This window comes from Pseudomonas sp. 2024-210 (assembly GCF_045062345.1).
Taxonomy (GTDB): domain Bacteria; phylum Pseudomonadota; class Gammaproteobacteria; order Pseudomonadales; family Pseudomonadaceae; genus Aquipseudomonas.
This window is the reverse complement of sequence record NZ_JBJGEJ010000020.1, coordinates 1-57,671: the sequence shown is the minus strand read 5'-3', so window position 1 is coordinate 57,671 and position 57,671 is coordinate 1. Positions and strand designations below refer to the sequence as shown.

Below are 57,671 nucleotides of genomic sequence, written 5' to 3'. Positions count from 1 at the left end.
TTATGAGTGCCGTAAGTATTAGCCGTAGTGGGCCTTTACTGAATCTTCATCGGTTGAATTCGCAGGACAAGGGTCAACGCACCATTACTGGCCAGCTTGTGAGTGCTACGAATAACAGTGGCTCATCACTGTCTGGTTTGACGGGCCCCTCTATGTCGACGAATCCGGCTGCTTCGGTAAATCAGCCTGTATTCGACAATCGGCGCGATGCGGTGAAGGATCTGGAAACCAAGGCGTTACTCGATACGGGGCTCGAGGCCAGTGCTGTTGATGGTTTGCTCGATAAAACAGACCGTAGCGCAATAAAATTGCGAGAGTATGCAGCCATTGTTTATACACTTAAAAACACCTCAAATAATACGCAGCATCCGTCACTCACTCAGGCCTCAAGCTATTTGAATAAGGCAGTGGCTGCCTATCAAAGTCAGGGTGAAAAAGGGTTCTCGATCGGGTTTGATGTTAAAAATAGTAAGCCGTATCAGCTAAATAAAGACTTAAGCTCAGCGATTGATACAGCCGTGAAGTCTCAGTCCGGAGCATTTGATAAGTGTGCAGGTTTTCTTCATGAAAATTATTTGAAAGAGGGTTTAGGTCGGGCGCTTGAGAAATCGCTCGGTATGGAACTGAAAGAGCCTGCGTTACAAGATTCAGCCAGGCAAGGGAATGCAGGTGCACTGGCGTCTAATATACTTGCCAATCAAATGGCAGGCAGTGTGCAAGATAACAGCTGCGCAAGTTATGGGCGCTTCATTAGCGATATGTTGGGTCAGTTGGGGCTGATTGCTGAGTCTAGAGCGCCTCATCAAGGGCGCGGGCAGGCAATGAATCGTAAAGAAAATGAGCGCTCAGAGACTGCCCAGGGTGTACCGCGGGCAGACATGTCCGCTACAAATACGTTGCCTGGCGGTGGAAACGTCAATGTGACCGTTAACGTTGATATGTCGAGCCTTTTCAGCTCGATGCAGCCTTTGTTTTCGGGTCTTGCAGAGCTCTTGATTGGAGTGGGTAATCAAAAACCCTTAGAGAGAGCGTCGGATCAATCGCCTACTTTGCCTGTGTCGCCAGGGTCACAAGGCCTCACATCGCGCGAACCAGCCCGCAACTACGCTAGCGAAAGCGCTCTGGGGGCTGCTGATCAGCCGAGTCATAGAGCTGCACGTGTCACAGATAGCATCTATGCTCGGCGCGATAATCTTCAAGATTCCGTGTCCCAAGGCAGCAGCGCCGCAGTCTTTGATTTCGCATCTTCAATGACTACCTCTGCAAATAATGGCAAGCCGAATCCGGCTTCGGGATTTACGGCTTCACCGTTCAAGCCAGTTGCCGAAGAACGTATACCTGAATTTAAGCTGTCTCCTGATTATGGAGTGGACGATGTCGACGCTCTGGCTGCCCAAGAATTCACGGCTGTTGATGTACCTATGGCGGCTCTTGAAGAAACAGCTGAGCGCTCGAAGATTGCTCAAGCGTTTATTGACGACATCTCTAAGCTCAACATTAGAAACTTTCCTAAGCATGCACCGATTTATAGGGATTTTATTGAACCTAACGCAACAGAGCGCCAGATGGGCAAAACTATTGCCTCGTTCATGCCTGGGAGTTCTGAAGGCATGAAGGCGTTGCGGATGTATTTGAAGGACGGAGGCAACCCTTCTCAGGCGCCAGAATCGAGCCCGGTTTCGGCAGCGTTTAAGGAACTGAGTGATAAGTCTCCGGATGTCGCTGAGCGGATAAAAATGTTGTTTAACAGCCTTAATGGCTTTAAGCAATCTTATACGGTACTGCCCATGATTTCTTCGCTGGGCGGTTCGACCAGTATCTCCGGCAACTCCAAACCTCAGTCTTTCACCGCAGCTCAGCGTGAACTTGAAGCCAAGCTCAGAGCTGAAATCTCTCATTCAAAAGAGTAGCGAATGCACGTTAATGAAGCCTATGCGCTGATCCGGTATGTCATCGCACAAAAACTGTTGATTGAAACTGAGTGCATTACGCCCCACGCCAGGTTCGTGGAGGATCTTGGGGCGGACTCATTGAATTTGGTGGAGATTGTTCTAGATATCAACGAAGCACTTGATATTGAGATTCCCGTGCAGGGGCTAGCGAAAATTCGTTCAGTCGAAGACTTAAGCATCTTGGTGGCTGAAGCCATTGAGCGGTAGGCGCAAGGGCCATCCTTGTTGCTAGGCACTGCGCCAAGCGCTTAGTGCACGGGAGGTGTGGGGGCGCTAATTTTGCGACCTCTGCATACTCTCCTCGCCAGATTTGTAGGAAAAATCCACATTCATTGCGGATTTGTCTCCTGTGGCTTCGGAATTGTTCTCTTTTTTGATGTCATGGCCCTCCATACAGTGAGGGCCTGTGCTTGGACTGTCGTTGCCAATCACTCAATTGGCAAGCATCCGGCATCTATCAAACTGTTGGGGGAATAGGATTGCGTTATGGAAGGTGTCATCAATCAATCATCGTCACGAGCGTTTGTGTTCGGTCAATGGGTATTGCAGAGTGACGGATTACTCTTGCATGACGGTAATGGATTACATCTACCTCCGAAAGAGCTGCATGTGCTACGGCTCTTATTAAACGCCGCGGGCACACTGGTCACGAAAGATAGGTTGCTGGATTGTGTATGGCCCAATTGTGATATTGCACAGGAGTCACTCACACGTTGTATTTACGCGCTGCGAAAAATGTTGGGGCCGCAGAATAACTACATTAAAACGGTGTATGGCAAAGGCTATCGATTTGTGGCAGCCGTGAAGGAACTTAAAACCGCTCGCCCTGCTTCACGCGTTCAAACACTCTTGTTATTGCCTTGGCTGACCCCACAGGGGAGTTGCGATCTTGATCTGCAAAGCCAATGTGCGCGTCAGTTAGTCACGACGTTCGGTGACGCGCTGCGTGTTATGTCTCCTGCTATGACTGTGCACGCCAGTAGTGGTGTTGAGCGCTTGGCGTTAATTGAACACATGGCGCCCGATTTTTACCTGACTTCGCGTTGGACGATGCATGAGCAGGGCGCCGGGTTGTGCGTTGAGCTCGTGCGGGGCAGCGACCATACCTTGATGCACAGTGAGGAATTGCGGGTAAGTCATGCACGCAGTGAAGTGCTGCTGCAAGTCGCGCAGCTGGTCGGGCAACGCTTGCCGGGATTACGTCATGTAACGACTGATAGCCATTCATTAGGGATCGCATTTTCGTGTTCGCCTGTTGTGTCCGGGATACAGCAATTCTGGAAAGACCCTGTGCTTCAGGGTCGACTCTGGAGTAATGAGCGGCTGCGCGACCCGCGCTCATCGTGGTCGGCGCAAATACTGTGTGAGCGCATCCGAGCATGAGTTGGCCACGGTATGCAGTCATTGCTTTGGCGCAAGTGTGTGCAGTGAAAGTATCAGCAAGCTGCTGGACAGAGGTCGCAGACCGTTATTCGATTGAGCCGCAATTATTATTTGCCATCGCGGATGTTGAATCAAAACTCGACCCGCGAGCCGTCAACTTAAATCGAAATGGTTCTCGGGACGTCGGTCTTATGCAAATTAACAGTTTGCATTTACCCAAGTTGAAAGCGCGAGGTATTACAGAGCAGCGTTTATTGAACGAACCGTGCTTAGCGATAGACGTAGGGGCTTCAATACTGTCTGAGTTTATTGCGCGACACGGTTATAACTGGACGGCTGTAGGTGCTTATAACGCTGGCAGCGCTGCGAATCGGGAGCCTTTGCGCAGGCGCTATGCGCTGAAAGTGTATAAGCGTTATAAAGAGGCCCTGGCCGAAGGCTCAGTGCCTTACCCATTCTGAATACAAAACTAACTGACCGCATAGTTTGATCAGGATTGAGCGCGTCGCCGCATTTACTATTGAAAACACACGAAAGCGTCATCCGCTTTCCCGAGGAATGGGGCACGATGGTGAGTAACACACAGGATCATCCCGGCGCACAGTTAGTATTAAGGGTATTCAACGGTCCTCTTCAAGGCTGCGAGTTTACCCTTGAGCGTCAACGCACTCTTTTTATAGTGGGATGCGAAACACAGTTTTGTTCGTCGACGCACCTGCCGACGATTCCAGACGATGCGATTTATATTCCGTTACCGTCGGGCGGTTGTAACTTCGAGATCGTACGCGAAGATAACCTTCGTTCGGGCTGCATGCTTTTCCCGTTAAGTGATGAGGCCGTAGAGCCGCGCGTGCTGGTTTTTCAAACACTTGAGCACGTAGGGGCATTACAAATCGCTGTGCGCCCGGACGATGAGCCTTGGCATCCCGAGTTATTGGTACCCGCCATTAAAGCGCCAGAGCCTGTGCCTGCGCGAATCCCTGGTTCGCGCGCGCAGCAACTATCGGCGGGTGTACTTATTACAGTGGCCATCGGCTTGGGGATATTTGGCTGGGGCTTCACGCGGCCAACACCGGTCTCCAACGTAGAAGCCTTGGTGGCAGGTGCCAGTAACGCCATGACCGTGTTGTACGGGCAAGATAAAGCGGTGTATGTGTTGGCCGATTCGGAGCGCGAGGCCAGTTGGGCGCGTCAAGTGATGGTTCGTAACGGGTATGCAGCCAATCAAGTGCTGACGCTGCAAGACGAGCAGACCCGGTTGAGCGGGGTATTAGCCGATACCTTTCCCACGCTGGCTTATCATCGTCTCGATTTAGGTAATCCAGGGCAGCCTCGTTTACTGATCAGTCGTCAGCGCAATGTGCTGAACCCGGGATTGCAGCAGCGCATCGAAACAGTGTTACGCAATGCAATGCCTTATGCACACGACGTACAGATTGTGAGCAGTGACGATGAGCACTACGTGCGCCGGGCACAGGAGGGTTTAAACCGTTTGGTGTTGCCCTATAGCCGTGAAAAGAATGCTGACAGCGTCACCTTTACGATCAAGGGCAGTTTAGAGGACGCCCAATTGCAAGCCTTGAGTAACTTTGTTAAAGCCTTTAATGCTCAAGGAGGAGGGCGGTACGTGAATTTTATTATTGAAATGCAAGATGACTGGCTTAAAGGCAAATCATTTCAATATGGAACCCAGGGGTTTGTAAAGATGACGCCCTCATCTTGGTATTTTCCACAACCATTGTAACGAAGAGGTAAACAATGAGTATCGACGCAACGGGTAAGTATACGCCAGGCGCACTAGCCGCCGCTGTCACATTCCATACTGACTTTATGGGAGCGCAAGCTAAAGGCTTTGAAACAGGGGCCGCAACGCTTAAAACAGCACTGGATGAAGCGTTGGATAAGCTTCACCTTGATGCTTCAGATCCAACTTTGCTAGCGTCGTATCAAGCCGCTTTCTCGTCTTATAATATCTTTCGTAATGCGGCGACCAACACCGTCAAGGGCTTTAAAGAAATCGACAGCGCTATTATTTCTGCGGCTCGCTAAAAGCGTGCTTCAAGGTGAGCGTGCCACGGCGGCAGGTAAGTTACACACCACTCTATATGAGCCATAAAGGATTTTTTCTAGCGGCTTAGGTGTGTGCAAACAATAGATAGGTCAATAGGTGCGTTATGGGTATTAATACAGCAGTAAGCTTTCACGCAGATTTCATGGGCAAGCAAGCAGCAGGTTTTGAAAAAGGTGCAACCGGTCTAAAAAAAGCGCTTGATGATGCGCTAACAGCCCTTCATGCAGATGCTTCCGACCCGACGTTGTTGGCGTCTTATCAGGCAGCCTTTTCGTCGTATAACATCTTTCGAAATGCCGCAACCAATACCATTAAAGGGTTCAAGGAAATTGACAGCGCGATTATTTCCGCTGCACGTTAAACACAATTCTTACCTTAAGCTGGGGGCGCTGAAGCGCCGCCAGCGTTTTATATCCAAGTGGTGGCCATGTCTATTTCCTCTGTCAGTGCATCGGGCAGCAGTTCAATTCAAATCGCTGAATTGTCGCGTCCCGCTTCAGCATCAATTGTTTCCCTCGAAGACCGTTTGATCGAAAGCTTCGCCAGTTCCGCTGTTAACAGTCAACAGAGTCAAGCCGATATCAATGGTATGTTGGCGCGTCCTGATCTTACCGATCCGGAAGTGTTAAGCGAGTTACAAGTGCTCTCTGCGCAATACAATATTGATGTCTCTTTACTCAATGCCCTGGTTCGCAAAACGGTGTCCACGGCTGAAACATTGCTGCGCTCTTCATGAGGTTATTTACCGGTGTTGCGTTGGTGTGTTTGACGCTGGTGGGGTGTCGCCAGCCCAGTTTACTGGAAGGTCTGGATCAGCATCAGGTGAACCAGGTGGTTTCTGTTTTACAGCGCAATAACATCATTGCGACCAAAGTCGATAACGGCAAGATGGGGCATTCGGTGCACATCAATCAGAATGACTTTGCCGCTGCAGTCGATGTGTTGAATCTGTATTCGTTACCCTCCAAGCCACGCGTCGAAATTGCGCAAATGTTCCCGGCGGATTCCTTAGTGGCCTCGCCGCGTGCCGAAAAAGCACGCCTCTACAGTGCACTTGAGCAACGCTTGGAACAGTCTGTTACGACGCTCAATGGTGTGGTTTCTGCTCGTGTTCATATCAGTTATGACCTTGAATCCGGGGAGAGTGGGCGCAAGGCTGCTCCGGTTCATGTGTCGGCGCTTGCCGTTCATGAGCGCGATATTGAACCGCAACTGTTAATTGGAGAAATCAAGCGGTTCTTGAAAAACAGCTTTTCGGCGATGGAATATGAAAATATTTCGGTGGTCGTCTCCAAGCGGGATCTGATTCAACATTCATCTCCCTCACTGGAGCCACGCTCACGTGATTACGTGTGGTTGTATGGTGTGGTGCTGATAGGTGTGGTGGGGGCCGGGATTGGAGGGGGCGTGTGGTATCGACAAGCTAAACGCAATGAGGATAACGATGCAGTTTAGAGCTGATGCATTGGATGTGATCTTGCATCAGCCGCTCGATTACCTGCACCCACATCGCGGTTGCATACCTCGCGTGCTGGATACGCCGGCGGTACGGCCCGTATTGAACCAGATTTTACTGCGCACCTTGGCGTTGAGTTGCCCCGCGCCAGTCCTTATCAAAAATAGCGGCTGGATTAATCTATGGATAAAGCATTGGTTCTTATTGCCGCAGGTCGCCAAGCTGATGGGCGCTCAGTTGATGTGGCCACACTTGGCGCGCGGGTCTCGTATGCGTCAACTCGATGCGTCAGTTCGAGCCTTTGCGCGTGTCGATCTTGGGCCTAGAGCAAACTGTGAACCGCTCAAAAATGATGGCCTTGATGAGTCGCTTTTAGCGTTAGGACTCGGCGCATTAATGGCGTGGGAGCCTGAGCTGCCACCCGCGTTAACCCAGCGTTTACAGCTTCAATTTACTGCTCAGGTTGTCGCGTTGCAGCAGTCTTTGAGGCCGCAAGCCCCAAATGCGTCACTTTTTCTTATGGCGGTACAACATGCCCGAATACATCAGAACCGTGGCTGATATTCCTTTAGACGCTGCACTCTGGGTGTCCCGTGACGAACGCCGTGCGTGTCGTGAACGTCGCGTGTTAATGCAGCAAGCACGGGAACGAGCCAAAGCGTGTGTTTCACAGGCTGAGCAAGAGGCGCAAGCTGTACACATTCATGCGTACAAGCAAGGTTATGCCCAGGGAATACTGCAAGTTGCCAGCGATTTGAGTGCACTGTTATTGCAAGCACACACAATCTCTCAAACATTGCAGCAGCAGTTAGAGCAATCAGCGCGTGAAGTCGTAGGCGAGTGGCTCATGGATGAGCAGTTATTGGAGGCGCTTATGCAGCGCTGGAGCGTGCGGCACCGCCATGAAGCGGATGCTGAGGTGCACGTGCTTTTGCCGCAGCGTTGTCGAGCCGAAGCGTTGCCGCTGAAAAAGGTGCTGATTGATGCGGGGTTCGAGCGTGTGACGATCAGCTTTCATGATCAGGAACGTTACGTATTTCGACATTCAGATCAGGTCATTGAACTCGATATCAACGCATCACAGGAGCGCCTGTCCCCACGGCTGATAGCCAAGCTTGAGCAGTTGCCCGAAAGCGTGCTTCAGCTTGAACAGGCTTCTGTGAAACTTTTTACAGACTGGGCTCGGCAGTTGGGGGAGACGGGTGTTGAGCGGGATTTTGAAGAGGAGGCACTGCCCACCGATGAACATTAATGAACGGATAAACATTGGCAGTACGCTGAATGTTGCGTCAGCAAGTGCAGCACCTGTAAGTCTTGAGCAACGCCTAAGTCCTCTGGCTTCGGAGTCGGTGACTGATCCCGAGTTTGAGCGATTTTATGAGGCCTTTTCAAAGTGGCTAAACAGCCAAGATGCATTGCCGAGAAACAGCATTCAGTCTTTCTTGAAGGGATACACCTCGCCAGCCGGTGAGCACACTTATGCCACCACTAAAGATCAATTGGCGTTACTGACTCAAGTGATGGTCAAAATGAAAGCGCAGGGGCTTGAGGAGCACAGTGATTATAAGGAGGTTAAAAAGGTGAGCGTCCAAATCACATCGGTACATGGGTTCATTCAAAATTTTATGATGGAAGCATTCCAGCCGTCAGACGATGATGACAGCCGAGAAAATGTAAGTTGGTAACAGTGAATCGTCTTCATTAACGTTATCTGTGCTATGGCACCGCCGTTGTTGCAATGACGACGGTCATTTAATTGGGCATCAATCATGCAGTGTCATCAACCATTGAATAAACAGCGTGCGCGATTTCATTCGAGCTGCATCTGTCTTGGGCTTTGCTTTTTGTTGCTGATTCTTATGCTTCCCTTGGGCATGGCGGTGTATACGAGTGAGCAGCTGAATACCACCGCAGAACAACTCAACCGGATGAGTCTGCTGATTCATCACCAGCATGAAGTCGATCGCTCAGTGCTTGATGAACTCGCAGTCAGGCTCAATGTCAGTCAAGGCGAAAGCATGAAAGAGGTCGTTAACCGGGGTGTCACCGGTGCGTGTCACAACGGTCTATGACTGACAGGAGGTTAAAGTGTTTGTGCAATTGAAATCAGCGTTTAATCGACGGCCAGTCCCTGAGCGCCGCGTACTGCTCAGCCTGGCGGTATACGGTTTACTGGGGATCGTCTACCTGAGCGTTATTGAGCCTATATCCGACCACCTCAAAGGCGCTCAATCCAATTTTGCGCGAGCGCTTGAACTCAATCGTCATGTCATGTTGATTACGACACCGTATGGGGGCGCATTAACCCTGAATCCAACACGTGAAGCATCGTGTCAAGAGCGCTAAGTCTGAGCGTTTTGTGAAAGCTATTCTGAGGGGTGGCGTCTAGGCTCTTGGCAGCACTTCGCCGCTAAGGACTCAATATGCCAATAATCCTGCCAGTTACGCTGCTGAATACTCAGGGGCAGAAGTCCGCACCGTGTGCAGCCAATAACGCGACGTTGCTGTCCATGAAAATTAAGCGGTGCTGTTCAATGAACAGTGTTTTTCACCATTTGATTCAATCCTCTCACCCGCTTTCCTGCAAGGAGCGTCACCGAATCCTGACTATGTGTACCTGCCAGACGTTTGAGGGTCGTGCCGCGTTGGCTAAATTTGTGGCACTGGCGCCCAAAGACACCGCCATTGAGGTGTATGCCGAAGTGCCTACTTATTGGATGCCTCGCTGGCGACTCGGTGACTCACAGGTTGCTCCGGTGGGGTGTGTATTGCTACGAGGATAGGCATGAACAGGCGCCAGCTCGCTAATTAAACCCCTTTGGTTGCGACCTCAGGGGTTTTTTAATAGGGGCGCTCCGTGTAAATTCAACGGTTTGGAAAGCACTGCAGGGCCATCTGCGCTGTGAGCCGCGCCATTCAATACTGATCTTGGACTTGAATCGGCAAACTCCAGGGGCTGCGAGGCTACACAAGGGTTAGTCAGTTTGACAGCATATGCGGCGGTAAGAGGGTGCGGGAAAAGGAGTGTTGGGCATGGATAACCGTCTGGAGGCACCTTTAAAAGAAGAAGAGATCGAGTGCATCTATGACTCAGAGAGAATGATGCTCACGAGAGGGGCGTTCAGCATTCAGCTGCCTAGCAATGAAGGGTTTATGCTGGCAGCGTTGATAGATGGGGTTACGGACAAAGAAGACATTATTGAGCGCGTCTGGGGGGCACGTGGGTTAGTGGTCACCGACAACAGCTATTACAAAGCGCTTCACGGGCTGCGCGCGTGCCTGGCTGAAGTAGGGCTCGATAGAAGTGCATTAAAAACATTGCCTCGGCGTGGGGTTTTACTGCTGTGTACGATCACTACGCTGCCTGTCAGAGAGCGTGTGGTTCAACCTGAGGCGCGAGCACTTGAAGTCGCTGAAGGCTTGAGCCAGCACTTGGCAGTGGCTGCCCCTGAAACTGCGACCACTCCTGCTGATCGCAATCCATTGCCCGATGCAGCCACCTCGGTCTCAATTGCACCTTCATCTGAAGTTAAAAAAAGATCTTTCAATCGTTTTTTAACACTGGCTATCGTGTATGGATTTTCAGCATTGTCAGTTGGCTATTATGCCTACTTACACATGACGGCCCCACCTGAGCTTGCAGAATGGCAGCGACTCGGCCATTTAAATGGTATTGAGATTTACAAAGAAACCGGCGAAAACGTCAACCTGGAAGAAATAAGCCGATTTACCGATTATTTCAACCCTGCTAGTCACTGGCAGGGCGTTGGTTATTATGTCCGAAAAACCATGTCAGAACTCTTGATCGTCTGCGACAAGCCTGAGTATGACAAGAGGTCTTTATGCAGCAATTTCTTAATCATAGAAAAAAATTAATACTTCATGCCGCCATTTTTATCATAGGTATTGTAGCGGTTGTATTGACAAGTTTTTTAAAGTACAGGTATTACATGGACACCCCCCATGCACCCTGTTATTCGGCGGTTGATTTTGTCTATGATAATGGCCCGGAAGGGCGCTGGTCCGGTCAAGGTGACCTGTCAATAAGCATGGAAGGGCATGCCATCTATTTGTATTTCAGGCTCACCAGCCCGGCGGGGGAACAATTAACCTATAACCGTCGACTGGAGGCAGAGTTTGATAAGTTGGACACGTCCAGATTTTTGTTTAACACAAAAGAAGTGGTTATTTTCGATAATGACACGGCACAGAAAAAAGCCACCTTTATGCGCCGCGGACTTGAAGGCGGAATGGTGACCTTTTCACGCTTTTCAGACATGAATTATTATTACAACATCAACAACATGTTGATCGGTGTGTGCAATGTTCCTACATAGTGAGAACCGCTTTTTCGAGGGCCCGTTGTTTAGAAAATATTCAGCCGGTAATGACATTCCAGCGATAAGCCTGTGTGCACCACTTCAGGACATATCCCTTACGAGGAAAGCCCTATGAAGCGCGCAATCCGTCACTCTTCACGGCACACGCTTTTAAAAGCGATTTTGATTGGTTTTATACCCGCCGTGTCAGGCATGTTATTAGCCTATTGTTTGGCAGATAAAAAGCTTGCCGAGGCCTCCGTCAGTGCTGCTCATGAGGCCGACAGGCAGATTTCTATTATGGTGGATGAGGCCGCGGCTGCATCAAAATCGCTTATGGCTCAAGCTGATCAGCCCTGTGAACTAGTAACGCAGCAACTCAGAGAACAGCTCACCCAGTACCGTTTTATACGGTCGGTTGATATGGCGCTGAATAACAGGATTTATTGCACGTCGCTCTATGGTTCCCGTCATTTGAGTGCGATTAACCCGGAAGATTTTTACCATGGAATGCTGCGTTTATTCTCGGATTCCAAGGATGCTTCTGAGGTTCCAGTACTGATGTATAAGCTGGACTCCGGCAACAAAAGCGTACTGGTCGGCATCGACGGCCGGCACATCCAGGACGCGCTGTATCTCATCGATAAAAACAGTCACTTGGTCATCAAGGTGGGCAATCAGTGGATGCGCTCGCGAGGAGAAGTGCAGAGCGCGCCGTTCGAAAACTATCCTTTACAGCCACAGGCTATTTTTTCCGAGAAGTATGGTTATGTTATTTATTCCGCGTACCCTGCAGGTGCAGTGCTTACCTACGCGATCAATAATTATCTCTACCTTATTGGTCTGTTAATCATTTTGGGCGGCGTGCTCGGCGCATTGGTGTATTGGAGGCTTGGCCGCGTATTAGCACCGAGTAAAGAGTTGCAGCGCGCCTTTAAAGCCAAAGAATTTTTACCCTATGTTCAACCGGTTATTTCCTCTACAACCAATGAGTGGGTGGGCATGGAGGTCTTGATAAGATGGCGCCACCCCCAAGAAGGGTTGATTCAGCCAGACAGTTTCGTGCCCCTTGCAGAAAGTACGGGTTTGATCGTTCCGATGACCCGTGAATTAATGCGAATGACGGCGGAGCAGTTTTCACCGTGTGTGTCGTCATTCAGTGCGCCATTCCATATCGGCTTCAATATCACCGCACGGCATTTTGAAACCCTTGATCTGATTGAAGATTGTAAAATCTTCTTGAACGCCTTTACGCCCGGCAGCATTATTCTTGTGCTCGAAATCACAGAGCGAGAATTGATTAAGCCGACCGAGACGGTGTTGGCGCTTATTGATCAACTCAAGGCCTTGGGAGTGTGCGTGGCAATTGATGACTTTGGTACGGGGCATTCAAGCTTGGCTTACCTCCACAGTTTTAAAGTGGACTACCTGAAAATTGATCAGAGCTTTGTATCAATGATTGGCGTTGAAGCGTTGTCTGTCCACGTGCTGGATTCTATTGTCGACTTGGCACTCAAACTTGATTTGCAGGTTATTGCTGAAGGCATCGAAACCGAAGAGCAACGCAACTATTTAGGTGCGTGTGGGGTTGACTTTATGCAAGGTTATCTTTTCGCAAAACCAATGCCAATTTCGAACTTCTGCAAACTCCTTAGTCAGCAGAAACCGTAAGGCCTAAACGAAATGCGCCCCAAGTGGGGCGCATTTTTTGAAGGCTATGGAGCAGTTTGGTGAGGGTAGGGTGATCTTAAGTCCTCGAGCTTATCCGTCTGATCGGCATCGGGCTAAGTTCGTTAAGGCGCTCAAGTTCCTTATCAACAATCTAACGGTAAGGATTAATGTCGATTTCTTTTAAATAGCAGCTGTTAATTTCTCTGACACTGAAGCACGGTGACGGGTGGCGTTATATAACTCAACTAAAGAACTATTTAGTAGAGTTATAACTAAACGGTATTAAAGAGGCTGCTAATAGCAGGATAGAGCCCTAATTCACCCAGTTTCGCTATGTGAGCCAGGGGCAGATCAAGCATGACGCTGAGCCGCCATCTTTGTCAGTGAGCGGTGATTGATGAGCTCGAGGTTGCTCATCGTTGGACGTTATTTATCAAATATGATTTCGAACGTTCAATTATGACGAGTTTTAATTTTGTGTTCTCTGAAGCGAAATACTCCATAAGTTCCAGGGCTAGCCCTTATGCGTAGAGGCCTAAACTTTAATGATGTAGAGCGGAACACCCGTGGCCAAACCTATTACGTCAGCAAATCTGCGGGTATCGATACGATCAGGTCCCCAGTTCCATCAGCGGACCTTGGCAAGAGACAGTCGATGGTTAGTTTTCAGATCCGGATGTTGGGTTCATATCTTTCTTCAGGTATTTAAATGACGAGCCGATTCATGATTATGGCCCAGCAGATGCGCTTGTGGATTCAGAGACCGTAGCTGCCTTTTTGGCTGATGCTTATGACACCGGTGACGCTGCCTATATTGCGAAAGCAATAGCCGTTGTTGCTCGCGCCAAAATACGCATTGAGGGGTTGGAGATTTTGCAGCGTGTCCGCCAAGGCCATGAAGCTGTGCCTATAGCGGCGGACGCAAAGAAGGATCTGGGCTTGGACGACTGAGGGCCTGTTGAAAAGCAGCCTCCACTGACCCTGACGTCCCAGTACTTAGGTTCGCATAATGTATATTATGTTAAATCATGTATTATGCTAGAACAGTTAATGAGGCTCGTATGACATTGATTCGACAAGCCCGCTTCTCGTGTTCACTCTCTCATCGGGCCATGTCATTTTTGTTCATGGCGAGTGTCTTGGTACGTCACCCGTTAAATTCAGCGTGCCCGTCAGAACTCAACCACGTTGGCTAACATCAAAATTGTATTTGCAGATGCCGCCGACGAACATTGAGCCGCGGTTTCAGAACCCTGTCATCAATGTTCGTCCCGACCGCACTCGTTACCGCAGCCTGACAGATTCGCAACTCCAGATCATTCGTCCGCTGATTCGCCCGGGTGCTGCGGAGGATCTGTTTCCGAAACGAATGCAATCGCCCAATTGGCTAATGATTGAATTGCTGCTGGAGACTGGTTTCCGACTCAGAGAGCTTCGTAAGCTCTACACCACCGATATCAATAAGGGTCTCAGCATCGATAACCCCCGTAGATGACACAGAAGATCCGCGCGCTGAAGAGCCTGCACTGAAAACACACACGGGCGGACCAGTCGTATGAGGTCTGCGAGCGCTATTATGCAAGTCGTTATCTAGCCGAGTCGGCCAACCTCCACATGCCCAGCGGACCTCGGAAGCCCGGAGCCGACTTGACCGTTAAGGAGGTTCGCTGTGACCCAATAAGCCAAGCAAGAACACGCGTCACCCTCCTCCTCTTTTTCCTCCTTAATCCCAATTTCCGCCTATGAGTGTTGGCGGCAAAAGCCCAAATGGCCTTGGCGCACAATCATTCGTGTTCGTGGGTGATATCCACTAACGGGATTGGTTCAATCGCCCAAGCGCGAACATGACGACGTTCGGGGCACGGTACCGCGCAAGCCTTACGTCCCGTGAACGTTCGCGCAAGACGTTCTTCGTCGATACGCCAGCCGCGTTGTTCAAGGACTTGTACATTTTTGCGAAAGGCAATCTGCAGTGCATCAGACTTTAGCGAAACCTCTTGCTGAAATGAGTCCGGTACACGCTCAGGACGTACTTTTTTAAGGACGGCATGATCTTGCTCAAAAATACGGAGGTTGCTGCCAATGAACTTGCGATCAAGCAGCCGCGAACGCAGAAACGTTCGGCCCATCATCCACCAGGTTCGAGTGCGGTTTGCGTCAATCGGGACATGCGCCGAGACGATGTAGATCCGCCAGCCGTTCGGTAAATGGAGTTCCAGCGTTGTACATGGGCCGGACAAATGAAAACCCGGAACAGTAACCACGCTGACAAACTCACTTGATGACTTGCGCCTCAGCAGACCTTTGCGTATCGGCCTGCGCATGAGCATTTGCGCACGGCCACTCCACCTATCGCTTTCGACATCGAATGAATCAATCTCGGGATGATCTGGATCACCGAAGGTTGAACCATGTACAAAAGATGCGTGCGCGAAGTCGAGGCCATTTTCGATAACTCGATCCCAACTGGCTTCCCAGTCAAAATGGCCGGTAACTGTGCGGATGGCAGGATCCTCGACCCAGTCGAGCGTGGGTAAAGGCGGACGTTGCGCTTCGGGGAGGTCACCCAAAAAAGCCCAGACCCAACCGTATCGTTCCAACGTTGGGTACGCATCGACCCGGGCTTTGGCCGGAATTCGAAGGTCTGGCTGCGCGGGAATGAGCGTACAGATGCCGTCAGGCCCAAACCGCCAGCCGTGATAGGGGCACTGCACGCTGTTGCCTACCTTAATGCCGGCCGATAACGATCCGCCCCGATGAACGCAAACATCTGATAGCAGGTGGGCAACGCCCTCGTCATCGCGGAACGCTACGAAAGGTTGTCCAAGTAATCGGACTGGCTTCAGTCCGTCAGTCAGCTGTGACGATGGGAGAACGACATACCAGAGGTTAGTAAGCATGGGGTGTGCGTCCTGTCAGGTTGTAGGCATGACTATAGTGACAGCTGAATGGTGGGCCAACCCCTGCTAAGGCTGAGAAAAACTTAAGATTGCCCCTTGCGCCCATTCAGAAACGCCATAGGACTTAACACCACCTACTGAAGATTTTATCGTGACGCCAACAAAAAAGACCCCAAAGTGGCCAGTTGTAGTTCACACAACTGGCCACTCAGAGGTCTCTAGTTTTTATCAGCAGTTGGGGCTACATCATTCCCCTTTAGAATCGGGCAACGCGTAAGCGATCAGAGAGTCACCCATCTTCGTACCGAACGAGCCATGGCCGCCGGCCATGATCACAACGTACTGTTTACCGTTTGACTCGTAGGTCATCGGTGTCGCCTGACCACCAGCGGGCAAACGGGCCTGCCAAAGCAGATCGCCGTTGGTGACGTCATAGGCGCGCAGGTAGTTGTCCTGAGTGCCCGCGATAAACATGAGGTTGCCAGCAGTCGAAATCGGGCCGCCCAACATTGGCACGCCAATCTTCATCGGCGGCAACTGGATACCCTTAAGGCTGTCCCGCGCCGTACCAATACGCTTACGCCACACGACCTCGTGGGTTTTCAGATCCACACCGGCAACGTAACCCCATGCCGGCGCTTTGCAGGGCAGACCCAGCGGCGAGAGAAATGCATTGATCTCAACGCCATACGGCACGCCATACTGAGGTTGAATGCCCATTTCAGTGCCAGAACCGGTCGCACCTTCTTCAGGCCACAGCGGGTTATTAGGCCCACGTGGAATCAGTTTGGATACGAAAGGCAGCGCCATCGGATTCATTAGCGCTATCTGGCGATCAGAGTTGACGGAAATACCGCCCCATTCAAATACACCCAGATTACCTGGGAAAACCAGCGTGCCATTTTCCGAAGGAGGCGTGTACTGGCCGTTATAGTTGAGCCGCTTGAAGATCACTCGACACATCAACTGGTCAAACATTGTGGCGCCCCACATGTTCTTGTCGGTCAATGTCTGGATCGGGGTCAAGTTCAGTGCGGAACGGGGCTGTGTCGGACTGACCCAGTCACCAGGAGCTGCTTCACCCTCAGGCACTGGCATTTCAGTGACATCTACGATCGGCTTGCCGTCACGACGATCGAAAACGAACATGTTGCCCGCTTTAGTAGGCACATACACCGCAGGAACGGTGTCACCCGCCGGCGTTTTCACATCCGCCAAGGTCGGTTGCGACGGTACGTCCATATCCCAAAGATCATGGTGGGTAGTCTGGAAGCTCCACGCCAACTTACCGGTTGAAGCATTCAACGCCACAATCGCACTGGCATAACGCTCCATCACAGGCGTACGGTTACCGCCCCAGATGTCCGGTGTAGGGTTGCCGGTCGGGATATAGACCATATCGATCTTGGCATCGTACGCCAGTGGAGGCCAAGCGTTAGGCGAGTTGTTGACCAGTGTCTGGCCAGGGCCAGGAATTGCGTTTGGATCCTCTGCGCCGGTATCGAACACCCATTTCAAAGCGCCGGTGTTGACGTCGTAACCGCGAATGGCGCCAGAAGGCTCATGAACGGAAAAGTTATCGGTGGTAGAGCCGGCGATCACAACCGTTGTGCCAGTCACCACGGGTGGAGAAGTCGGCATCAAAGCGCCCGGATAGGTATAGGGCTGCATTTTTTTGAGGTCCAGCTCGCCATTTTCCGCGAAGTCTGAACAGCGCTCGCCATTGTCGGCATTGATTGCGAACAGACGACCATCGTTGACCGGCAGCAGCACTTTACGAGGGCAACTGGTTTGGACCGGAGCGACGTCTTTCAAGCTGGTCGCAAATTCCTCCGTGTTGGCCTGGTCGTAATACGCAACACCACGGCAAGTCAGATGCTGAAACGAAGGGTCGGATACGAGTTGCGGATCGAATGTCCACTTTTCCTTGCCGGTCGCTGGATCAAGCGCCACCAGTTTTTGGTGGGTAGTGCAGATATACATGTTGTCGCCGATCTTGATCGGCGTCACTTCGTTAGTGGTTTCACCCGAGTCATTATCAGTTTTGAACTCACCGGTGTGGAAAGTCCACGCGACCTCCAGATCTTTCACATTGCTGTCGTTGATCTGGCTAAGTGGCGAATAACGGGTTCCTGCCTGGCTTCTGCCATAGGCAGGCCAGTCGCCGGGGGCAATGCCGTCAACCGGTTGGGCTTGCGCAGGTTGGGCCGAAGTCAGACTGCCGTTGATCTCCTGAGGGTCGTTGAAGATCGAGTAGACCAAAACAGCGATCGCGAAAGCCAGGGTGGCTGACAAAAACACTTTGCTGGCTTTCAAACGCGCATCAATGCCACGCGTCACTGCCGGAATCAGCAGCCAGATGCCTAGGACGCCGAGAATATCGAAGCGAGGCACTAATGCCCAGAAATCCGAGCCGGTCTCCCATAGCCCCCATAGAACAGTCGCCAGCATCAGCAATCCGTAAAGCCAGATCGCCGCTGCGGATCGTCGCCAAAGCAAGACCGCACACACGAGCAGCCCAATGCCGGCGACGATGTAATACAAAGAACCACCCAATGATGCCAGCCATATCCCGCCTATTAATAAAACAAGCGAAAAAATGGCCGTTATCACAGCGGTGAAAATTCTTAATCCTGAACCTTGCGCTTGCGCACTCACAAATTTTTCCTCTAAAACCAAATACAGTTAGCTCCCTCTCAATATTACCTAGATCAAAAAGTTGTGAATATTAGACCATTGGCGCCTGGTGCCGGGGACTCAGTGTTGTCGAGGTACCGCCCCATGAAAACGAGACAACCTATTTTTTCGTCTGCATACGGCGGCGCACTCCTCCGGCGTCCTGCCGACCGAGATCAACTCCCATTCCCTGCGGTTTCGCTGAATACTCTAAGGAGGGTTCGTGTTTTACGACTGCTACGCAGCCGGACGCAGCCTTGCTCTTCTCGTCATCTATTACAGTTTTGGTCGCCCACGCTGCGGCGTGATTACATCCCCAACCAGTTCGGCAACGCCAAGGAAACAAACGGCACGTAGGTCACCAGCACCAAGAAGGCCAGCATCACCAATAGCCAAGGCGAAACCGCGCGCACCACGCGGGTAAGCGGCATGCCCGTGACCGCCGAGGTGACAAACAGATTGAGCCCGGTTGGCGGCGTGATCAGCCCGATTTCCATATTCACCACCATGATGATGCCCAGGTGGATCGGGTCGATGCCCAGCTGCATTGCGATCGGGAACAGGATCGGTGCAAGGATCAGGATGATTGCGGACGGCTCCATAAAGGTGCCCGCAACCAGCAATACGATGTTGACCACCAGCAGGAATTCAATCGGCGTAAAGCCCTGCTCAACCACCCAGGCAGTGATCGACTGCGGGATCTGCTCGGTGGTCAGTACGTGGGCGAACAGCATGGCGTTGGCGATGATGAACATCAGGACCACGCTGAGCTTGCCCGCTTCGATTATGACCTTCGGGCATTCACGAACGGTCATGTCTTTGTAGATGAAAATGGCCACAAAAGCGGCATAGACTGCGGCCACGGCAGCGGCTTCGGTGGGTGTGAACATGCCCGAATAGATACCGCCCAGGATGATCACGATCAACATCAGGCCCCATCCGGCCCGGCGGTCTGCGGTCATGATTTCCTTGAACGAGGCCCGTGGCAGCGCAGGCATGTCTTTCACGCGAGCCATGATGTAGATGGTGACCATCAACACGAGGCCCAGCAGCAGGCCCGGAACGACGCCGGCCATGAACAGCTTGCCGACCGAGGTTTCAGTCGCAGTGGCGTAAACCACCATGACGATCGACGGTGGAATCAGAATGCCCAAGGTACCCGCGTTGCACACAATTCCGGCGGCAAAGTCTTGCTTGTAGCCGGAGCGCACCATACCGGCGATAACGATCGAGCCGACCGCAGCCACTGTGGCTGGCGACGAACCGCTCAGTGCCGCAAACAGCATGCAGGCAAGGATCGCAGCGATGGCCAACCCCCCCTTGATATGACCGACGCAGGCGTTGGCGAAGTCAATCAGACGACGGGCCACGCCACCGCTGGTCATGAACGCGCCGGACAACAAAAAGAAAGGGATGGCCAGCAGCGTGTAGTGCTCGCTGGTTTCGAACAGCTTGATCGCCAGGGAACGAACCGAGTCGTTACTGAAGAACAGGATAGTCATGGCCCCGGATAGCCCCAGGGAAATCGCCACCGGAATACCGATAAACATCAGCACGAACAGGGCGACAAAAAGGAAGGCAATGGTCATTTTTCGGTCCCCGACTGGTCGTTTTCCGCCAGTTTGACGGCGTCATCCACTTCACTGTGCAAACCCAGCCCCTGCTGTTTACCTTGCACAATACGGATGAAAATCTGCAGGAAACGCACGAACATCAGAGCAAACCCGATGGGCACGATCATTACGATCTGCCACTGGGCAATGCCGAAACGGTCCAGGTCTTCAGCACTGGTCCCGACCTCATACAAAGTAGCCACCCACTGCTCACTGGAGTACGCCATCAAGGCGCAATAGCCCAGGCAAATGAATACGGCCAGCATGGCCACACGTCTCTGGTTGGCTGGGTTGAACTGGCGCACCAGCAAGTCGACGCCAATGTGTGCGCCAATCCGCACGCCCCAGGCCAATCCCACAAAGATCAGCCAGCCAAACATGGCCTTGGTCAGCGCTACGCTCCAAGTCATCTCCTGGGCGATGTATAGGATTTTGTCGCCAATACCGAGCATGGCTTCGTTGGCGAAGGGCAACGAATCACCCAGAGAGTAGAAAACGCCATAAAGGTTGTTGAACACCACGTACGCGAAAGTGACCAGGGTCATGCCTGCAAGCAGGAACGCCACCAGCATTTCTTCCGCGTGATTCCAGACACGAACGACTGCGTGCATGGGTTTCTCCCTAAATAGAGCGGTCGCTAAGCGACGTGTGGGACCGATGAAGTCAGAGCCGCCGTAAACGTAGCCGTTGGCGACCCCGCACGGAGTCGCCAACAGAAATCGGGGCCTTAGCTACTTTTGTTGGCCAGCTCGGCGGCCTGGATCACATCAGGACCAATGGCGCTTTCGAACTTTTTCCACACCGGCCGCATGGCTTCACGCCACATCTCGCGCTGCTCAGGGGTAAGGGTGATGATTTCGCTGTTGCCGGAATCGGCAATTTTCTGACGGGAGTCCTGGTTCAACTTCTCGGCCTGTTTGTTGACCTCCACCGTGACCTCGGCCATGACATCGTTAAGCGTGGTGCGTATTTCCGGCGGCAGGCTGTTCCAGAACTTGGTGTTAGTGATCACCATGTAATCGATGGCGCCATGATTGGACTCGGTGAAGAACTTCTGCACTTCATGCACATTCTGGCTCTCGTAGTTAGACCAGGTGTTCTCGGTGCCATTGACCACACCGGTCTGCAAACCCTGATAGACCTCGGCAAAGCTCATCTTGCGCGGCGCGGCGCGCAAGGCCTTGAACTGCTCATCCAGCACGGCAGAAGCCTGTACCCGGAACTTCAGGCCGCGTGCATCCTTGGGTTCCTGCAGGGCCTTGTTGGCAGACAATTGCTTCATGCCGTTGTGCCAATAACCCAGGCCGGTAAGTCCCTTGCCTTCCATGGACTTGAGCAAGGCCTGACCTTGCGGACTCTGCTGGAAGCGGTCGACTGCATCGATGTCGTCGAACAGGAATGGCAGATCGAAGATCTGGATCGGTTTGGAGTAGTGCTCGAACTTGGCCAGCGACGGCGCCAGCAGCTGCACGTCTCCCAGTAACAACGCTTCCATTTCCTTGCCATCACCGAACAGCGAGGAGTTTGGATAAACCTCGACCTTGACCTGCCCTGGCAGGCGCTCCTCGGCCAGCTTTTTGAACATCAGCGCGCCCTGGCCCTTGGGGGTGTGTTCGGCGACAACGTGGGCGAACTTGATGCTGATGGGATCGGCCGCGTTCGCAAAACCTGCGAATAACGGAAGTGCGCAGACCAGCGCCTTGAGGGTGTGCTTGAACATGGGAACATACCTCTTGTTGTTATAAGTTTGGTAGTGCCGGGTAGTGCTTTAGTGCTGCTTGAATCAGGCTGAGGCAGAACCGGCCCGCCGCAATATTCGTCGTGCATGTTCGATCACCGGAGCGTCGACCATCTGCCCGTCAACCACGAATACCCCATCAGCAGACTCAACCGCAGACAGAATCCGTCGGGCCCGGTCCAGCTCTTCATGACCGGGCATGTAAGTGTCGTGTATCAGTGCAACCTGACTGGGGTGGATACAGAGCAGGCCGCCAAACCCCATATCCCTGGCATCGGCCGCCATTTGGGTCATTCCCCCACTGTTTTTGATATCTGCAAATACGCTGTCCAGCGGCGGCGCCAGCTCTACCAGCCGACTGTGTAGCAAAATGGCGTAGCGGGCCTGATCGAGAATTCGCTGCGCTGCGGCGCTGGTGCTGCTCAAGCCCATGTCAAGGCCAAGGTCCAGTGCACCGAACGTCAATCGCTCGATTCCGGCTGCCCGGGCAATGGCCGGTAACTCAAGCAAGCCCTTGGCACTTTCGATGATTGGCCAAACGGGTTTGGCGCACGCCGCAGCCAGCTCAACCTGCGCAGCACTTTCTGCCTTGGGCAGCACGACCGCTACGACACCGGGCTGGCGACGGCATAAGTCCAGATCGGCCGCCTGCTGCTCATGCTGCGGCGCATTGATACGCACCAAGATCCGAGCCTGTGGGTTGGCATCAAGAAAGGCGTCAAGATTGGCCCGTGCCTGGACCTTGAGATTTTCTGCGACAGCGTCCTCAAGGTCGACGATGACCGCATCGGCGCCGCTTTCCAGCGCCTTGGCAATCCGCTCGGGGCGGGTGGCCGGTACAAACAGCGCTGAACGAATAGTCGTTTTGTTCATGAAAATGCTCCGTGCCGAGGTGCGAGGCGCAAGCCTCACACCGCTCCTTGTTGATGCAGACGAAGGATGTCCGTTGCCCCGTAGCCCAGTTCATTGAGCAGGCTGTCGGTGTGCTCGCCCAAGTGCGGCACGGCATCCATTCGTGGTTCAAAAGCGACGTTGCGACCCGGTGGCAACAGTGCTGGCAGCCTGCCGGCCGGACTGTCCACCTCGCGCCAGCGGTCACGGGCCTGAAGTTGCGGATGAGCCCAAACCCCTGCCATGTCGTTGACATGGGCATTGGCAATCGACGCCGCATCAAGCCTTGCGATGACTTCATCGGCGCTCATGCGAGAAAATTCCTCAACGATGATGGCCCGCAGTTCAGCACGGTTTTGCGAACGCCGCGCATTTGCATTAAAGCGTAAATCGCCTGCCAATTCTGGCTGTAGCAACACCTTGTCGCAGAACTGCTGCCATTCACGTTCGTTCTGCAAGCCAAGCATCACCGTGCCACCATCCCCCGCAGGAAACGGCCCATAGGGGTAAATTGTGGCGTGGGCGGCACCGGCTCGCGGAGGTGGGGCGGCACCGTCATAGGCGTAATACATCGGGTAGTTCATCCACTCCACCAGGCTTTCCAGCATCGACACATCAATGCGGCTGCCCTCCCCGGTCTTGTCACGCAACAGCAGTGCCGAGAGCACACCGGTGTAGGCGTACATACCCGCCGCAATATCGGCAATTGAGCAGCCAGCTTTGGCCATGTCATTTTCGCCCGGTCCGCCGGTAACGGATAAAAAGCCGCCTTCGCTCTGGATCAACAGGTCGTATGCCTTTTTCTGCTCGTAAGGCCCGCCCTCCCCGTAGCCAGAAATATCGCAGACGATCAACCTGGGGAAGCGTTCATGCAGGGCTTCAAAAGACAGCCCCATGCGCTGGGCGGCTCCCGGCGCCAGGTTCTGCACCAAAACATCTGCAGTGGCCAGCAGCTTGTCGAGCACCTTTCCCGCGTCCGGCTGCTTGACGTTCAGGGTCAGACTTTCCTTGGAACGGTTGGTCCAGACGAAGTGTGAGGCCAGGCCATTGACCCGCTCGTCATAGTCACGGGCAAAGTCACCGGAGCCCGGGCGTTCGATCTTGATCACACGCGCCCCCAAGTCGGCCAGTTGACGGGTGCAAAACGGCGCCGCAATGGCGTGCTCCAGGCTGACAACGGTAATGCCGTCCAGTGGGCGGGGGCTCTTGGTTGTGGTGTCGTTCATGATGCTGCCCCCGCAGAAGTTGCGACGCCGGTCAGCACGTCCATATTGTCCAAATGGCGCAAGTGCCAGACCAGCTCGATAAGTCCGGTCGCCTGCTCATCGTTGCAAGCACCCGAGAACGCCAGCAGGCGGCGAAACTTATCTTCAAGCTCGGCGCGGCTCAGGGTGTTGCCCGGGTCGCCCTTGGGTTCATCGATGCTGCCGTACACCATCCGGCCCTGCACCGTGGTCACTTCGACACGGCCCAGCCAGCGTTGCGGATAGGCAGCGTCGACGTGCTCGTCGAGCACCATGTGCACCTTGTTGCGCAAGTCACCAATGCGTGAGTCGGTCAGCGCATGCTGATGGAACTCGGGCAATCCGGCCTTGCCGTAAACGGCGATCAGGCCTAGCACTGTCCCCATGGAAAACTTGGCCTGGTGGACCGTCTGTGGCTCCCCCACACGGCCCAATACGTCGATGGCTCCCTGATGGACCCGCGTGATCACGCTGGCAATATCTTCGGCCTGCAGGTTCTCGCGCTGCATCACCTCCAGCAGGGCATCCGCCGCCGGGTGCGTGTGACGGCACGAGGCGTGAAACTTGAACGATGTTTCAATCAGTGCCCAGCGGCTACCCAGACGGTCGGACAGGCAAGCCGGGTTGGCATCACTGGACATTCCGGCAGCCATGCCCTGCTCACCCTCAAGTATGTTTTTCGCGCCGCTCAGCCCTTCTGCGGTCAGGTAGGCGGCCAACAGACCGTCCGCTGCCGCCTTAGCGGTGTGCAGCTGTTTGGAGTCTGCTGCATCGCGCAAAAACTCCCACAGGCCCGCCGCCTGGGTGCCCGCAGTGCCGAGTAGATGGGTGAACTGCTCCTGATTGAAATTCATCAACTTGCCCACGCCAACGGCTGCTGCCAGGGTGCCGACCGTGGCCGTGGTGTGAAAGATGCGGTAGTGCGAACGGCCAAGAAACTCACCTATACGAATACCGGCTTCGTAACCGGCCACTGCCGCAACGATCAGTTCGCGGCCGGACTTACCCAGGTCCTGGGCAGCGGCCAGAACTGCCGGGAACACTACCGTCGCCGGATGCAGCACGGAGCTGTTGTGCAGGTCGTCTTGCTCCACCAGGTGCGAGCTGGCACCGTTAACCAGCGCAGCGAAATACGCGGAGCTGGTTTTGCCGCTGACCAGGATTGTGGCCGGTCCACTGGCCGGGCCCATCATTGCCGCGTAGCGCTCGAACAACGGGAGCGGATGTGAACCCTGGCTGGCCAGGGCCGAGCCCAACCAGTCAAGAAACAGATCTTCGGTACGGCTGATAACGGCTTCAGGCAACTGCTCGTAGTGCAGGCTGGCCAAAAACTCAGTGAGCGCTTGAGTGTGCTGGCTCATGAAGCGGTCTCCATGGAATTCGAGAGTTCGATCAAATTGAGGTCCGGATCAAGCAGGTAGATCGAGCGGATCGGTCCTCGGGCACCCGTACGCATGACCGGACCTTCCAGAATGCTCACCCCAAGCGCGTGCAAGTGCTCGATTACGTCGTCCAGTCGGTCGTTGACGATGAAACACAGATCGGCCGACCCCGGCAGCGGATGCGTCGCCTTGGGTTCGAACTCGGCGCCTGCCTGGTGCAAGTTGATTTTTTGCTGGCCGAACGACAGGGCATGGCGCCCCTGACCAAACACTACCGGCTGCATGCCCAGCACACGGCTGTAGAAGTCCAGACTTTTGGGTATATCGCGCACCGTAAGTACCAGATGGTCGAGATGGCTGATCTGCATGTGCAATCTCCGTTAAGGCGTCGGATGTGAGTCCGGATGAATACCTAGAATGAACGCGGCAGTTCGAGCAGGTGCTCGGCCACGTATGACAGGATCAGGTTGGTGGAGATAGGCGCTACCTGGTACAGACGGGTTTCGCGGAACTTGCGCTCGACGTCGTATTCATTGGCAAAACCGAACCCGCCGTGGGTCTGCAGGCACGCATTGGCCGCTTCCCAGCTGGCTTTAGCCGCCAAGTACTTGGCCATGTTTGCCGCTGCACCAGCGCTGCGCCCGCTGTCGTACTCCTCGCAGGCACGCCAGCGCATCAGATCGGCGGCTTCAAGCTCGATGTGGGCTTCGGCAATGGGGAACTGCACACCCTGGTTCTGCCCGATCGGGCGGCCGAATACCACCCGCTCACGAGCGTACTGTGCGGACTTCTCATTGAACCAGCGGCCGTCACCAATGCACTCGGCGGCGATCAGCGTACGTTCGGCATTGAGCCCATCGAGTATGTAGCGAAAGCCCTTGCCCTCTTGACCGATCAAGCTGCTGGCAGGGATTTTCAGGTTGTCGAAAAACAACTCGTTGGTTTCGTGATTGACCATGTTGGCAATGGGATGCACGGTCAGACCATTACCGATGGCTTCGCGCAAGTCGACCAGAAAGATCGACATGCCATCGACTTTTTTCTCCACCTCTGCCAAGGGTGTAGTGCGAGCCAGCAGGATCATCAGGTCCGAGTGCTGAACCCGAGAGATCCAGACCTTCTGGCCGTTGATCACGTACTCGTCGCCCTGACGCACTGCCGTGGTCTTGATTTTGGTGGTGTCGGTGCCGGTGGATGGCTCGGTCACGCCCATGGACTGTAGGCGCAGCTCGCCGCTGGCAAGCTTGGGCAGGTAGTAGTTTTTTTGCTCTTCACTGCCGTGGCGCAGCAAGGTAAACATGTTGTACATCTGGCCATGCACAGTGCCGGAGTTACCGCCGCAGTGGTTGACCTCTTCCAGGATCACCGAAGCCTCTGCCAGCCCCAGGCCTGAGCCACCGTATTGTTCGGGGATCATCGCCGACAACCAGCCAGCCTTTGTCATGGCGCCAACGAACGCTTCGGGAAAGCCCTTTTCTTCGTCAATCTTGCGCCAGTACTCCGCCGGGAACTCGGCACACAGGGCGCGCACACCCTCGCGAATAGCGTTGTAGTCTTCGTTCAGATACGGATTCATTGCAGATCCTTATTGTCATTATTCAGTCAAAGATCACTTCGCCCTTCTGGGCCACACCCTCGGCATTGCCCACCCACAACTCAGCCCTGCCCGCAGCCACAACACGACCGCTCACCTCAAAGGGATGGGGCGCAATCAACGGGCGAACGCCGCGATAGGCGAAGCGCCGCAGGCGTGCAGCAGGATTGGCTCGGCAGAAAGCGCGCAGACTGAGCGTGGCCATAAGTGGGCCGTGAACCACCAACCCCGGGTAGCCTTCGATTTCGGTAGCGTAGGGCCAGTCGTAATGGATGCGGTGACCATTGAAGGTCACGGCTGAGTAGCGGAACAACAAGGTGGGGGTGGGCGTGACAGATTCCTGCCAGGTGCCCTCGGGCAAGGGGGCGCCGCTTGCGAGCTTGGGAGGGGTGGGTTCGCGGTAAACGATGTCCTGCTCTTCGCGAATCGCCAATAGCCCGTCCTGCAGGTAGTCATGCTGGACGGTGACAAACAACAGTGAGCCGGTCTTGCCGTGCTTTTGCTGAACATCGGTAATGGTCGAAACCCGCGTGGCTCGAGCGCCCACCTTGAGCGGCGTATGGAACTCGATTCGGCCGCCAGCCCACATGCGGTTGCGGTTGTCGGCGGGTGGCAGAAAGCCTCCCCGTGCGGGATGACCATCCCCGCCCAGGCCGCTGCCTTCCACCGTTGGCTGGAAGAAACACCACTGCCACAGCGCCGGCAAAGGTTCGTCAGCCAGGGGCGCCTGCTCACCCAAGGTGGCCGCGATGCGAGTGACCAGGTTCAGGCTCAGGTGATCATGCATTTCTTCAGTGCGCCCGACCCAGGCGGACAGTGCGTTATCGCTCATCGGTGATTGCCCCGTGGCTTGTTATTTTGGACATGATTGCCAAAAGCATAGCGATCTGTGAATCTGCGTTTCGGTAAGGGGGCGTTCGGTTTTGGTTAACGCTGGAGTCCTGCAGCCGTTTTCATGTCCAGGGAAAATCAGCCATGCACTTTGATCTCGTTGACCTGCGTCTGTTTATCCATATTGCCGAATCCCCCAGCATGACCCAAGGTGCTCGCAAGGCATTCATTTCCCCGGCCGCGGCCAGTGCCCGCATCAAAAGCCTTGAAGAAAACCTCACCAGCCGCCTGCTCTACCGTGACAGCCGGGGCGTAGAGCTCACGCCTGCGGGCGAACTGTTTTTGCACCATGCGCGCGTGATCATGCGCCAAGTGGACTACATGAAAAGCGAGTTCACCGAGTACGGCACCGAGTCCTCAGGGCACATCAGGATCTTTGCCAACACCACGGCGGCCACTGAGTTCTTGCCCGAAATCCTCGCCGGTTTTCTCGGCGAGCGTCCGGGAGTGACCGTTGACCTGCAGGAGCGATTGAGTCGCGACATCGTGCGTGGCGTGATGGATGGCTCTACAGACATGGGCATCATCGCCGGCCCAGTCGAGGCTGACAGCTTGCAGGTCATACACTTCAGCACCGACCAGTTGGTACTGGTGACGCCCCTCGATCATCCCCTGGCCCGGCGTAAATCGATCAAGCTGGCAGAAACCCTGGCTTATCCGCACATCGGCCTGCACGAAGGCACCACCCTGCTGCGGTTTTTGAGTGAGCAGGTAGCCCTGCACGGCAATACGCTGAACATGCGCATCAAGGTCTACAGCTTCGAAGCCATGTGCCGGATGGTTGAAGCGGGTGTGGGCCTGGCCATCCTTCCTGAGTCTTCGGCACGCCGACATCAACAAACCATGGGCCTGTCAGTTATCGAGCTCGACGAACCCTGGCGCGTACGGGAGCGAAGTGTGCTGGTGCGCGATTTACAGGCACTACCGAAGGTGACTCGTACCTTGATCGACATTTTATTGGCGCAAAACCAAGGTTCGGTTCAAGCAAAAAAAATGAACGTTGGTCTTTAATCCGCCGGACCACCCCGCTCCCCGTGTCTTTGTCAAACGCGTACAGCGATACGTACCGTTAAAGCCTCTCGTAACAAATGGTCGTCATTCATATAAAACTTCTGAATGCCCACCTACTCTCATGTTTACGCTGACGAGTCATCGTGCGTCGTCACGAGCCACTTCATCAGTAGTTAATTGCTTACAGCCCAAGTGTTCGCCTCTCACAAATCGCTCATACAATTCAGGAATCGACTATGAAACGCTCTCTGTGGTTTGGTTTGATCGGTACCCTCGTAGTGGGTACGGCCCACGCGGCATCTCAAGATGTACCCATGAATCTGGTGAGCGCCGACGGTGCGCCTCAAGCCATCGGTTCGATAAAAATCAGTGAGACCCCCTATGGTCTGCTGTTTACGCCGAATCTGAAATCACTGCCGGTGGGGGTGCATGGTTTCCATGTGCACGAAAACGGCAGTTGCGAAGCAGGCGTGAAGGATGGCGTCAAAGGTGCTGCGCTAGCGGCCGGTGGGCATTTCGATCCGCAGAAAACCGGCAAGCATCTTGGGCCGTATGCTGACGGGCACCTGGGTGATTTACCGGCGGTGTACGTGACCGCCGACGGCATGGCTACCTACCCGGTGCTAGCTCCGAGGCTCAAGAACCTTTCAGAGATCAAAGGCCACGCGCTGATGATCCATGCCGGTGGTGATAACCATTCGGATATGCCCAAGCCGTTGGGCGGTGGTGGCGACCGTGTGGCGTGCGGCGTGATCTGATTCCCACACGGTTATCCAGGCGCTCATGCAACCTGTGCGCCTATCGCCTTGATCGACCTACCTTTCGGCACGGCAGACATTTTGTCCAACATGGCAGTCACAGCTTGATGTCTGCCACCGTCAGCGCCGGTGGCTTTGGCCTTACCTACGAGACACCACGTTACCTCACCCCAAATCAATCTCTACCAAATCCCCTACCATCCTGACTGGCCAACTGCGCAGTGGCCGCTCAGGAAACTCCAAACAGCTGCCATCACCCAGCCGGTAGTGCTGCTTATACAGTGGCGAAGCGATCACCAACTGCCCCGCCAAACAGCCGACAATCCCCCGCCCTATTACGTTCGCACCAGACACAGGGTCGCGATTTTCCAAGGCATACAGCTGTTTTCCGGCTTCTTGCGCGGGCAGATAGAACAGCGCTACCTGCACCCCATCGACGAGCGACACCACACCGGAATTTGCGACCAGATCGCCATACCCGCAGGCTGGACGCCAGAGTTGTTGGTTCATGGTTAGGCTGCTCATCAGATCATTTCCTCTACAGGAACAAGGTTGAGTTCTTCGACGCTGATCGGGCGAATTTGGCCGCGTTCTTTGACGAAGTTAATGTCCGGGTCGCCTCCCTTGTCGTTGACGAAGGTGCGGAAACGTTTGAGTTTTTCCGGGTCCTGCAAGGTGTTTGCCCATTCGCACTCGTAACGATCGACTACCAACTGCATCTGCGCCTCCAGTTCGGCGCCTAAACCCAAACTATCGTCGATGATTACCGCTTTCAGGTAATCCAACCCTCCTTCCAGGCTTTCGCGCCATACCGAAGTGCGCTGCAGTTTGTCGGCGGTGCGGATGTAGAGCATCAGGAAGCGGTCGATGTAACGGATTAGGGTTTCGCTATCAAGGTCAGTAGCGAACAGATCGGCGTGCCGTGGTCGCATGCCGCCGTTGCCGCTGATGTAGAGATTCCAGCCCTTTTCGGTAGCGATGACGCCAACGTCTTTGCTCTGAGCCTCGGCGCACTCACGGGCGCATCCGGAGACGGCGAACTTGAGCTTGTGCGGCGAGCGCAGGCCCTTGTAGCGGTCCTCGATCAATAGCGCCATTTTCACGCTGTCCTGTACACCGTAACGGCACCACGTACTGCCCACGCAAGATTTCACCGTGCGAGTCGACTTACCATAAGCGTGGCCGGTTTCGAAACCGGCTACGATCAGTTCGCTCCAGATATCCGGCAATTCGTGCAGTTGCGCACCAAAAAGGTCGATGCGCTGGCCCCCGGTGATCTTGGTGTAGAGGTTGTATTTCTTCGCTACCGCGCCAATGGCGATGAGACCGTCCGGGGTGATCTCACCTGCAGGAATACGCGGCACCACCGAGTAGGTGCCGTTCTTCTGCATATTGGCCATAAAGCTGTCGTTAGTGTCTTGCAGCGGCACCAGCCATGGTTCTTGAATCTGCCTGTTCCAGCATGAGGCAAGGATAGAGCCCACGACCGGTTTGCAGATAACGCAGCCCAGGTGACCTTTACCGTGGCGGGCCAGCAATTCTTCAAAGGACTCGATGCCTTCCACTCGCACCAAGGAATACAGATCTTGGCGGGTATAAGCGAAATGCTCGCACAAGCTCTTGTCGACGCTGACACCACGGGCAGTCAGTTCATGTTCGAACACTTGTTTGAGCAAGCCCGCACAACCACCACAACCGGTGCCCGCTTTAGTCTGGGCCTTGATGCCAGCGAGGTCACTGCAACCAGTATCGATGGCGCAGCAGATCGCGCCCTTGTTCACGTTATGGCAAGAGCACACGGTGGCGGTGGCAGGCAGCGCGTCCACGCCCACAGCTGGAGCAGCGTCACTCAAAGGCAGAATCAGCGATGACGGATCGCTCGGCAGTGCGAGACCGTTTTGCACGTACTGGAGCAGCGTGTCGTAGTAGCTGTTGTCGCCCACTAACATCGCGCCAAGGGCTTGCTTGCCATCGGCAGAGACCACTAATCGACGGTAACTGCCGCAGGCTTCGTCGATAAAGCGGTAGCTGCGCGAGCCAGCGACAGCGCCATGTGCGTCACCGATGGAGCCGACATCCACGCCGAGTAGTTTCAGCTTAGTGGACATATCGGTGCCGATAAAAGGCTCTGCCTCTTCATCGCATAATTGCGCGGCGACGCTGCGAGCCATTTGATAACCCGGCGCTACCAAACCAAAGATGCTGCCATTCCACGCTGCACATTCACCAATGGCGTAGATGTTCGCGTCACTGCTGCGGCACTGGCTGTCGATGGCGATACCACCGCGCACACCCAGTTCCAACTCGCACTGCCTGGCCAGCGCGTCTTGCGGGCGGATACCGGCGGAGAAGACGATCAGATCGGTTTCCAGAAATTCGTCATTGGCGAAGTTCATACGGTAGCGATACTCGCTGCCGGGGGTGATTGACTGGGTGACACGAGACACATGCACGCTCACCCCCAATGCTTCTATCCGGGCCTTCAGCGCCTGGCCACCATGGTCATCCAGCTGCACAGGCATCAGGCACGATGCGAACTCCACCACATGGGCTTCCAGCCCCAGACACTTGAGGGCATTGGCCGCTTCCAGCCCGAGCAATCCCCCACCTACCACCACGCCGCGGCGCGCATTTTTTGCCGCAGCCTGGATAGTGTCAAGATCGCCCAGGGTTCGATAGACCAAGCGTGAATCGCCGACAGCACCTTCAATCGGCGGCACAAAGGGGAAGGAGCCAGTGGCCATAACCAACTGGTCGTAAGGTACGCAGCCATTGGCGGTGATCACCTCACGGCGTGCACGGTCGATTTCCAGCACAGGTACGCCCAAATGAAGGGTTACGCCTGGAGTCTGGTAGAGCGCTGCTTCGCCGAGGGCGAGAGATTCGGCATCACGGCCGCCGAAGTATTCGGACAGATGCACGCGGTCATAAGCACGCAGCGGCTCTTCGCTAAACACATGAATCTGAAAGCGGCCGAGAGCACCGCGTTCCACCAGTTGCTCAACGAAGTGATGGCCAACCATACCGTTGCCAATAACCACCAGTTGTTGAATATCAGTCGCCCATTTACTGTTCATAAGTGCACCCGCCAAAGCCGCTCCATTTTTCGAAGGCAAAAAAAACGCCTGGAACCAAAAGGTTCCAGGCGCCTTTGCCTGTTCGTGCCGCCGGCTCTTGAGCCTGTCGCAGTCATTGTCACCCGGGCCTATGTTGGCCAACACGATCGCCATTGATCGACGGGGCGTCTCACGTGCGCAGTCGCAGTGAGCTGTTTGGGTATATGCAGTGGCTGTGCCAGAAATTAAATACTGGCTTGCAGAGTCCGACATTGAAGGGGGTAACCGCATTACAGCGACATTAAAGAACCCTCATTACAGTTCCAAAACAGTGCGGATTTTTATCTGGTGCCCTAAGACAAGGCGAAAACCGCGGAAAAACGTACGGCGTAAGGTCTTTATGCAAGGTGGTCTAACCAGCAAAACCTCGCAGCTGAAGCACATCCCACAAAGCACCGCAGTCGCACCGATACGTGTTGGCCCAGCCATTGCTAAGCATAAGCACAGGCTATCAACGACGATGGCTCAATCATTCAGGCAAAGACACACGACAAAGGCGCCGTGCAACTCCCGTTGAAAGACGAGGAGCAGCATGGCGCCTTTTTACGTTTCTGGGTCTTCATGAGACTCCTGGCGAGGTAGCAAGATGGCGGATAACAGCACCGGTAAAACCGTGCGCAGCGTGTGTCCTTACTGTGGGGTTGGCTGCGGAATTGTGATGCAGGTGCAAGACAACCTCATCGTCAAAGTATCCGGAGACAAACAACACCCGAGCAACTTTGGTCGCCTGTGCACGAAGGGCAGTACGTGCAACCAGACCGTGGCCAATGCAGGGCGCATGGAGCATGCCTTTATGCGCCAGGAGCGCAATCGCGACCCGGCTCGGGTGAGCATCGATCAAGCCATCAACGCCACTGCCAGCCGCTTGCGCGGCATTATTGATCAGCACGGGCCAGACGCCGTTGCCCTGTATGTCAGCGGTCAAATGTCGTTGGAGGCGCAGTACCTGGCCAACAAGCTGACCAAGGGTTTTATCCGCAGCAGCCATATTGAATCGAACTCTCGGCTGTGCATGGCCAGCGCCGGCAGCGGCTATAAACAGTCACTGGGTGCCGACGGTCCGCCCGGCTCTTACAGCGACTTTGAACATGCCGATGTGTTTGTTGTGATCGGCGCCAATATGGCCGACTGTCACCCTATCCTTTTTCTACGCATGCTGGACCGGATGAAAGCCGGGGCCAAGTTGATCGTTATCGACCCACGGCGCACCGCCACTGCGGACAAAGCCAATCTGTACCTGCAAATCGCCCCCGGCACCGACTTGGCGCTGCTCAATGGCTTGCTCCATCTGCTGGTGATAAATGGCCACACCGACCCCGCATTTATTGCGGCCTTTACTGAAGGCTGGGAAGTGATGCCGAGCTTTCTGGAGGATTACACACCCGAGAAAGTCGCCACCATCACCGGCCTCGAGGAAGTCGATATTCGTCAAACCGCACAGTGGATTGGCGAAGCAGAAAACTGGATGAGCTGTTGGACCATGGGCCTCAACCAAAGCGTGCAAGGTACCTGGCACACCAATGCCCTGTGCAATCTGCACCTGGCCACCGGCGCCATCTGTCGCACCGGCAGCGGGCCGTTCTCGCTCACAGGCCAACCCAATGCCATGGGCGGCCGCGAGATGGGCTATTTGGGGCCCGGTCTACCAGGGCAACGCTCAGCTTTGGTGCCGCAAGATCGCGCTTTTATCGAACAGTTGTGGGCCATACCGCCTGGCAGCCTGCGCAGCGAAGGGGGTGACGGCACCTTGGCTATGTTTGACGCCATGGCCGCTGGCGATATCAAAGCCTGCTGGATTATTTGCACCAACCCGGTGGCCAGCGTGCCGAACCGCCAGACAGTGATCGCCGCGCTGCAAAAGGCCGAACTGGTGATAAGCCAGGACGCTTATTTGGACACGGAAACCAACCGCTACGCCGACATCCTATTGCCTGGTGCCTTATGGGCCGAAGCCGAAGGTGTGATGATTAACTCCGAGCGCAACCTCACACTCATGCAGCAAGCTGTGTTGCCACCGGGTGACACCTTGGCCGATTGGCAAATCATCGCCCGCGTCGCCTGCGCCATGGGTTACAGCGAGGCCTTCAGCTATGAAAGCGCCACCGAGGTTTTCGAAGAAATCAAACGCTGTTGGAACCCGAAAACCGGTTATGACATTCGTGGCGCCAGCTATGCACGTCTTCGCGAACAACCGCTGCAATGGCCCATTGCCGACAATCAAGGGGCGACGCGCAACCCTTTGCGCTACTTGAATAACGACACCAGCCAAACACTGAGCCTGAACGCCGACGGCAGCCAACCGGCACTGGTATTCGCAACCGATAGCGGCAAGGCGCAATTCTTTGCCCGCCCCCATCTACTGCCCGCGGAGCTGCCCGACCATGACTTCCCTCTGGTGCTTAACACTGGCCGCTTGCAGCACCAATGGCACACGCTGACCAAGACTGGAAAGGTGCCGACCCTGAACAAACTGAACCCGGGACCTTTTGTGGAAGTTCACCCCAGCGACGCAGCACGCCTGGGCATTTCAGAAGGTATCCGTGTGGCCATTCGCTCCCGTCGTGGCGTGGCCAAACTGCCAGCAGTGATCACCGACCGCGTGCGCCCAGGCAACTGCTTTGCGCCCTTTCATTGGAATGATGTGTTTGGCGAAGAGCTCGCCATCAACGCCCTGACCAGCGATGCCGTGGACCCCGTTTCTCTGCAGCCCGCATTCAAGTTCTGCGCTGTCAGCCTGCAAGTCGTCACCCCTCAACCCGCCCCGACAGTTTCAGCTAGCGAGCTGGTTGAGGCCTGTGAAGACACCACAGATTCCGAGGAGCTGCACCCGATGCAGATTAACGCCCTGGCTCGCTTGCTCAACCTCGACACACAGGCGCAGCTGCAGCTTGAGGCCAATGAACAGCTGTATATGCAGGGCTACTTACTGGGGCTGCGCAGTGCCAAAGGGCGAGCGAGCGGCGTGCCGACGTTGCCAGCCAGCGCCCCATTACCGACCAGCAAACGCCTGATGTTGGACGGTATGTTGGCAGGGTTGTTTGCCCGTTCAGATAGCAGCCATGAGATGCCTGCCCAATCGGGCCAGTTGGTTAACCCTGCCCTGGCCGAAATCACTGGCCAGCAATGGCTAGTGCTCTGGGCTTCGCAAACCGGCAATAGCGAGACTTTGGCCCAGACCTGCGCGCAGCGTCTGCGCAACAATGGCCAGCGCGCGCGTCTGCTGCCCATGGACAGTGCGCAATTGGATGACCTGCGTACCAGCTCAGGTGTTCTGTTGGTCACGAGCACTTTCGGCGATGGCGACCCACCGGACAATGCCAGCAGCTTCTGGAGCAGCCTCGAAAGCGCAGACGCTCAGGCCTTGGCCAATAGCCGCTTCAGCGTGCTGGCCTTGGGGGACTCCAGCTACGACCAGTTCTGCGGCTTTGGTCGCAAGCTCGATGAACGTTTGGCCGCCCTCGGTGGCGAACGTTTGCAACCACGGCAAGAGTGCGAGCCGGACTATCAGGAAGCGGCGGACAGCTGGCTTAGTCGCGTTTGCGCCTCATTGCCCAGCAGCATCACCGCGGCGGTGGAAATGCCGTCCACCTTGCGCCCCGCACGAGTGGAAAGCAGCTGCTACGACCGCCAACACCCTTTGCTGACCCAACAATTGGATAACCGGATCCTTAATTGCACAGGTGCAGAAAAAGAAACCCGCCATATCGCCTTCGACCTGCGCGGCCACGACTTCCCCTATCAGGCCGGCGATGCCTTGGGCGTGTGGCCGAGCAACTGCCCTGAACAGGTCAATGCACTGCTGGCTGCTCTGAAGCTGGATGGCGATTGCAGCGTCGAATTTAAAGACCAGCCCGCCATGTCCTTGCGCCAAGCCCTGGAAGCGCATCTGGAAATCGCCCGCATCTCCCCACAGCAACTGCAATGGGTCAGCGAGCGTTCCGCCAGCCCATTGCTCAAAGAGTTGCTGCTGGGTGAAAGCCCGGCCCGGCTCAAGGATTGGCTGTGGGGCCGGCAACTGCTCGATTTGCTGCTGGAGTTCCCTGTCCCCCTCAGCGTGACCGAACTGCTCAACCTGCTCAAGCCCCTGCAACCACGGCTGTACTCCATCTCATCGAGCCCAAAAGTATGCCCGGATGAAGTGCATATCACGGTCTCCACCGTACGTTACCTGCACAACAAACAGCAGCGTGGCGGCGTGTGCTCTACCTTCCTCGCTGATCGCGCAGGGCAACAAGGTGCACGAATCTTCCTGCATCGATCGACGCACTTCCGTCCGCCAAATGACCCGCAAGTGCCATTGATCATGATCGGCCCCGGCACCGGCATAGCCCCCTTCCGCGCCTTTCTGCAAGAACGTGAAGCTCAGGGCGGCGGTAAAAACTGGCTTTTCTTCGGTGAGCAACGGGCGCGTAGCGACTTTTACTACCGTGAAGAACTGCGCGCCTGGCAACGCAGCGGTGTGCTCAGCCGCATGGACACCGCCTTCTCCCGCGACCAGGCGGAGAAAATCTACGTACAACAACGCATGCTTGAAGAAGGTGCTCTGCTATGGAGCTGGTTGGAACAGGGCGCTTACGTATGCGTGTGTGGCGACGCCAGCCGCATGGCCAAAGATGTCGATGCCGCGCTGAAAAAAATCGTGCAAACCCACGGCAAAATGAGCAGCGGCGCCGCGACCTTGTATGTCAGTGGTATGAGTAAAGACCGACGCTATTTGCGCGATATTTATTGAGGTGGTTGGCAGTGGCGGCCTGAGGCAAAAGTGAGTGCAGCCCAAGTCCGGCAAATGAACGCACTCAACTGCGGGAGGGGCTTTGCCGCACCACTCTTGCTCTTTTGCAGAACCCGGCACACCAATTGCTATCCTTTGCCACAAAGGTCGTCTGGCAAGACAAGGGCGGCCCGCACTGACAATGGCGTCGTGCTCGACCGGCTTCTATAGCGCGGAAGGTACGGCGTTTTTTTTGATCTAACGTTTTCAGGAACAACCGTATGAGCGATGGACTGCTTTTGCACCCTCTGGCTTGGGTGGCGGGCAGCGATGCCCTGGAAAAGAATGTGCTGAATATCGGCTATATGCCTCTTAGCGACTGCGCCTCGCTGGTAGTCGCCGCCACTCAGGGCTTTGCACAGCCTTACGGGCTGACCCTTAACCTGCAACGTCAAACGTCCTGGGCGGGGATCAGCGACAAACTGCTGAGCGGCGAACTGGATGTTGCCCATAGCCTGTACGGCATGATTTACGCCATTCAGCTGGGCATTAGCGGCGCCGCCGCTACCGATATGGCGGTATTGATGGGGCTCAATCAGAACGGCCAAAGTATCAACCTGTCGCAGCCGCTAAAAGACGCCGGGGTGACCAGCACCAGTGCACTGAAACAACGAGTGCACCAAAGTGGGACAAAACTCACCTTCGCTCAGACCTTCCCCACCGGCACCCACGCCATGTGGCTTTATTATTGGCTGGCCAGCCAGGGCATTCACCCGCTGCAGGATGTGAACAGCGTTGTAGTACCGCCCCCGCAAATGCTCGCGCACCTGGAAGCAGGGCGTATTGATGGTTTTTGCGTGGGTGAGCCGTGGTGCGCAAATGCTGTGGACCAGGCCCAGGGCTTTACCCTGGCCACCAGCCAGAGCATTTGGCCTGACCACCCGGAAAAGGTGCTGGCCTGCACCCGTGAATTTGTAGAGCAAAATCCCAATACAGCTCGCGCCCTGGTAATGGCAATACTGGAAGCTAGCCGCTTTATTGAAGAAAGCCGTGAGAATCGCCTCAGCACTGCGAAATTGCTTAGCAGCACTGAGTATCTGGATGCGCCGCTGGCCAGTATCGAACCACGCCTGCTGGGAGATTACAGCGATGGCCTCGGTAACCGCTGGCAAGACGAGCATGCCCTGCGGTTCCACAACAAGGGTGCGGCGAACTTTCCCTACCTTTCTGATGGCATGTGGTTTATCACCCAATTCCGTCGCTGGGGTCTGCTGCGCGAAGATCCAGAGTACCTGGCAGTAGCGCAGCAGGTGCAACAGCTTGAATTGTATGGCGCGGCAGCCAGTGCCCTGGATATTCAACTACCGGGCACGCCCATGCGCAGCAGTCGTTTGCTCGATGGTTGTGTGTGGGATGGCTCCGACCCCGCAGCTTACGCACGCAGTTTTGCCCTGCATGCCCTTAATGATCACTGACAGGAGCTGGCCACCATGCTGCGTATCCTGCTAATCAATGACACCTCGAAAAAAGTCGGGCGCCTGCGTGCTGCCTTGAGCGAGGCGGGATTTGAAGTCATCGACGAATCCGGTCTGACCATCGACCTGCCCGCGCGAGTGGAAGCAGTGCGTCCGGATGTCGTGCTGATCGACACCGAGTCCCCCAGCCGCGATGTGATGGAACAGGTGGTGCTGGTGACCCGCGACCAGCCCCATCCCATCGTCATGTTTACCGACGAGCATGACCCCGGCGTGATGCGTCAGGCGATCAAGTCTGGGGTAAGCGCCTACATAGTCGAAGGCATCCATGCCCAGCGTCTGCAGCCGATCATGGATGTGGCCATGGCGCGCTTCGAAAGCGACCAGGTGCTGCGCTCGCAATTGCAGGCCCGCGATCAGCAGCTTGCCGAGCGCAAGCGGGTGGAGTTGGCCAAAGGCATGCTGATGAAAATGAAAGACTGCAACGAAGAGCAGGCCTATACGCTGATGCGCCGTCAGGCCATGAGCAAACAACAGAAACTGATCCAGGTGGCCGAGCAGATTATTGCCATGAATGAGTTATTGGGCTGAAGTGCGCTCGGTTAACGCTCCACAAAGCAGCACGGTTGCACCATAGAGGGTATGGCCAAGCCTCCAATCGACTGGCCAACCCGCTAACACCACAGTGAACACCCCGCTCTTGAGCCGCGCAAGCCAAGCAGCAAGAAACTGGCACACATAGTGCTCAGGTATTACTGCAGGTAGCCAACGACGGTTACCCCGCCACGACAAAGACGTCGCACTTCCCATCGCGAAAGCGAACTGGGGACTGCGGCGTTTTTGCATTTTTGGCCTCGGAAACAAGCCGGTGGAGTGGCCGTACTTAACGACCAACCGCCTTACAACCTTCGTTGACTCTATTGCAGATGAGGTGCTGGAAATGAATACCAACAGTTTCTGGAAAGCAGGCCACACCCCCACGCTGTTTGCCGCCTTTTTGTATTTCGACCTGAGTTTTATGGTGTGGTACCTGCTCGGTCCGATGGCTGTGCAGATTGCCACCGACTTGCAACTGACCACACAACAGCGCGGTTTTATGGTGGCCACGCCGATTCTGGCCGGTGCGTTACTGCGGTTTCTGATGGGAATGCTGGCGGACCAACTGTCGCCTAAAACCGCCGGTATTTTCGGCCAGATCATTGTGATCAGCGCACTGCTGGTGGCTTGGCAGTTGGGCGTTCACAGTTATGAACAAGTGTTGCTGCTGGGCCTGTTCCTCGGCATGGCCGGCGCCTCCTTCGCCGTAGCCCTGCCCCTGGCTTCACAGTGGTACCCCGCCGAGCACCAAGGCAAGGCCATGGGCATTGCGGGGGCAGGCAACTCCGGCACCGTAATTGCCGCCCTGGCTGCGCCGATCCTGGCGGCCGCGATTGGTTGGACCAATGTGTTTGGTTTGGCACTGATCCCTCTGGTGCTGTGCCTTATCGTTTTCACCCTGCTAGCGCGCAATGCGCCCAAGCGCAGCAAAGCCAAATCCATGGCCGACTACTTCAAGGCTCTGAGTGACCGCGATAGCTGGTGGTTTATGTTTTTCTACAGCGTTACCTTTGGCGGCTTTATCGGCCTGGCCAGCGCCCTGCCTGGCTACTTCCACGACCAGTACGACCTCAACCCGGTCACCGCCGGCTACTACACAGCCGCCTGTGTGCTGGGTGGAAGCCTGATGCGCCCATTAGGCGGCGCGTTTGCAGACCGCTTTGGGGGTATTCGCACCCTGCTGGGCATGTATGCCCTGGCGGCCATTTGCATCGCAGCAGTGGGCTTCCATCTGTCCAGTTCAGTCGCGGCGTTGGCCTTGTTTGTGAGCGCCATGTTGGGCCTGGGTGCCGGTAACGGTGCGGTATTTCAACTGGTGCCACAGCGCTTTCGTAACGAGATTGGTGTCATGACTGGTTTGATCGGCATGGCCGGTGGCATCGGCGGCTTCTTGTTGGCGGCAGGGTTGGGTGCCATCAAGCAAAACACCGGCGACTATCAGATCGGCCTATGGTTGTTTGCCAGCCTTGGCGTGATTGCCTGGTTTGGTATGCACGGCGTGAAGAGCCGCTGGAGAACCACTTGGGGTTCGGCCGCTTTCACCGCTGCGCGCGTCTGATTCATTCGCTATGGCCTTGAAACTGAGCTACGCCCAAAGCAGCGCCCGCGGGCCGCGCGCGCAGAACCAGGACGCCACGCGCCTGGTCACTCCGGCGCCGACGCTAGCCGCCAGCAAGGGGTTTTTGTTTGCCCTTGCCGATGGCGTCAGCCAGTGCGCCGACGGCGGCCTGGCTGCTCGTTCGAGCTTGCAGGCCTTGGCCCACGACTACTACGCCACCCCGCAAACCTGGGGTGTGGCGCAATCTCTGGACCGTTTGCTGCTGGCGCAAAACCGTTGGCTACATGCCAACGGTGGTGGGCAGCCGTTGCTCACCACCCTCAGCGCTTTAGTGCTGCGTGGACGGCGTTTCACCCTCGCCCACATAGGCGATTGCCGGGTATATCGCTGGTTCGCCGGGCAGCTACAGCGCATCAGCGAAGATCATGTGTGGGACCAGCCGGGCATGCAGCACGTACTCAAGCGCGCCATGGGGCTGGAACAGCATTTAGTCGTGGATTACCTGGATGGCGAATTGCGTCAGGGCGAGAGTTTTCTGCTGGTCAGCGATGGCGTGTGGGCAACCCTCAGTGACGCTTCAATTGCCGGTATTCTGCGTGATGAAAGCCAACTGCAGGCCGCGTGCCAAGCGTTGGTTTATGCCGCTCACCAGGCCGGCAGTCAGGACAATGCCAGCGCCTTATTGGTACGGATAGATGACTTGGGTGAAACTAGCCTGGGCGAGGCCCTTGGCCAAATCGAGCAATGGCCACTGCCACCAACGCTAAAGCCTGGGCAACTCTTTGAAGGCTGGCAGGTGGAGGCGCTGTTAGGGCACAGCCGCCAGTCACTGCTGTATCGAGTACGCGATACCCAGCAGCAACCCTGGCTACTAAAAACGCTGGCAACCCACTGCGAAAATGACAGCACCGCCGGGCAAGCCTTATTGCAGGAAGAATGGTTCCTGCGCCGGGTTGCTGGGCGTAACTTTCCCGAAGTTCACCACGCCAGCCAGCGTCAGCACCTGTACTACTTGATGCGCGAACATCCAGGCATCACTTTGGCTGAGCATTACCAGTTGCACGGTCACTTCAGCCTCAACCTATGGCTGGAAATCGCCCCGCGCTTGTTACGAGCGCTGGGCATGCTGCACCGACGCAACATCCTGCATCGGGATATCAAACCGCAGAACCTGCTGCTCAGCAGTGATGGTGAATTGCGGGTGCTGGACTTCGGTTTGGCCTATTGCCCAGGCCTCTCAAATCATGTTCCGGGGGAGCTGCCTGGTACTCCCAGTTTTATCGCTCCGGAAGCTTATGCAGGTAGCGCACCCAGTGCGGTACAAGATCTGTATAGCGCCGGCGTGACGTTGTATTTCTTGCTGACTGGCCACTATCCCTATGGCGAAATCGAGGCCTTTCAGCGCCCACGGTTTGCCCAGCCAATACCCGCCAATCGCTATCGCCCTGACCTGCCTGAATGGTTGGTGCACAACCTCGATAAAGCCCTGACCAGCAACCCGGTACAGCGCTATGAAACTGCTGAAGAATGGCTACTGGCCTTGCAACAAGGCGAACACCAACCCACCCCTCGGCCAAAACCCCTCTTGGAGCGCGAGCCTCTGAAGGTATGGCGTGGGCTGGCGTTGGGTTCGCTGCTGGTGAATATGCTGATGCTGATTTGGCTACTGCACGCATGACGATAAACAACGTCCAATTGCCCTGATAAGGAATACCCCATGAGCGCAAAAGTCTGGTTGGTTGGTGCCGGTCCCGGTGATCCGGAATTGTTGACCCTTAAAGCTGTGCGCGCCTTACACGACGCCGATGTGGTGATGATCGACGATCTAGTCAATCCAGCCGTGCTTGAGCACTGTCCTAGCGCGCGAATAGTGCACGTGGGCAAACGCGGGGGCTGCCGCTCCACACCGCAGGATTTTATCCACCGGTTGATGCTGCGCTACGCCCGCCAAGGGAAATGCGTGGTACGCCTAAAAGGTGGCGACCCATGCATTTTTGGACGTGGCAGCGAAGAAGCCGAATGGCTCGGCGTCCGCGGTATTGAAGTGGAATTGGTCAACGGCATCACCGCCGGACTGGCGGGCGCTACCAACTGCGGCATTCCACTTACCCTGCGCGGTGTCGCCCGAGGCGTTACCTTGATTACCGCTCATACCCAGGACGATAGCTGCCTCAATTGGTCCGCTCTGGCACGCAGTGGCACAACGCTGGTGGTGTATATGGGTGTGGCCAAGCTTGAGGATATCCGTAGCAGTTTGATGACCGGGGGTTTGGACAGCCGCACGCCAGTGGCGATGATCGAAAATGCTTCGTTGCCACATCAACGGGAGTTACGCAGCACACTGACCTCAATGTACGAAGATGCGTTGGCCTTTGAACTGAAAAGCCCGGCGATTTTGGTGATTGGCGAGGTGGCGGCTGCGGGTCAAAGCTGGAAATGTACCGAGGCAACGGATAGTTCGGAGCCTGAAAACAAGCAGGTTATTCGGCGAGGAAGGTAAACCACTTGTCTGCTGCAATAAGCAGAGCAGCCAACAGCTGATTGCGGGGTACCGGCGACTGCTACCGGCCCCGCCCAAAACAACTTAAACCGCCCTGCCCAGCCAGCCGGGAGCTGATTTTTACAACTATTAAGTGACCTCGACATCGTGATTATCGCGGCCCTCACGCCGTTCGTGTGCCTTGAGTGCTGCTGGACTGGACATGCATTGCTGAGTCGGCATGGGCTATTTCCCAGGCATCGCGCGGATCATCCAGGTCGCGATTGAGGGTTTCCGGGGTTTTGAATGTGGCGTATAGGGTGATCAGTGTAAGCAGTGTCAGGTAACAGGCTATGGGCAGCCAAGCGCCGATACCTGCGCTGGCGTCGCCGTCATGGCTCGCCACCACCAGAGCAATGATGCCGGCCCCGATCATCGGCGCAATCCCACCGGCGATCACTGCCGATGCTTCACGAGCGATCGACACCCCCATGTAGCGGTGACGCGAGCCAAACAACTCCGGCAATAACGCAGCCTGCGTACCGAACATACCCCACGTGCCAATGCCCAAGGCGATGGAGATAGCAATGACACTTGCTACGACATTGCCCAGACTGAGCACCCACCACACCGGGAATGCCAGTGCCAATTGCACCAGAGCAAAGGCCCGGTAGACCACGACTCGGCCATAACGGTCGCTGAGCTTGCCCGCAATCGGTACGGTCATCGCGCCCAGGCTGGCCGCGCAGATAAGGGTCAACACCCCCACCGGCCCTTGCAGCCCTACCACGCCAACGATGTAGCTGACCGCCAGAGCCTGGTAAATCGATGAGCCACCGTTTTCTCCCAGACGCAGCCCAATGCCGATCAACAGCGTGGGTTTGGAATGCGCCATCGTGCTTTTAAGCGGGTTGACGCAGACACGTTTGAGCGCCTTCAGGCGGATAAACGTCGGGGATTCCTTGAGCGACAGACGCATGTACAAACCCAACGCAACGATCACCACGCTGCTGAAGAACGGCACCCGCCACAGCCCGCTTTCGATCACGTTGTCATTGCCGCTGACCACCAGGAAATACACCAACGCTGCGAGGATGGTGCCCAATTGGATGCCAAGGAACGGCAGCGCCGCATAGAAGCCCCGCCGGCCCTCAGGGGCGTATTCGGTCATCATGACCGCCGCTCCGGCCTGTTCGGCACCCGCGCCCAACCCCTGAAGAAGACGCAGGATCACCAACAGCGTAGGAGCCAGGTAGCCGACTTGATGGAAGCTTGGCAGTGCACCGATGAGCGTGCTGGAAATACCCATCAGCAGCACGGTCGATGTCAGCACAAACTTACGCCCGACACGATCACCGATCATGCCGAACAGTACCCCGCCCAGAGGCCGTATCGCAAAGCCCAGAAAATAGGTACCGAAACTGGCGATCAGGCTCATGGCGCGGGTCTGCTCCGGAAAGAACAGAGGCCCGAAAATCAATGCCGAAGCCAGGGTGTAAAGCGCAAAGTCGTAGTACTCCAGTGCACTTCCCAGGGAGCAGGCCCAAGCCGCGCGGTGCAAATCTTTCTTGTGCGCTTGCGCGTCGGGGGGCGTGGCAATGTCGGATGCAGAATGATCGTGAGTCATGGGGTACCTCCAGGTGCCTTTACGGCATCTTGTTATTGACCAGTCGAAGGGTTGCTTACAATTTCAACCGCTGTATTTCCTGGAGCATGGCCTGCTCCATGATGTCGATTGGAGCCTCTTTCCCGGTGTACAACTCGATTTGCCGACACGCCTGGTGCACTAACATGCGGGTGCCGGCAATGGTGCGGCAACCCAACGATTGGGCTTGCAGCAACAGCGCGGTATGCACCGGCATGAAGGCCACATCCATGACCAGCAGATGACCGGCCAGACGGCCGTCCAACGGGTTACTGTCCGGTTGCTTGAAGCCCACGGACGTCGCATTGATGACGATGTCGAAGGCCTCGGCCGTGAACGCCTCGACGCCCCCGCCCCATCGGGCCCCCAGTTCTTCGGCCAGCGCAGCACCGCGTTCGATGCTGCGATTGAACACTGTGACCTCGGCCGTCGCTTGCAAGCACCCGTAGACCACCGCACGAGCCGCGCCACCGGCACCGATCACGGCGATACGCTTGGCGCACAGATCGGTGACTTCTTCCAGGGCTCGTACTGCACCAAGGTAGTCGGTGTTGTAGCCAGTCAGTACGCCGTCAACGTTATTGATGGTATTGACCGCACCGATGATTTGGGCCGATTCATCGATCTTGTCCAAATGAGGCATTACTGCGGTTTTGTAGGGCATGGAAACGTTCATGCCGCGCACGCCCAGCGTACGTATGGCTGCCACGGCGGCGACCGGATCTTCAACGCCAAAACAGACAAAGGTGTAATCCAGGCCCAGCGCTGCGTAAGCCGCGTTGTGGATCTTTGCCGAGAGCGTAAACGGCGAGCCCATGATTGAGCCGCAAAGGGTTGGCAGGGAGTGAGGCATGCGAGAGTCCTTGGCGTGAGAGTTAGACGACGCTGGTCAAGCCACCATCGACGAAAAGGGTCTGACCGTTGACGAAGTTGGACGCTGATGATGCGAGAAAAACGGCCGCGCCGCAGAGCTCTTCTACATTGCCCCAACGCCCGGCGGGAGTACGCTGCAACAGCCATTCGCAGAACGCCGGATCGTTCACCAGCGCCTGATTCAATTCAGTCTGAAAATAACCGGGGGCCAGGGCATTGATCTGAAGCCCATAACCGGCCCAGTCGGCACACATGCCACGTGTGAGCATTCGCACGGCGCCCTTGCTGGCGGCGTAAGGTGCGATGGACCTTCGGGCCAGTTCGCTTTGCACCGAGCCAATGTTGATGATCTTGCCGTGCCGGCGCGCAATCATGTGGCGGGCGACCGCCTTGGACACATTGAACACGCCATCAAGATTGGTGCTCATCAGCCGGTGCCAGTCATCGGCGCTGACATCCTGGAGCGCCTGGCGATGCTGCAAGCCAGCGTTGTTGATCAGAATATCAATCGGCCCCAGGCACTGTTCCAGACCATCGATGGCCGTTGCGACAGCAACGTGGTCGGTCACGTCGAACACCGAGTAATCGACGTCCAGCCCTTCATCGCGCAACAGCGCGCAAGCACCTTGAGCGCGCTCGGCATCGCGGCCATTGAGCACCACGTGGGCACCCGCTTGTGCCAGCCCGCGAGCCAGAGCCAGGCCAATGCCGCGTACCGAACCGGTGATCAGCGCTCGACGCCCGTTCAGACGAAAGCTGTCGATCATGTGTGTCTCCCTACGCTGAGTTGTTGAATGGGCAATGACGCCACTTTCAACTGCTATCGCGCCGGGATGCCAATCGTTTATGGTGATGTTGTGATCACCCTTCGTGATCACCACGTGACCACGCTGCATCGGGAGTAGATGTGGAACTCAAGCATTTGAAAGCTTTTGCGACCCTGGCCGAAGAGTTGCATTTCGGCCGTGCAGCGGTTCGCCTGCACATAGTCCAGCCCGCCCTGAGCGCGCAAATACGAGCTCTGGAGGAAGAGGTAGGCGCACAGTTATTCGAGCGTAACCGGCACCGCGTCGAGTTGACCGAGGAAGGAATGCTGTTTCTGCCCGAGGCCTTGGCGACCCTGCGCCAGGCCCGGCGCGCCCTTGAGGTGTTACAGCAAGCGGCGGCCGGAGAGGTTGGCATATTGCGTCTGGCATTTGTGTCTTCAACGTTGTCGCACTTGTTGCCGCAACTCGTCCGTACGCTGGAGCAACGCTACCCGCATATCGAACTGGAGCTCAAAGACATGCCTTCGCTAGCGCAAGCTCGGGCCTTGCTGGACAACGCCCTGGATTTTGCCTTGGTGCGCCTGCCCTTGAATGTACCTGGCGTACAGACACGCATGCTTTTCGAAGAGTCACTGGTCGTCGCGCTGCCACAAGAAAATCCGCTATGCGCCAAACCTCGTATAAAGCCTCAGGATCTAGCCGGATGTCCGGTACTGGTGCTAGCGCGCAAGTTCGCTCCCGGCTTGTATGACCAAATGCTGGCAGGCTTTCACAGACGAAAAGTGACGCTGACCATTGCCCGGGAAATGGGCGAGTTCACCACACAGTTAGCGTTGGTGGCCGCCGGTCTGGGCATTGGCATATTGCCAAGCGGCGCAGCATCGGCATTGCCCGCGGGTGTCGTGATTCGACCACTGACTCTGCCCATGAGCGGGGCAGGCATCGGCGTGGCTTGGCTCGGCCTGGAAAATCCACGCAAGCGGGCGCTGATGAGGGTGCTAGACGAACTTTATCCCGTGACAGCGCCTGAGCTCACTGAGCAAGCGCCAAGCAACACGCTATAGATTTCAGAAACCACCGGCTGCTGCGCGCCAAGGGTCCCGCGCAAATGAGTACTCATTGGGCGTGCTGCCATGTTTTGTAGACGAATTCGAGGCTGTACCCATCCGGATCCAGCACATTGGCAGCGTAATAGTCAGGGTGGTAGTGCAAGCGCGCGCCAGGCGAGCCGTTGTCGATCGCCCCCAGATCCATGGCAGCGGCGTAGGCGGCATCCACTTCAGCCTTGCTGTGCGCGATAAAACCAACATGTACCGCACGCCCTTCGACAACACCCTCACGTAACCAGAAAAACATCCGGCCCTTGGCACCGAAGCCTTTTAGGTCAGGATGACCCGGCGGGCCGTCTTTGCCGTCGTAGTCCAGGCGCGCGGTGATGCCCAACGGGGTCAGGGCAGCTTCGTAAAAACGGATGGACCGTGCAATATCGCTCACGGACAAAAAGATATGATCCAGCATGGCAAAATCCTCAGGTCTTCAGATGGTGTAGCCGCCGGACACTTCGAGGGTCTGGGCATTGATCCAGGCGCCCTCCTCTGACAGTAACATGGCGATGACACGCGCGACGTCTTCCGGCTCGCCGACCCGCCCGAGTGCTGTTTGCGCCGCCAGTTTCGCCTCAAACTCATCGTTCAGACCGCCACCCAACTCGGTACGGATGGCGCCGGGTGATACGGCGTTGGCCCGTATGCGCTGCTCGCCGAACTCTTTGGCCATGTAACGGGTGAGCACCTCGAGCCCGCCCTTGAACGCCGCATAAGGCGCCACACCCGCGGTGGCGACGCGGGTGGTGGCACTGGTCAGATTAACGATACTCGCGTTTTCCGCTAACAGCGGCAGCAGGGTCTGGGTCAGGAAAAACGGGCCTTTGAGGTGCACGTTGAATAGGCCATCGAACTGCGCTTCGGTGACCGTTGCCAAGGGATTGAACAGACCGTAGCCGGCGTTGTTGACCAGGCCACTCAATGTGGTGGCATTCCAGGTTTCCCTTAAGGCCAGTACCACTGACTGCCGAAAGGCCTCGAAGCTGCCAACATCAGACACGTCGAGCTTGAGAGCAACAGCCTTGCCACCGACTCGTTCAATGCGTTCCACGACCCCCGCGGCAGCCCGTGAATTAGCGTTGTAGGTCAGTATGACCCCCAGACCACGCTGAGCAATGTGCACGGCGGCACTGGCACCGATTCCACGGCTGCCACCGGTAATGACGATTACGCTCATCTGATGTTCCTCTGTGGTTCATAGGTGCCCCACAGTACTCAACACGATCGCCAGGGTCGGCCCCATTTCTACTCGAAACCTGCCTGTTTCTGCTTATCGCTTGCATGGCGCTGAGTTCTGGCGTCAGCATGCCTGCATGGACAATCAACTGAATGAACTCAGGTCGCTAGCGGCCAAGGCTGAAAATCGCCGTACCGAAACGGGTATCCCTCGCGTGGCCATGGTTCAGGGCAAAATCCCCGAGCACATGCTGGCGGCGGTCTATGACCCGATGATCAATGTGATCCTGCAAGGCAGTAAGAGCATGACCGTGGGCGATCGGACGCTTCGGTATGACCCTGCGACCTATTTCGTCATGTCCATTGATTTGCCAGCGGTGGGATCTGTGCATCCGAGCGAATCGGGAGAACCTTACTTGGCAGTCAGTTTGACTCTTGACCCCACAGTACTGTCGACGCTATTTGCGGACCTGCCTAAACCTTTCGGCCGCGTTGAGAACAGGCTTGGGTTTAGCGTGGCGTCAGTCACAACCGACCTGATGGATGCATGGGTGCGAATGCTGCGATTGATGGGCGACCCGGACGCCATCGCAGCCCTGGCCCCGGTTTACGAGCGAGAAATTATCTTCCGTGTACTCCAGGGGCCCCATGGCTGGATGCTGCGCGAGATCGCAGCCCCGGACAGTGCGATGGCGCGAGTCAACCTGGCGATCCAGTGGATCCGTCGTGACTTCGCGCAGCCCATTGGGGTGGAGCGCTTGGCAGAACGAGCATCAATGAGCGTCTCGGCGTTTCACCGCCACTTCAAGGCAGTCACCAACCTGAGCCCTTTGCAGTATCAGAAACGGATTCGCCTACTCCAGGCCAGAACGCTGATGGTGGCCAATGCCAAGAACGTCATGGTTGCTGCCTTCGAGGTCGGCTATGAAAGCGCGACGCAATTCAGCAGGGATTATGCACGGGTGTTTGGTCTTCCTCCTGCACAAGACGCCGGGAGGATTCTGGCGCAGACAAGCGCCATTGGTCGCTAGTCAGCTGGATAGATAGGCGAGAAGAGATCCATGAGCTCGAATGCGGGCATCAGATACGCTTCGCAAAAAAGAATTAAGCGCCATAACAGTGCGTAGCCGCGATGATCGTCAAATGCTTTCGCTCGCGGCGTTGACCTGTCGAGCTTGTTCGTGGTCAGTAATGGTGCGAAGAACGCGACGAATCAGGACATATCAGGAATGAATAGCCTCTGACAAAATAAGTATTTATCGGATGTTGTAGTGGCTGATAGTTTCATCTACATCAACTTTCCGTGAATAAGATTCCTACATGATGACTGCAAATCTGCCCGTGGCGATCTGGTCTGACATGTTCAAGCTCGGACGTCCATTTCTAAAAATGCACGGACTGAAGAACCATTTCATTATTGTCGATGGCCGTGAACGCCCCTTTGCCCCACCGCCTGACGTCATTGCCGAAATCTGCAGCGTTGAAGCCGGTGTTGGAGCGGATCAGTTGCTCGTTATCGAGTCTGCGACCTTAAGCGGTGCGACCTTGGGTGCGTACGCTCGCATGCGAATCTATAACGTCGATGGCAGCGAAGTCCAAACGTGCGGCAATGCCACGCGATGTGTCGCTGATCTTCTTTTAAAGGAAAGTGAAACAGACCAGGTTTTGATCGAAACAGGCGGTGGCAACCTGCGATGCTGGCGCAACAAAGTGTCCGGTCAGATAAGTGTTGAGATGGGAACAGTCAATCTGCAATGGCATTCCATCCCACTGGCACACGCCACTGACACCCTGAATGTCAGAATGAATCACGGGCCGCTCCAACAGGCCGTTGCTCTGAATATCGGCAACCCGCATCTGGTGTTCTTTGTTGATGATTTACAAAGTATCGATATCCCGCGCCATGCCGCTCAGGCCCAACAGGATCCACTCCTGCCAGAGTCCGCCAATATAGGCGTTGCTCAGATCATTGGTGAATCAGCCATGCGCCTGACCGTTTGGGAGCGACCGGGCATTCTTACCCAGGCCTGTGGTAGCGGAGCATGTTGCGCCGTGGCCGCGGCCAGAGCGAAGGGGCTGATTCAGTCCAGTATTGTGACGGTGTATATGCCGGGAGGAGCCCTGACAATCGAACAAGACGATAAGGGACAACTCATTCTGACGGGGCCTACTGTCGTTGCGTTTGCTGGACATTTGCTGGAAACACACGAGGCTTAAAATGGCTGATGAACCTATGTCGTCATGCATTATAAAAATAGAGTCGGTATCGAAAGTCTTCAGCGGCATTAATGGTCGCCAAGAAGTGTTTGCACTTAGAAACGTGGACAATCACATCAACCGGGGTGAAGTGGTCGTCATCATCGGCCCAAGTGGTTCAGGGAAAAGTACCTTGCTGCGTTCACTTAACGGGTTAAACACCATTAGCTCGGGGCAGATCTGGATAGATGGCGTCAGCTTGACCGATCGCAAAACAGACATTAATAAATTGCGCGCAGAAGTCGGCATGGTGTTCCAGAACTTCAACCTGTTCGCCCATAAAACAGCGCTTCAAAATATTGTCATCCCGCAAACAATCGTCCTGAAACGATCGAAAGAAGAAGCCGAGGATATAGCGCGCACGTTACTGAAAAAAGTAGGACTGCCGGATCGTGCCAATAACTATCCGCACCAGCTTTCCGGGGGCCAGCAGCAGCGCATTGCAATTGCGCGTTCGTTGGCGATGAACCCGAAAGTCATGTTGTTTGACGAAGCCACATCAGCACTGGATCCAGAAACGGTGGGAGAGGTACTTCAATTGATGAAGGAACTCGCCGCCGAAGGGATGACCATGGTCGTGGTGACTCACGAAATGGGCTTTGCTCGCGACGTGGCCGACCGGGTGATTTTCATGGAAGCCGGACAGATTGTAGATGAGGCGCCCGCTGACAAGTTTTTCGCTGCCCCCAGCGACCGGGTTGCAAGTTTCTTGGGCCGCGTGTCAGCAGCACCGTGCATTTAAACCGCCGCAACGAAAACAAGACGCCAAAGAAGGCGCACTGAAATGAACAAAAGCTGAACCCAATAAACTGCCGATTAATCACAATTAAAGAAAGGCATAGTGCGATGTATTTATTGAAAAGCTTGCTGGCAAATGTTCTTGTCGCTTCTGCATTAGCGACCGTGCCGATGTTGGCACAGGCCGACGCCATGGATGACATTAACAAAAATGGAACACTTACGATCGCCGTGCAAACCCAAGGCCCTCCCGTTAGCTTTATTGATAAAAACGGTGAGCGCGCGGGTCTGGCGGTTGATATTGCCCGAATGTTCGCCGATGACATGGGCGTCAAACTGGTCATCCAGGACTACGACTGGAAAGGCCTCATTCCAGCATTGACGTCAGGTAAGGCTGATCTTATCGCCGCCGACATGACACCGTCCGCCAAGCGCAATATGCAGGTGCTTTTCACCAATCCCGTCTTCTACCTGGAGACGGTGGCATTCGCCAACAAAGACAAGCATTTCAAATCGTGGCAAGCCCTCAACAATCCTGCAATTACCGTGGGCGCTACCCAAGCTTCCAGCTATGCGGATGCGACTAAAAAAATCCTCCCTCAGGCGCAGTTGAAGGAATTCGGCGGAGGCAACGCCCAGACCGTTCAAGCGGTTGTTTCCGGCCGTGCAGATGCCGGCATCTCGGACCGCGCGCAAATCGCGACCTTCATTAACGCCACGCCTGAACTGGAAGTACTCGACGGAACCATGACCAAAGAGCCATTGAGCTTCGCCACCCGCCCAGACTCTGTGCACTTGCTGTTGGCACTCAATAACTATATTCGCCTGATCGAAATCGACGGACGATTAAAAGAGCGTACCGACTACTGGTGGAACTCTACGGCGTGGGAAGCTGACCACAAGTAAAGGTTAGAGCGCGGTGATCCTGGCCGACCTTTAACCGGGCGGCCAGCTGCTGGCTATTACCGCGCACAAAAAGAGTTGGGCTTGCTGGATGAGGTTACGTCGCAATGAGTTTTGCACTGGATAGTTTCAACTTTGGCGTCGTCTACAAATACCGGGATGTATTTTTAAACGGCGTACTGACAACCATTGAAATAGCATCAGTCTGTTTATTGCTTTCGGTGTTTTTTGGCACATTTGTAGCACTCATGCGCATGTCCAAAAACGGTTTACTGTGGCGTCCGGCGGCGGCGTATATCCAGTTTATTCGTGCCACACCGCTGTTGTTGCAGATCTACTTGGTTTACTACGGTCTTCCAGCGCTGTTTGCGTTCGGCAAACACATTAATGAACTACAGACTGGCCTTATCGCACTGACGATCCACACGACCCCTTACATGGCTGAAATTATCCGTGCCGGTATCGAATCGATTCCCCGCGGCCAATTCGAGGGCGCGATGTCCGTCGGCATGAGTCCATTTCAACGGATGCTCCACGTTGTGCTGCCGCAGGCACTGGCTAACGTTACGCCCCCCCTGATAGGACAGACAGCCATCCTGATCAAGGATACGTCGCTGCTGAGCATCATCGCGGTAACCGAGTTAATGAGCGCTGGCCTGTACATGTTTTCAGACTCGGTAGTGGCGACCGAGAGTTACCTGACCACCGCCGCATGCTACCTGTTTATCTATGTACTGCTGCTACTGCTCTCTCACCTGGTACGCCGCAAATGCGGGGCCAACTGGCAAACTCGGCAGGGGATCAAATAATCATGGAATGGATCATGACCAAAGCAACAGTGCTACAGGCGCTGTTGCCCTTCATGCTCAAAGGGCTGTGGATGACCGTGCAGATATCCCTTATCGCCATTGCACTCGGCGTATTGCTGGGGATCGTGTTAGGGGTCATCCGCTCACAGAGCAAGTTCTTCTTCAAAAATATCATCGGTCTGTACCTGCACCTGTTCAGGGGTACTCCATACCTGGTGCAGGTCTACATCATCTATTTTGTACTGCCTGCTACGGGCCTTGAGATATTCAAGTTCAATGCCTACACCGCCGCTATCGTATCGTTGACGCTGTACACGTCGAGTTATGCGACTGAAATTGTGGCCTCCGCGATTCTGACTGTACCCAATGGCCAGGTTGAAGCGGCGCGATCAGTCGGGATGAGCAAATTTCAGGCGCTGTTTCACGTCGTATTACCGCAGGCCATCCCGCTGACCCTGCCGCCGTTGGGAAGCGTGTATGTAAATATCATCAAAAGCACCGCGATTTTATCCATCATCGGCATCACTGAACTCACGCGCCAGGGCGAAGTTTTAATTGTCCGCATGCCGCAACACCTGATGTTCATCTACTGCGTGATTGCCCTGCTCTATTTCGCCTACTGCTACCCGCTTCTCTACCTGTCGAAGTTGGCAGAAAAGCGCTTTGGCGCCCTCGAACACCGATAAATCAATCACCCGATACACGCCAATATAACTTTTAGTCCGGATCGGGAAGCAGGATCTGAGACACACCCTTTTTCCTTGAGTTGGGCCTATGAAAAACGTACCCGTAAAGCGCCTTCAGTCCCTGGCCGAAAAATTCGGCACGCCCTTGTGGGTTTACGATGCACAGACCATTCGTGACCGCATCAATGATCTACGCCAGTTCGATACCATTCGTTTTGCACAAAAGGCCTGCTCCAACATCAATATCCTCACGCTCATGCGCGAGCAAGGCGTACAGGTAGATGCGGTGTCTCGCGGAGAAATCCTTAGAGCACTGGCCGCGGGGTATTCGTGTCAGGGTAACGAAGAAGCCATCGTGTTCACTGCAGACCTTATCGATGACGCGACGTTAGCCACCGTGGTGGAGCATGCCATTCCAGTTAACGCCGGTTCGATCGATATGCTCGAGCAACTGGGCGCCATCGCACCCGGGCACAAAGTCTGGCTGAGGATCAACCCGGGCTTCGGCCATGGCCACAGCAAGAAGACCAACACAGGCGGCGAACACAGCAAGCATGGCATCTGGCATACCGATCTGGGTGCGGCGCTGTCGGTTGTCCGCAAGCACAACCTGCAATTAATCGGGTTGCACATGCACATAGGGTCCGGGGTGGACTATGAGCACTTGGCCAGGGTCAGCGACGCCATGCTCGATCTCGTGCAGCAAGTCAAAGACGCAAAAATGACCCTCTGCGCCTTGTCAGCAGGCGGCGGGTTGTCGGTCCCGTATACCGCGGATGAACCGTCACTCGATACCCGCCAGTACTTCAGCCTGTGGGACGCTGCGCGCCAGAATGCCGAGCAGATTCTGGGAAATAAGCTGCGTCTGGAGATCGAGCCCGGACGTTATCTGGTGGCTCAGTCGGGTTGCCTGTTGAGTGAAGTACGGGCCACCAAGCCGGTCGGCAGTAATCACTTCGTACTTCTCGACGCAGGCTTCAACGAGCTTATGCGCCCGTCCATGTACGGCAGTTATCACGGTATCGAGTTGCTGGATGCAACTGCATCCAGGCGCCCCCTGCAATCCAGCGTGGTTGCAGGGCCGTTGTGTGAAGCAGGTGACGTATTCACGCAAGCAGAGGATGGAACGGTACTCTCCCGACTGCTTCCCCAATGCAAAGTGGGCGATCTCATCGCCATTCGAGACACAGGTGCTTATGGTGCCTCGATGTCTTCGAACTACAACACGCGCCCATTGATCGCAGAGGTGCTGATTGAAGGGGCCGATGATGTACTGATCCGCCGTCGCCAGCGCGTGGAGGAGCTCTTGGCACTGGAGCAGAGTAGTTATCCGCTATGAAAAGAAGTGACCACTGGACCACAACAGCAATAGCCGAGTTCGCCCCCAGAAAAAGTGATGCCTGCCCAGCGATTTGCAGATATCAAACCTTTGGCGAGATGTCGTGACCGGTTGGAATGTATCCTGCCTCTGAAGGTTACGACTGTATACCGCTGTTTTAGAGCGCTTTTATGATCAACTTGCGACATATCGAAGTTTTCCGCGCCATTATGACGGCGGGGAGTGTCACCAACGCCGCTCAACTGCTGCACACCAGCCAACCCACCGTCAGCCGTGAGTTGGCGCGATTGGAGTATCTCGTAGGATTCGAACTGTTTGAGCGCGGGCGGGGCCGCCTGCATGCAACGGCGCGGGCAGTGGTTTTGTTTCAGGAGGTAGAACTTGCGTTCATTGGCTTGGACCGCATCGTCTCGTTCGCAGAGAGCCTGAGCCGCTTTTCTCAGGGCGCATTTTCTGTGGCCTGTATTCCCGCCTTTTCTCATGCGCTGCTCCCTCAAGTGTGTAAGAACCTGATAGCCAACCACCCCGGTGTCAGTGTCGAGATAGCGCCTTTGGAGTCGCCATGGCTTGAGGAACAACTGACCCTTCAACGCCACGATGTTGGCCTCACAGAGCATGATGAAGCCCCGCCCGGCACTGAGTTGCAACTGCTGATGAGCGTGGACGAAGTGTGCATCTTGCCCGATGGCCACCCTTTGCTTGAGAAACATGTCCTGTCGCTGAACGATGTCAGTGATCAGACGTTCGTCAGTTTCAGCAAGGGGGATCGTTACAGGAGAGTGCTTGATGTGATGTTCAAGGAAGCGGGAATCGATCGATTTATCCAAGTCGAAACCCACAGCGCCGTTTCAGTGTGTTCGATGGTACAAGCGGGACTGGGTATTGCGATCCTGAACCCCCTGACCGCGATCATGTTTCAGGGGCAAGGTGTCAATATACGTCCGCTTGCCTTTTCATTGCCTTTCCAGATTAGTCTGGTTAAACCGCTTTACCGCTCTCCAACTCCCTTCCAGCAACACTTCACTGAATCCTTGCAATTAGAGATATCCCTGCTCGCCGAACAATTAGCCAGTCTGGGAGTCAGTGTGACCCTTGAACGTCTGGATAACGTGCAAACAACAGCCTCCTTATAAACCCCGCCCCGTATTCAACATCGCCCCCTGACTTTAATTAGATATCGCGAAAACAGGGGGCACCCATTGAGTGCAGCCAAGTACTCAGCAGTGGTTGTTTATAGCTTACCGCACTGCCCCGCCGGGCGTTGCCAAGGTCCGTCATGGTGCGCGGCATGCGCACTCATAGTGATATATCGAGAGTGAATGACTGCCTTACAAATAAGCATTTTCCGTCTTTCCTAGTGGCTGATAGTTTCATCCACAGCCACTCACTTACGAAATAACTATTTTATATTTATTGATCCAGCACGCTGTATTAATGCACGCACGTTTAAATTTATAACGCCTAACAACCCCAGCCAATCTATTCCTCTTATCAGTTAAGGACCCCTACTATGAACCCTCTCTTAAAGAGTTGCTCATTGTTGCTACTGCTGTGTTCAAACTTGGCGTTGGCACAAATCCCCGTAACAAGTAGCCAACTGATCGTGGTAACTACCCCCGACTGGGATGCCACTCAAGGCAATGCACAACGCTATGAGCGCAAGGGCCAGGACTTTCAGAAAGTCGGTGACGCGTTCCCCATTGTGGTGGGTAAAACCGGGCTGGCCTGGGGCCGCGGCATTATGCCGATCGACCTCGGCGAACTGATCTTGCCCAGCACGAGTGGACACCCCGTTAAGCGATAAACTGCAACGAGGTGAACCATGGCAAGAACCGCTACCCCGATGAAACAGAACCGTACCCGTCACTCCCAAGCCTTCAAGAATGAAGC

54 protein-coding genes are annotated in these 57,671 nt (G+C 55.3%); 36 read left to right on the top strand and 18 right to left on the bottom strand.

The annotated features are described in order from the left end of the window. The first annotated feature begins 152 nt into the window (after positions 1 to 152). The 18 genes from ACI7MX_RS20695 to ACI7MX_RS20610 all read left to right on the top strand — a co-directional run bounded on the left by ACI7MX_RS20695 (position 153) and on the right by ACI7MX_RS20610 (position 12,852). Positions 153 to 1,910 carry a hypothetical protein gene (locus tag ACI7MX_RS20695; protein WP_405585489.1) on the top strand — a complete coding sequence of 586 codons (1,758 nt, stop codon included), beginning with the start codon at positions 153 to 155 and terminating at the stop codon, positions 1,908 to 1,910. 3 nt (positions 1,911 to 1,913) lie between these two features. Then, entirely contained in the window at positions 1,914 to 2,159 is a 246-nt protein-coding gene (locus ACI7MX_RS20690) for an acyl carrier protein (RefSeq protein WP_405585486.1), read from the top strand. Between the two features lie 279 nt (positions 2,160 to 2,438). Further along, positions 2,439 to 3,335 (top strand): winged helix-turn-helix domain-containing protein, encoded by an 897-nt coding sequence (locus ACI7MX_RS20685; RefSeq protein WP_405585484.1) that lies wholly within the window; start codon positions 2,439 to 2,441, stop codon positions 3,333 to 3,335. After that, complete coding sequence (locus ACI7MX_RS20680; protein ID WP_405585481.1) at positions 3,332 to 3,796, top strand: transglycosylase SLT domain-containing protein; 465 nt, start codon at positions 3,332 to 3,334, stop codon at positions 3,794 to 3,796. Before ACI7MX_RS20685 ends, ACI7MX_RS20680 begins: the two co-directional genes overlap by 4 nt. 35 nt (positions 3,797 to 3,831) lie before the next feature. Then, complete coding sequence (locus ACI7MX_RS20675) at positions 3,832 to 5,079, top strand: PrgH/EprH family type III secretion apparatus protein (RefSeq protein WP_405585478.1); 1,248 nt, start codon at positions 3,832 to 3,834, stop codon at positions 5,077 to 5,079. 14 nt (positions 5,080 to 5,093) lie between these two features. Then, positions 5,094 to 5,384 carry an EscF/YscF/HrpA family type III secretion system needle major subunit gene (locus ACI7MX_RS20670; protein ID WP_405585475.1) on the top strand — a complete coding sequence of 97 codons (291 nt, stop codon included), beginning with the start codon at positions 5,094 to 5,096 and terminating at the stop codon, positions 5,382 to 5,384. A 125-nt stretch (positions 5,385 to 5,509) separates the two neighbouring features. Then, complete coding sequence (gene sctF / locus ACI7MX_RS20665) at positions 5,510 to 5,767, top strand: type III secretion system needle filament subunit SctF (protein WP_405585473.1); 258 nt, start codon at positions 5,510 to 5,512, stop codon at positions 5,765 to 5,767. A gap of 66 nt (positions 5,768 to 5,833) precedes the next feature. After that, the gene (sctI, locus tag ACI7MX_RS20660; RefSeq protein ID WP_405585470.1) at positions 5,834 to 6,142 is read left to right on the top strand and encodes a type III secretion system inner rod subunit SctI; all 309 of its coding nucleotides are present in this window, start codon (positions 5,834 to 5,836) and stop codon (positions 6,140 to 6,142) included. After that, positions 6,139 to 6,861: an EscJ/YscJ/HrcJ family type III secretion inner membrane ring protein gene (locus ACI7MX_RS20655; RefSeq protein ID WP_405585467.1), complete on the top strand. Its 723-nt coding sequence runs from the start codon at positions 6,139 to 6,141 to the stop codon at positions 6,859 to 6,861. The genes sctI and ACI7MX_RS20655 overlap by 4 nt, the downstream gene beginning before the upstream one ends. Beyond that, a complete protein-coding gene (locus ACI7MX_RS20650; protein WP_405585465.1) occupies positions 6,851 to 7,423 on the top strand; it encodes a hypothetical protein in 573 nt (190 codons plus the stop codon). The genes ACI7MX_RS20655 and ACI7MX_RS20650 overlap by 11 nt, the downstream gene beginning before the upstream one ends. After that, entirely contained in the window at positions 7,395 to 8,114 is a 720-nt protein-coding gene (locus tag ACI7MX_RS20645) for an oxygen-regulated invasion protein OrgB (RefSeq protein ID WP_405585463.1), read from the top strand. The genes ACI7MX_RS20650 and ACI7MX_RS20645 overlap by 29 nt, the downstream gene beginning before the upstream one ends. Then, the gene (locus ACI7MX_RS20640) at positions 8,104 to 8,547 is read left to right on the top strand and encodes a hypothetical protein (protein WP_405585460.1); all 444 of its coding nucleotides are present in this window, start codon (positions 8,104 to 8,106) and stop codon (positions 8,545 to 8,547) included. The genes ACI7MX_RS20645 and ACI7MX_RS20640 overlap by 11 nt, the downstream gene beginning before the upstream one ends. Positions 8,548 to 8,706: 159 nt before the next feature. Further along, positions 8,707 to 8,934: a hypothetical protein gene (locus tag ACI7MX_RS20635; protein WP_405585457.1), complete on the top strand. Its 228-nt coding sequence runs from the start codon at positions 8,707 to 8,709 to the stop codon at positions 8,932 to 8,934. 16 nt (positions 8,935 to 8,950) lie between these two features. Beyond that, entirely contained in the window at positions 8,951 to 9,208 is a 258-nt protein-coding gene (gene gspM / locus ACI7MX_RS20630) for a type II secretion system protein GspM (RefSeq protein WP_405585454.1), read from the top strand. A gap of 188 nt (positions 9,209 to 9,396) precedes the next feature. Next, a complete protein-coding gene (locus ACI7MX_RS20625) occupies positions 9,397 to 9,645 on the top strand; it encodes a hypothetical protein (protein WP_405585451.1) in 249 nt (82 codons plus the stop codon). Between the two features lie 250 nt (positions 9,646 to 9,895). Further along, positions 9,896 to 10,738 (top strand): hypothetical protein, encoded by an 843-nt coding sequence (locus ACI7MX_RS20620; RefSeq protein WP_405585448.1) that lies wholly within the window; start codon positions 9,896 to 9,898, stop codon positions 10,736 to 10,738. After that, positions 10,705 to 11,199, top strand: a complete 495-nt coding sequence (locus ACI7MX_RS20615) for a hypothetical protein (RefSeq protein ID WP_405585445.1) — start codon at positions 10,705 to 10,707, stop codon at positions 11,197 to 11,199. The genes ACI7MX_RS20620 and ACI7MX_RS20615 overlap by 34 nt, the downstream gene beginning before the upstream one ends. 114 nt (positions 11,200 to 11,313) lie before the next feature. Beyond that, positions 11,314 to 12,852, top strand: coding sequence for an EAL domain-containing protein (locus ACI7MX_RS20610; protein WP_405585442.1), 1,539 nt, complete (start codon positions 11,314 to 11,316; stop codon positions 12,850 to 12,852). 1,784 nt (positions 12,853 to 14,636) lie between these two features. Here ACI7MX_RS20610 and ACI7MX_RS20605 read toward each other — a convergent pair. From ACI7MX_RS20605 to ACI7MX_RS20555, 11 genes are all read right to left on the bottom strand, one after another. After that, on the bottom strand, positions 14,637 to 15,752 hold the full coding sequence (locus tag ACI7MX_RS20605; RefSeq protein WP_405585440.1) for a Rieske 2Fe-2S domain-containing protein: 1,116 nt from the start codon (positions 15,750 to 15,752) through the stop codon (positions 14,637 to 14,639). 246 nt (positions 15,753 to 15,998) lie between these two features. Further along, the gene (locus tag ACI7MX_RS20600; protein WP_405586042.1) at positions 15,999 to 18,365 is read right to left on the bottom strand and encodes a glucose/quinate/shikimate family membrane-bound PQQ-dependent dehydrogenase; all 2,367 of its coding nucleotides are present in this window, start codon (positions 18,363 to 18,365) and stop codon (positions 15,999 to 16,001) included. Between the two features lie 371 nt (positions 18,366 to 18,736). Further along, on the bottom strand, positions 18,737 to 20,017 hold the full coding sequence (gene dctM / locus ACI7MX_RS20595) for a C4-dicarboxylate TRAP transporter large permease protein DctM (protein WP_405585437.1): 1,281 nt from the start codon (positions 20,015 to 20,017) through the stop codon (positions 18,737 to 18,739). Then, entirely contained in the window at positions 20,014 to 20,652 is a 639-nt protein-coding gene (locus ACI7MX_RS20590) for a TRAP transporter small permease (RefSeq protein WP_405585434.1), read from the bottom strand. The genes dctM and ACI7MX_RS20590 overlap by 4 nt, the downstream gene beginning before the upstream one ends. 116 nt (positions 20,653 to 20,768) lie before the next feature. Continuing rightward, the gene (locus tag ACI7MX_RS20585) at positions 20,769 to 21,761 is read right to left on the bottom strand and encodes a TRAP transporter substrate-binding protein (protein WP_314483150.1); all 993 of its coding nucleotides are present in this window, start codon (positions 21,759 to 21,761) and stop codon (positions 20,769 to 20,771) included. A 63-nt stretch (positions 21,762 to 21,824) separates the two neighbouring features. Continuing rightward, positions 21,825 to 22,652, bottom strand: coding sequence for an HpcH/HpaI aldolase/citrate lyase family protein (locus ACI7MX_RS20580; RefSeq protein ID WP_405585431.1), 828 nt, complete (start codon positions 22,650 to 22,652; stop codon positions 21,825 to 21,827). Positions 22,653 to 22,687: 35 nt separating this feature from the next. Then, positions 22,688 to 23,896: a CaiB/BaiF CoA transferase family protein gene (locus tag ACI7MX_RS20575; protein ID WP_405585429.1), complete on the bottom strand. Its 1,209-nt coding sequence runs from the start codon at positions 23,894 to 23,896 to the stop codon at positions 22,688 to 22,690. Further along, entirely contained in the window at positions 23,893 to 25,275 is a 1,383-nt protein-coding gene (locus tag ACI7MX_RS20570) for an MmgE/PrpD family protein (RefSeq protein WP_405585426.1), read from the bottom strand. Before ACI7MX_RS20570 ends, ACI7MX_RS20575 begins: the two co-directional genes overlap by 4 nt. Beyond that, entirely contained in the window at positions 25,272 to 25,664 is a 393-nt protein-coding gene (locus tag ACI7MX_RS20565) for a VOC family protein (RefSeq protein ID WP_146426339.1), read from the bottom strand. Before ACI7MX_RS20565 ends, ACI7MX_RS20570 begins: the two co-directional genes overlap by 4 nt. Positions 25,665 to 25,708: 44 nt before the next feature. Then, the gene (locus ACI7MX_RS20560; protein ID WP_314483139.1) at positions 25,709 to 26,872 is read right to left on the bottom strand and encodes an acyl-CoA dehydrogenase family protein; all 1,164 of its coding nucleotides are present in this window, start codon (positions 26,870 to 26,872) and stop codon (positions 25,709 to 25,711) included. 22 nt (positions 26,873 to 26,894) lie between these two features. Next, positions 26,895 to 27,722: a MaoC family dehydratase N-terminal domain-containing protein gene (locus ACI7MX_RS20555; protein ID WP_405585421.1), complete on the bottom strand. Its 828-nt coding sequence runs from the start codon at positions 27,720 to 27,722 to the stop codon at positions 26,895 to 26,897. A 143-nt stretch (positions 27,723 to 27,865) separates the two neighbouring features. Between ACI7MX_RS20555 and ACI7MX_RS20550 the strand changes: the two genes are divergently transcribed. Together ACI7MX_RS20550 and sodC are read left to right on the top strand one after the other, a co-directional pair. Continuing rightward, entirely contained in the window at positions 27,866 to 28,792 is a 927-nt protein-coding gene (locus ACI7MX_RS20550) for a LysR family transcriptional regulator (RefSeq protein WP_405585418.1), read from the top strand. Between the two features lie 236 nt (positions 28,793 to 29,028). Beyond that, entirely contained in the window at positions 29,029 to 29,550 is a 522-nt protein-coding gene (sodC, locus tag ACI7MX_RS20545) for a superoxide dismutase [Cu-Zn] SodC (RefSeq protein ID WP_405585415.1), read from the top strand. Between the two features lie 165 nt (positions 29,551 to 29,715). On the opposite strand, the gene nirD is transcribed toward sodC, so the two are convergent. Together nirD and nirB are read right to left on the bottom strand one after the other, a co-directional pair. Then, a complete protein-coding gene (nirD, locus tag ACI7MX_RS20540) occupies positions 29,716 to 30,075 on the bottom strand; it encodes a nitrite reductase small subunit NirD (protein WP_405585412.1) in 360 nt (119 codons plus the stop codon). After that, entirely contained in the window at positions 30,075 to 32,627 is a 2,553-nt protein-coding gene (gene nirB, locus ACI7MX_RS20535; protein WP_405585409.1) for a nitrite reductase large subunit NirB, read from the bottom strand. Before nirB ends, nirD begins: the two co-directional genes overlap by 1 nt. Positions 32,628 to 33,252: 625 nt before the next feature. On the opposite strand from nirB, the gene ACI7MX_RS20530 reads away from it, so the two are divergent. From ACI7MX_RS20530 to cobA, 6 genes are all read left to right on the top strand, one after another. Further along, positions 33,253 to 37,398: a molybdopterin-dependent oxidoreductase gene (locus ACI7MX_RS20530; RefSeq protein WP_405585406.1), complete on the top strand. Its 4,146-nt coding sequence runs from the start codon at positions 33,253 to 33,255 to the stop codon at positions 37,396 to 37,398. Positions 37,399 to 37,658: 260 nt separating this feature from the next. Further along, positions 37,659 to 38,852: a CmpA/NrtA family ABC transporter substrate-binding protein gene (locus ACI7MX_RS20525; protein ID WP_314483124.1), complete on the top strand. Its 1,194-nt coding sequence runs from the start codon at positions 37,659 to 37,661 to the stop codon at positions 38,850 to 38,852. A 15-nt stretch (positions 38,853 to 38,867) separates the two neighbouring features. Further along, positions 38,868 to 39,443: an ANTAR domain-containing response regulator gene (locus ACI7MX_RS20520; RefSeq protein ID WP_122785984.1), complete on the top strand. Its 576-nt coding sequence runs from the start codon at positions 38,868 to 38,870 to the stop codon at positions 39,441 to 39,443. 349 nt (positions 39,444 to 39,792) lie between these two features. Further along, positions 39,793 to 41,007, top strand: a complete 1,215-nt coding sequence (locus ACI7MX_RS20515) for a nitrate/nitrite transporter (protein ID WP_405585402.1) — start codon at positions 39,793 to 39,795, stop codon at positions 41,005 to 41,007. Positions 41,008 to 41,017: 10 nt separating this feature from the next. Continuing rightward, a complete protein-coding gene (locus ACI7MX_RS20510) occupies positions 41,018 to 42,685 on the top strand; it encodes a protein kinase domain-containing protein (protein WP_405585399.1) in 1,668 nt (555 codons plus the stop codon). 39 nt (positions 42,686 to 42,724) lie between these two features. Next, a complete protein-coding gene (cobA, locus tag ACI7MX_RS20505) occupies positions 42,725 to 43,507 on the top strand; it encodes a uroporphyrinogen-III C-methyltransferase (protein WP_405585396.1) in 783 nt (260 codons plus the stop codon). A gap of 163 nt (positions 43,508 to 43,670) precedes the next feature. Here cobA and ACI7MX_RS20500 read toward each other — a convergent pair whose 3' ends face one another. The 3 genes from ACI7MX_RS20500 to ACI7MX_RS20490 are packed head-to-tail and all read right to left on the bottom strand — an operon-like array spanning position 43,671 to position 46,771. Continuing rightward, positions 43,671 to 45,113, bottom strand: a complete 1,443-nt coding sequence (locus ACI7MX_RS20500; protein WP_405585393.1) for an MFS transporter — start codon at positions 45,111 to 45,113, stop codon at positions 43,671 to 43,673. Between the two features lie 55 nt (positions 45,114 to 45,168). Then, positions 45,169 to 45,984: a shikimate dehydrogenase gene (gene aroE, locus ACI7MX_RS20495; RefSeq protein WP_405585390.1), complete on the bottom strand. Its 816-nt coding sequence runs from the start codon at positions 45,982 to 45,984 to the stop codon at positions 45,169 to 45,171. Between the two features lie 22 nt (positions 45,985 to 46,006). Continuing rightward, positions 46,007 to 46,771, bottom strand: coding sequence for an SDR family oxidoreductase (locus tag ACI7MX_RS20490; protein ID WP_405585387.1), 765 nt, complete (start codon positions 46,769 to 46,771; stop codon positions 46,007 to 46,009). A 140-nt stretch (positions 46,772 to 46,911) separates the two neighbouring features. Here ACI7MX_RS20490 and ACI7MX_RS20485 point away from each other — a divergent pair, with 140 nt between their 5' ends. Then, positions 46,912 to 47,835 carry a LysR family transcriptional regulator gene (locus ACI7MX_RS20485; RefSeq protein WP_405585384.1) on the top strand — a complete coding sequence of 308 codons (924 nt, stop codon included), beginning with the start codon at positions 46,912 to 46,914 and terminating at the stop codon, positions 47,833 to 47,835. A gap of 52 nt (positions 47,836 to 47,887) precedes the next feature. Here the strand turns inward: ACI7MX_RS20485 and ACI7MX_RS20480 are convergent, their stop codons facing one another. After that, a complete protein-coding gene (locus tag ACI7MX_RS20480) occupies positions 47,888 to 48,289 on the bottom strand; it encodes a VOC family protein (protein WP_314483112.1) in 402 nt (133 codons plus the stop codon). Positions 48,290 to 48,307: 18 nt separating this feature from the next. Beyond that, the gene (locus ACI7MX_RS20475; RefSeq protein ID WP_405585380.1) at positions 48,308 to 49,051 is read right to left on the bottom strand and encodes an SDR family NAD(P)-dependent oxidoreductase; all 744 of its coding nucleotides are present in this window, start codon (positions 49,049 to 49,051) and stop codon (positions 48,308 to 48,310) included. Between the two features lie 136 nt (positions 49,052 to 49,187). Between ACI7MX_RS20475 and ACI7MX_RS20470 the strand changes: the two genes are divergently transcribed. From ACI7MX_RS20470 to ACI7MX_RS20430, 9 genes are all read left to right on the top strand, one after another. Next, positions 49,188 to 50,081, top strand: a complete 894-nt coding sequence (locus ACI7MX_RS20470; protein ID WP_314483110.1) for an AraC family transcriptional regulator — start codon at positions 49,188 to 49,190, stop codon at positions 50,079 to 50,081. 289 nt (positions 50,082 to 50,370) lie between these two features. Next, complete coding sequence (dapF, locus tag ACI7MX_RS20465) at positions 50,371 to 51,267, top strand: diaminopimelate epimerase (RefSeq protein WP_314483109.1); 897 nt, start codon at positions 50,371 to 50,373, stop codon at positions 51,265 to 51,267. 28 nt (positions 51,268 to 51,295) lie between these two features. Continuing rightward, positions 51,296 to 52,048 (top strand): amino acid ABC transporter ATP-binding protein, encoded by a 753-nt coding sequence (locus ACI7MX_RS20460; RefSeq protein ID WP_405586039.1) that lies wholly within the window; start codon positions 51,296 to 51,298, stop codon positions 52,046 to 52,048. A gap of 104 nt (positions 52,049 to 52,152) precedes the next feature. Next, complete coding sequence (locus tag ACI7MX_RS20455) at positions 52,153 to 52,950, top strand: transporter substrate-binding domain-containing protein (protein ID WP_314483108.1); 798 nt, start codon at positions 52,153 to 52,155, stop codon at positions 52,948 to 52,950. Positions 52,951 to 53,054: 104 nt separating this feature from the next. Then, a complete protein-coding gene (locus ACI7MX_RS20450) occupies positions 53,055 to 53,756 on the top strand; it encodes an amino acid ABC transporter permease (protein ID WP_405585375.1) in 702 nt (233 codons plus the stop codon). 14 nt (positions 53,757 to 53,770) lie between these two features. Next, complete coding sequence (locus ACI7MX_RS20445; protein WP_314483105.1) at positions 53,771 to 54,442, top strand: amino acid ABC transporter permease; 672 nt, start codon at positions 53,771 to 53,773, stop codon at positions 54,440 to 54,442. An 88-nt stretch (positions 54,443 to 54,530) separates the two neighbouring features. Beyond that, entirely contained in the window at positions 54,531 to 55,781 is a 1,251-nt protein-coding gene (lysA, locus tag ACI7MX_RS20440) for a diaminopimelate decarboxylase (protein WP_314483102.1), read from the top strand. Between the two features lie 170 nt (positions 55,782 to 55,951). Beyond that, complete coding sequence (locus ACI7MX_RS20435; protein WP_405585372.1) at positions 55,952 to 56,914, top strand: LysR family transcriptional regulator; 963 nt, start codon at positions 55,952 to 55,954, stop codon at positions 56,912 to 56,914. A gap of 377 nt (positions 56,915 to 57,291) precedes the next feature. Then, a complete protein-coding gene (locus ACI7MX_RS20430; protein ID WP_405585369.1) occupies positions 57,292 to 57,585 on the top strand; it encodes a hypothetical protein in 294 nt (97 codons plus the stop codon). The last annotated feature ends 86 nt before the right edge of the window (positions 57,586 to 57,671 follow it).

Coding starts and splice junctions, on each gene's coding strand:
- ACI7MX_RS20695 (WP_405585489.1), top strand. CDS start 153: ATGTCGACGAATCCGGCTGCTTCGGTAAATCAGCCTGTATTCGACAAT.
- ACI7MX_RS20690 (WP_405585486.1), top strand. CDS start 1,914: ATGCACGTTAATGAAGCCTATGCGCTGATCCGGTATGTCATCGCACAA.
- ACI7MX_RS20685 (WP_405585484.1), top strand. CDS start 2,439: ATGGAAGGTGTCATCAATCAATCATCGTCACGAGCGTTTGTGTTCGGT.
- ACI7MX_RS20680 (WP_405585481.1), top strand. CDS start 3,332: ATGAGTTGGCCACGGTATGCAGTCATTGCTTTGGCGCAAGTGTGTGCA.
- ACI7MX_RS20670 (WP_405585475.1), top strand. CDS start 5,094: ATGAGTATCGACGCAACGGGTAAGTATACGCCAGGCGCACTAGCCGCC.
- sctF (WP_405585473.1), top strand. CDS start 5,510: ATGGGTATTAATACAGCAGTAAGCTTTCACGCAGATTTCATGGGCAAG.
- sctI (WP_405585470.1), top strand. CDS start 5,834: ATGTCTATTTCCTCTGTCAGTGCATCGGGCAGCAGTTCAATTCAAATC.
- ACI7MX_RS20655 (WP_405585467.1), top strand. CDS start 6,139: ATGAGGTTATTTACCGGTGTTGCGTTGGTGTGTTTGACGCTGGTGGGG.
- ACI7MX_RS20650 (WP_405585465.1), top strand. CDS start 6,851: ATGCAGTTTAGAGCTGATGCATTGGATGTGATCTTGCATCAGCCGCTC.
- ACI7MX_RS20645 (WP_405585463.1), top strand. CDS start 7,395: ATGCCCGAATACATCAGAACCGTGGCTGATATTCCTTTAGACGCTGCA.
- ACI7MX_RS20640 (WP_405585460.1), top strand. CDS start 8,104: ATGAACATTAATGAACGGATAAACATTGGCAGTACGCTGAATGTTGCG.
- ACI7MX_RS20625 (WP_405585451.1), top strand. CDS start 9,397: ATGAACAGTGTTTTTCACCATTTGATTCAATCCTCTCACCCGCTTTCC.
- ACI7MX_RS20620 (WP_405585448.1), top strand. CDS start 9,896: ATGGATAACCGTCTGGAGGCACCTTTAAAAGAAGAAGAGATCGAGTGC.
- ACI7MX_RS20615 (WP_405585445.1), top strand. CDS start 10,705: ATGCAGCAATTTCTTAATCATAGAAAAAAATTAATACTTCATGCCGCC.
- ACI7MX_RS20610 (WP_405585442.1), top strand. CDS start 11,314: ATGAAGCGCGCAATCCGTCACTCTTCACGGCACACGCTTTTAAAAGCG.
- ACI7MX_RS20605 (WP_405585440.1), bottom strand. CDS start 15,752: ATGCTTACTAACCTCTGGTATGTCGTTCTCCCATCGTCACAGCTGACT.
- dctM (WP_405585437.1), bottom strand. CDS start 20,017: ATGACCATTGCCTTCCTTTTTGTCGCCCTGTTCGTGCTGATGTTTATC.
- ACI7MX_RS20590 (WP_405585434.1), bottom strand. CDS start 20,652: ATGCACGCAGTCGTTCGTGTCTGGAATCACGCGGAAGAAATGCTGGTG.
- ACI7MX_RS20585 (WP_314483150.1), bottom strand. CDS start 21,761: ATGTTCAAGCACACCCTCAAGGCGCTGGTCTGCGCACTTCCGTTATTC.
- ACI7MX_RS20580 (WP_405585431.1), bottom strand. CDS start 22,652: ATGAACAAAACGACTATTCGTTCAGCGCTGTTTGTACCGGCCACCCGC.
- ACI7MX_RS20575 (WP_405585429.1), bottom strand. CDS start 23,896: ATGAACGACACCACAACCAAGAGCCCCCGCCCACTGGACGGCATTACC.
- ACI7MX_RS20570 (WP_405585426.1), bottom strand. CDS start 25,275: ATGAGCCAGCACACTCAAGCGCTCACTGAGTTTTTGGCCAGCCTGCAC.
- ACI7MX_RS20565 (WP_146426339.1), bottom strand. CDS start 25,664: ATGCAGATCAGCCATCTCGACCATCTGGTACTTACGGTGCGCGATATA.
- ACI7MX_RS20560 (WP_314483139.1), bottom strand. CDS start 26,872: ATGAATCCGTATCTGAACGAAGACTACAACGCTATTCGCGAGGGTGTG.
- ACI7MX_RS20555 (WP_405585421.1), bottom strand. CDS start 27,722: ATGAGCGATAACGCACTGTCCGCCTGGGTCGGGCGCACTGAAGAAATG.
- ACI7MX_RS20550 (WP_405585418.1), top strand. CDS start 27,866: ATGCACTTTGATCTCGTTGACCTGCGTCTGTTTATCCATATTGCCGAA.
- sodC (WP_405585415.1), top strand. CDS start 29,029: ATGAAACGCTCTCTGTGGTTTGGTTTGATCGGTACCCTCGTAGTGGGT.
- nirD (WP_405585412.1), bottom strand. CDS start 30,075: ATGAGCAGCCTAACCATGAACCAACAACTCTGGCGTCCAGCCTGCGGG.
- nirB (WP_405585409.1), bottom strand. CDS start 32,627: ATGAACAGTAAATGGGCGACTGATATTCAACAACTGGTGGTTATTGGC.
- ACI7MX_RS20530 (WP_405585406.1), top strand. CDS start 33,253: ATGGCGGATAACAGCACCGGTAAAACCGTGCGCAGCGTGTGTCCTTAC.
- ACI7MX_RS20525 (WP_314483124.1), top strand. CDS start 37,659: ATGAGCGATGGACTGCTTTTGCACCCTCTGGCTTGGGTGGCGGGCAGC.
- ACI7MX_RS20520 (WP_122785984.1), top strand. CDS start 38,868: ATGCTGCGTATCCTGCTAATCAATGACACCTCGAAAAAAGTCGGGCGC.
- ACI7MX_RS20515 (WP_405585402.1), top strand. CDS start 39,793: ATGAATACCAACAGTTTCTGGAAAGCAGGCCACACCCCCACGCTGTTT.
- ACI7MX_RS20510 (WP_405585399.1), top strand. CDS start 41,018: ATGGCCTTGAAACTGAGCTACGCCCAAAGCAGCGCCCGCGGGCCGCGC.
- cobA (WP_405585396.1), top strand. CDS start 42,725: ATGAGCGCAAAAGTCTGGTTGGTTGGTGCCGGTCCCGGTGATCCGGAA.
- ACI7MX_RS20500 (WP_405585393.1), bottom strand. CDS start 45,113: ATGACTCACGATCATTCTGCATCCGACATTGCCACGCCCCCCGACGCG.
- aroE (WP_405585390.1), bottom strand. CDS start 45,984: ATGCCTCACTCCCTGCCAACCCTTTGCGGCTCAATCATGGGCTCGCCG.
- ACI7MX_RS20490 (WP_405585387.1), bottom strand. CDS start 46,771: ATGATCGACAGCTTTCGTCTGAACGGGCGTCGAGCGCTGATCACCGGT.
- ACI7MX_RS20480 (WP_314483112.1), bottom strand. CDS start 48,289: ATGCTGGATCATATCTTTTTGTCCGTGAGCGATATTGCACGGTCCATC.
- ACI7MX_RS20475 (WP_405585380.1), bottom strand. CDS start 49,051: ATGAGCGTAATCGTCATTACCGGTGGCAGCCGTGGAATCGGTGCCAGT.
- ACI7MX_RS20470 (WP_314483110.1), top strand. CDS start 49,188: ATGGACAATCAACTGAATGAACTCAGGTCGCTAGCGGCCAAGGCTGAA.
- dapF (WP_314483109.1), top strand. CDS start 50,371: ATGATGACTGCAAATCTGCCCGTGGCGATCTGGTCTGACATGTTCAAG.
- ACI7MX_RS20455 (WP_314483108.1), top strand. CDS start 52,153: ATGTATTTATTGAAAAGCTTGCTGGCAAATGTTCTTGTCGCTTCTGCA.
- ACI7MX_RS20450 (WP_405585375.1), top strand. CDS start 53,055: ATGAGTTTTGCACTGGATAGTTTCAACTTTGGCGTCGTCTACAAATAC.
- ACI7MX_RS20445 (WP_314483105.1), top strand. CDS start 53,771: ATGACCAAAGCAACAGTGCTACAGGCGCTGTTGCCCTTCATGCTCAAA.
- lysA (WP_314483102.1), top strand. CDS start 54,531: ATGAAAAACGTACCCGTAAAGCGCCTTCAGTCCCTGGCCGAAAAATTC.
- ACI7MX_RS20435 (WP_405585372.1), top strand. CDS start 55,952: ATGATCAACTTGCGACATATCGAAGTTTTCCGCGCCATTATGACGGCG.
- ACI7MX_RS20430 (WP_405585369.1), top strand. CDS start 57,292: ATGAACCCTCTCTTAAAGAGTTGCTCATTGTTGCTACTGCTGTGTTCA.